The organism is Pseudomaricurvus sp. HS19 (assembly GCF_009857815.1).
Lineage (GTDB): Bacteria > Pseudomonadota > Gammaproteobacteria > Pseudomonadales > Cellvibrionaceae > Pseudomaricurvus.
Genome location: NZ_WVVW01000006.1, coordinates 1 through 57,671, shown reverse-complemented (window position 1 = coordinate 57,671; position 57,671 = coordinate 1). Strand labels below are relative to the sequence as shown.

Annotated in this window: 46 protein-coding genes (1 of these 46 running past the window's edge); 28 read left to right on the top strand and 18 right to left on the bottom strand. The window is 59.9% G+C overall.

What is annotated here, in order from left to right; translation table 11 throughout:
* A protein-coding gene (locus GSF27_RS12285) for a molybdopterin-dependent oxidoreductase (RefSeq protein ID WP_160969468.1) crosses the window boundary here: on the bottom strand, positions 1-1,347 show its 5' portion. The gene continues 777 nt to the left of window position 1, outside the view; the window shows 1,347 of its 2,124 coding nt (coding positions 1-1,347); the start codon lies at positions 1,345-1,347; its stop codon lies off the left edge, out of view.
* Positions 1,348-1,652: 305 nt separating this feature from the next.
* On the opposite strand from GSF27_RS12285, the gene GSF27_RS12280 reads away from it, so the two are divergent.
* Positions 1,653-2,255 carry a hypothetical protein gene (locus tag GSF27_RS12280; protein WP_160969466.1) on the top strand — a complete coding sequence of 201 codons (603 nt, stop codon included), beginning with the start codon at positions 1,653-1,655 and terminating at the stop codon, positions 2,253-2,255.
* A gap of 78 nt (positions 2,256-2,333) precedes the next feature.
* Here the strand turns inward: GSF27_RS12280 and GSF27_RS12275 are convergent, their stop codons facing one another.
* On the bottom strand, positions 2,334-3,674 hold the full coding sequence (locus tag GSF27_RS12275; protein ID WP_160969465.1) for an MFS transporter: 1,341 nt from the start codon (positions 3,672-3,674) through the stop codon (positions 2,334-2,336).
* A 202-nt stretch (positions 3,675-3,876) separates the two neighbouring features.
* Here GSF27_RS12275 and GSF27_RS12270 point away from each other — a divergent pair, with 202 nt between their 5' ends.
* Positions 3,877-5,604 (top strand): hypothetical protein, encoded by a 1,728-nt coding sequence (locus GSF27_RS12270; RefSeq protein ID WP_160969463.1) that lies wholly within the window; start codon positions 3,877-3,879, stop codon positions 5,602-5,604.
* Between the two features lie 146 nt (positions 5,605-5,750).
* Positions 5,751-6,131, top strand: a complete 381-nt coding sequence (locus tag GSF27_RS12265) for a cytochrome c5 family protein (protein WP_237457541.1) — start codon at positions 5,751-5,753, stop codon at positions 6,129-6,131.
* Between the two features lie 57 nt (positions 6,132-6,188).
* On the opposite strand, the gene pepQ is transcribed toward GSF27_RS12265, so the two are convergent.
* Positions 6,189-7,529, bottom strand: coding sequence for a Xaa-Pro dipeptidase (gene pepQ / locus GSF27_RS12260; RefSeq protein WP_160969459.1), 1,341 nt, complete (start codon positions 7,527-7,529; stop codon positions 6,189-6,191).
* A gap of 176 nt (positions 7,530-7,705) precedes the next feature.
* On the opposite strand from pepQ, the gene GSF27_RS12255 reads away from it, so the two are divergent.
* The 8 genes from GSF27_RS12255 to GSF27_RS12220 all read left to right on the top strand — a co-directional run bounded on the left by GSF27_RS12255 (position 7,706) and on the right by GSF27_RS12220 (position 14,595).
* On the top strand, positions 7,706-8,494 hold the full coding sequence (locus GSF27_RS12255) for a putative hydro-lyase (protein ID WP_160969457.1): 789 nt from the start codon (positions 7,706-7,708) through the stop codon (positions 8,492-8,494).
* An 11-nt stretch (positions 8,495-8,505) separates the two neighbouring features.
* Positions 8,506-9,240 (top strand): 5-oxoprolinase subunit PxpA, encoded by a 735-nt coding sequence (locus GSF27_RS12250; RefSeq protein WP_370462601.1) that lies wholly within the window; start codon positions 8,506-8,508, stop codon positions 9,238-9,240.
* An 11-nt stretch (positions 9,241-9,251) separates the two neighbouring features.
* The gene (pxpB, locus tag GSF27_RS12245) at positions 9,252-9,956 is read left to right on the top strand and encodes a 5-oxoprolinase subunit PxpB (protein ID WP_160969455.1); all 705 of its coding nucleotides are present in this window, start codon (positions 9,252-9,254) and stop codon (positions 9,954-9,956) included.
* Positions 9,956-10,909, top strand: a complete 954-nt coding sequence (locus GSF27_RS12240) for a biotin-dependent carboxyltransferase family protein (RefSeq protein ID WP_160969444.1) — start codon at positions 9,956-9,958, stop codon at positions 10,907-10,909. Before pxpB ends, GSF27_RS12240 begins: the two co-directional genes overlap by 1 nt.
* A 4-nt stretch (positions 10,910-10,913) precedes the next feature.
* The gene (locus tag GSF27_RS12235) at positions 10,914-11,789 is read left to right on the top strand and encodes a glutamate cyclase domain-containing protein (RefSeq protein ID WP_160969442.1); all 876 of its coding nucleotides are present in this window, start codon (positions 10,914-10,916) and stop codon (positions 11,787-11,789) included.
* A 295-nt stretch (positions 11,790-12,084) separates the two neighbouring features.
* Positions 12,085-12,942: a D-amino acid aminotransferase gene (locus tag GSF27_RS12230; protein ID WP_160969440.1), complete on the top strand. Its 858-nt coding sequence runs from the start codon at positions 12,085-12,087 to the stop codon at positions 12,940-12,942.
* Positions 12,943-12,958: 16 nt separating this feature from the next.
* Positions 12,959-14,044 (top strand): alanine racemase, encoded by a 1,086-nt coding sequence (alr, locus tag GSF27_RS12225; protein WP_160969438.1) that lies wholly within the window; start codon positions 12,959-12,961, stop codon positions 14,042-14,044.
* Between the two features lie 266 nt (positions 14,045-14,310).
* On the top strand, positions 14,311-14,595 hold the full coding sequence (locus GSF27_RS12220; RefSeq protein WP_160969436.1) for a hypothetical protein: 285 nt from the start codon (positions 14,311-14,313) through the stop codon (positions 14,593-14,595).
* 272 nt (positions 14,596-14,867) lie between these two features.
* On the opposite strand, the gene GSF27_RS12215 is transcribed toward GSF27_RS12220, so the two are convergent.
* Both GSF27_RS12215 and ilvA read right to left on the bottom strand, forming a co-directional pair.
* Positions 14,868-15,005 (bottom strand): hypothetical protein, encoded by a 138-nt coding sequence (locus GSF27_RS12215; protein WP_160969434.1) that lies wholly within the window; start codon positions 15,003-15,005, stop codon positions 14,868-14,870.
* Between the two features lie 456 nt (positions 15,006-15,461).
* Positions 15,462-16,976: a threonine ammonia-lyase, biosynthetic gene (gene ilvA / locus GSF27_RS12210; RefSeq protein ID WP_160969432.1), complete on the bottom strand. Its 1,515-nt coding sequence runs from the start codon at positions 16,974-16,976 to the stop codon at positions 15,462-15,464.
* A gap of 159 nt (positions 16,977-17,135) precedes the next feature.
* Between ilvA and rpiA the strand changes: the two genes are divergently transcribed.
* Positions 17,136-17,810 carry a ribose-5-phosphate isomerase RpiA gene (gene rpiA / locus GSF27_RS12205; RefSeq protein WP_160969430.1) on the top strand — a complete coding sequence of 225 codons (675 nt, stop codon included), beginning with the start codon at positions 17,136-17,138 and terminating at the stop codon, positions 17,808-17,810.
* 52 nt (positions 17,811-17,862) lie between these two features.
* On the opposite strand, the gene GSF27_RS12200 is transcribed toward rpiA, so the two are convergent.
* Positions 17,863-18,537 carry a fumarylacetoacetate hydrolase family protein gene (locus GSF27_RS12200; protein WP_160969428.1) on the bottom strand — a complete coding sequence of 225 codons (675 nt, stop codon included), beginning with the start codon at positions 18,535-18,537 and terminating at the stop codon, positions 17,863-17,865.
* 189 nt (positions 18,538-18,726) lie between these two features.
* Between GSF27_RS12200 and serA the strand changes: the two genes are divergently transcribed.
* Both serA and GSF27_RS12190 read left to right on the top strand, forming a co-directional pair.
* Complete coding sequence (gene serA, locus GSF27_RS12195) at positions 18,727-19,956, top strand: phosphoglycerate dehydrogenase (protein WP_160969426.1); 1,230 nt, start codon at positions 18,727-18,729, stop codon at positions 19,954-19,956.
* Between the two features lie 54 nt (positions 19,957-20,010).
* The gene (locus GSF27_RS12190) at positions 20,011-20,799 is read left to right on the top strand and encodes an ABC transporter ATP-binding protein (RefSeq protein ID WP_202410428.1); all 789 of its coding nucleotides are present in this window, start codon (positions 20,011-20,013) and stop codon (positions 20,797-20,799) included.
* Between the two features lie 46 nt (positions 20,800-20,845).
* Here the strand turns inward: GSF27_RS12190 and GSF27_RS12185 are convergent, their stop codons facing one another.
* On the bottom strand, positions 20,846-21,433 hold the full coding sequence (locus tag GSF27_RS12185) for a hypothetical protein (protein ID WP_160969424.1): 588 nt from the start codon (positions 21,431-21,433) through the stop codon (positions 20,846-20,848).
* A 220-nt stretch (positions 21,434-21,653) separates the two neighbouring features.
* Here GSF27_RS12185 and mltF point away from each other — a divergent pair, with 220 nt between their 5' ends.
* Both mltF and GSF27_RS12175 read left to right on the top strand, forming a co-directional pair.
* Positions 21,654-23,741 (top strand): membrane-bound lytic murein transglycosylase MltF, encoded by a 2,088-nt coding sequence (gene mltF, locus GSF27_RS12180; protein ID WP_160969422.1) that lies wholly within the window; start codon positions 21,654-21,656, stop codon positions 23,739-23,741.
* A 248-nt stretch (positions 23,742-23,989) separates the two neighbouring features.
* On the top strand, positions 23,990-25,363 hold the full coding sequence (locus GSF27_RS12175; RefSeq protein ID WP_160969420.1) for a GGDEF domain-containing protein: 1,374 nt from the start codon (positions 23,990-23,992) through the stop codon (positions 25,361-25,363).
* Positions 25,364-25,384: 21 nt separating this feature from the next.
* On the opposite strand, the gene GSF27_RS12170 is transcribed toward GSF27_RS12175, so the two are convergent.
* The 7 genes from GSF27_RS12170 to thiI form a co-directional block, all read right to left on the bottom strand.
* The gene (locus tag GSF27_RS12170; RefSeq protein WP_160969418.1) at positions 25,385-26,677 is read right to left on the bottom strand and encodes a substrate-binding domain-containing protein; all 1,293 of its coding nucleotides are present in this window, start codon (positions 26,675-26,677) and stop codon (positions 25,385-25,387) included.
* A gap of 216 nt (positions 26,678-26,893) precedes the next feature.
* Positions 26,894-28,729, bottom strand: coding sequence for a translational GTPase TypA (gene typA / locus GSF27_RS12165; protein ID WP_160969416.1), 1,836 nt, complete (start codon positions 28,727-28,729; stop codon positions 26,894-26,896).
* A gap of 231 nt (positions 28,730-28,960) precedes the next feature.
* Complete coding sequence (locus tag GSF27_RS12160; protein WP_160969414.1) at positions 28,961-29,656, bottom strand: hypothetical protein; 696 nt, start codon at positions 29,654-29,656, stop codon at positions 28,961-28,963.
* An 11-nt stretch (positions 29,657-29,667) separates the two neighbouring features.
* Complete coding sequence (locus GSF27_RS12155; protein WP_160969412.1) at positions 29,668-30,249, bottom strand: hypothetical protein; 582 nt, start codon at positions 30,247-30,249, stop codon at positions 29,668-29,670.
* Positions 30,215-30,988: a TIGR04255 family protein gene (locus GSF27_RS12150; protein ID WP_237457539.1), complete on the bottom strand. Its 774-nt coding sequence runs from the start codon at positions 30,986-30,988 to the stop codon at positions 30,215-30,217. Before GSF27_RS12150 ends, GSF27_RS12155 begins: the two co-directional genes overlap by 35 nt.
* A 533-nt stretch (positions 30,989-31,521) precedes the next feature.
* Positions 31,522-33,894, bottom strand: a complete 2,373-nt coding sequence (locus GSF27_RS12145) for a bifunctional diguanylate cyclase/phosphodiesterase (RefSeq protein ID WP_160969408.1) — start codon at positions 33,892-33,894, stop codon at positions 31,522-31,524.
* 101 nt (positions 33,895-33,995) lie between these two features.
* Positions 33,996-35,450, bottom strand: a complete 1,455-nt coding sequence (thiI, locus tag GSF27_RS12140; protein ID WP_160969406.1) for a tRNA uracil 4-sulfurtransferase ThiI — start codon at positions 35,448-35,450, stop codon at positions 33,996-33,998.
* Between the two features lie 422 nt (positions 35,451-35,872).
* Between thiI and glnA the strand changes: the two genes are divergently transcribed.
* The 6 genes from glnA (at position 35,873) to GSF27_RS12110 (ending at position 43,115) form a co-directional block, all read left to right on the top strand.
* A complete protein-coding gene (glnA, locus tag GSF27_RS12135; protein ID WP_160969404.1) occupies positions 35,873-37,279 on the top strand; it encodes a glutamate--ammonia ligase in 1,407 nt (468 codons plus the stop codon).
* Positions 37,280-37,451: 172 nt separating this feature from the next.
* Positions 37,452-38,003 carry a DUF4124 domain-containing protein gene (locus GSF27_RS12130; RefSeq protein ID WP_160969402.1) on the top strand — a complete coding sequence of 184 codons (552 nt, stop codon included), beginning with the start codon at positions 37,452-37,454 and terminating at the stop codon, positions 38,001-38,003.
* Between the two features lie 272 nt (positions 38,004-38,275).
* A complete protein-coding gene (gene glnL / locus GSF27_RS12125) occupies positions 38,276-39,364 on the top strand; it encodes a nitrogen regulation protein NR(II) (RefSeq protein WP_160969400.1) in 1,089 nt (362 codons plus the stop codon).
* Complete coding sequence (gene glnG, locus GSF27_RS12120) at positions 39,339-40,769, top strand: nitrogen regulation protein NR(I) (protein ID WP_160969398.1); 1,431 nt, start codon at positions 39,339-39,341, stop codon at positions 40,767-40,769. Before glnL ends, glnG begins: the two co-directional genes overlap by 26 nt.
* 173 nt (positions 40,770-40,942) lie before the next feature.
* Positions 40,943-41,395, top strand: coding sequence for a thioesterase family protein (locus GSF27_RS12115; RefSeq protein ID WP_160969396.1), 453 nt, complete (start codon positions 40,943-40,945; stop codon positions 41,393-41,395).
* Positions 41,396-41,486: 91 nt separating this feature from the next.
* Positions 41,487-43,115: a peptide MFS transporter gene (locus GSF27_RS12110; protein WP_160969394.1), complete on the top strand. Its 1,629-nt coding sequence runs from the start codon at positions 41,487-41,489 to the stop codon at positions 43,113-43,115.
* 1 nt (position 43,116) lies between these two features.
* On the opposite strand, the gene GSF27_RS12105 is transcribed toward GSF27_RS12110, so the two are convergent.
* A complete protein-coding gene (locus GSF27_RS12105; RefSeq protein ID WP_160969392.1) occupies positions 43,117-43,362 on the bottom strand; it encodes a glutaredoxin domain-containing protein in 246 nt (81 codons plus the stop codon).
* 293 nt (positions 43,363-43,655) lie between these two features.
* On the opposite strand from GSF27_RS12105, the gene GSF27_RS12100 reads away from it, so the two are divergent.
* Positions 43,656-44,453 (top strand): universal stress protein, encoded by a 798-nt coding sequence (locus GSF27_RS12100; RefSeq protein WP_160969390.1) that lies wholly within the window; start codon positions 43,656-43,658, stop codon positions 44,451-44,453.
* A gap of 153 nt (positions 44,454-44,606) precedes the next feature.
* Here GSF27_RS12100 and GSF27_RS12095 read toward each other — a convergent pair whose 3' ends face one another.
* On the bottom strand, positions 44,607-47,006 hold the full coding sequence (locus tag GSF27_RS12095) for a fatty acid cis/trans isomerase (RefSeq protein ID WP_160969388.1): 2,400 nt from the start codon (positions 47,004-47,006) through the stop codon (positions 44,607-44,609).
* A gap of 120 nt (positions 47,007-47,126) precedes the next feature.
* Between GSF27_RS12095 and GSF27_RS12090 the strand changes: the two genes are divergently transcribed.
* From GSF27_RS12090 to GSF27_RS12070, 5 genes are all read left to right on the top strand, one after another.
* Positions 47,127-48,125, top strand: coding sequence for a 2-hydroxyacid dehydrogenase (locus GSF27_RS12090; protein ID WP_202410427.1), 999 nt, complete (start codon positions 47,127-47,129; stop codon positions 48,123-48,125).
* 117 nt (positions 48,126-48,242) lie between these two features.
* Positions 48,243-49,334 (top strand): efflux RND transporter periplasmic adaptor subunit, encoded by a 1,092-nt coding sequence (locus GSF27_RS12085; RefSeq protein ID WP_255493836.1) that lies wholly within the window; start codon positions 48,243-48,245, stop codon positions 49,332-49,334.
* 2 nt (positions 49,335-49,336) lie between these two features.
* Positions 49,337-52,498 (top strand): efflux RND transporter permease subunit, encoded by a 3,162-nt coding sequence (locus tag GSF27_RS12080; protein WP_160969384.1) that lies wholly within the window; start codon positions 49,337-49,339, stop codon positions 52,496-52,498.
* 445 nt (positions 52,499-52,943) lie between these two features.
* Positions 52,944-54,641, top strand: coding sequence for a D-lactate dehydrogenase (gene dld, locus GSF27_RS12075; protein WP_160969382.1), 1,698 nt, complete (start codon positions 52,944-52,946; stop codon positions 54,639-54,641).
* An 80-nt stretch (positions 54,642-54,721) separates the two neighbouring features.
* Positions 54,722-54,937 carry a dodecin gene (locus tag GSF27_RS12070; protein ID WP_160969380.1) on the top strand — a complete coding sequence of 72 codons (216 nt, stop codon included), beginning with the start codon at positions 54,722-54,724 and terminating at the stop codon, positions 54,935-54,937.
* A 41-nt stretch (positions 54,938-54,978) separates the two neighbouring features.
* Here the strand turns inward: GSF27_RS12070 and GSF27_RS12065 are convergent, their stop codons facing one another.
* Together GSF27_RS12065 and GSF27_RS12060 are read right to left on the bottom strand one after the other, a co-directional pair.
* A complete protein-coding gene (locus GSF27_RS12065) occupies positions 54,979-55,845 on the bottom strand; it encodes a DMT family transporter (protein WP_160969378.1) in 867 nt (288 codons plus the stop codon).
* A gap of 34 nt (positions 55,846-55,879) precedes the next feature.
* On the bottom strand, positions 55,880-57,397 hold the full coding sequence (locus GSF27_RS12060) for a hypothetical protein (protein ID WP_160969376.1): 1,518 nt from the start codon (positions 57,395-57,397) through the stop codon (positions 55,880-55,882).
* Positions 57,398-57,671: the final 274 nt, after the last annotated feature.

Genomic DNA, 57,671 nt, shown 5'->3' with positions numbered 1-57,671 from the left:
AAAAACGATATCGTAATGGTCGTGCTCCAGCGGCCCGGTGGGAGGCAGGATCAGGTCGGCATGGCAGGTGGTCTCGTTGATGTAGAAATCAATCGCCACCATAAACTCCAGCCCCGCCAGAGCACGATCCAGGGCGCGACCATCCGGCGCCGACAACACCGGATTGCCGGCCATGGTGACAAGTCCCCGCACCTGCCCCTCGCCAGCAGTCAGCATCTCCTCAGCCAGAACCACACTGGGAAACTCACCATCGAACTCCGGCAAGCCGCTGACACGGCTGTGCCAACGGGCGAAATGCCCGGCACCTTTGGCGCCGCGAGTGATATAGCCAAACGCCGGTGACGGCAGCATGGCCCCGCCTTCGCGGTCGAGCGAGCCACACAGGATATTGATCACCTGAATTGCCCACTGACAGAGCGTACCGAACGCCTGGGTGGAAACCCCCATACGCCCGTAACAGACCGAGCCATCGGTCTCTGCCATGGCCCGCGCCAGGTGTCGGATGGTCTCCGCAGCAATCCCGGTTGCCTGTGCCGCCAACTGGGGTGTTATACCCCTGACCGCCTCGCGTACCGCATCCACCCCCTGCACCACATCAACCAGGTGACCGGGACGAATAAGGTTGTCGGCAAACAGTGTGTGGATAATGGCCAGCAACAGAAACGCGTCCGTACCGGGACGGATAAAGTGGTGCTCATCCGCCAGTGTCGCAGTCTCGGTGCGGCGGGGATCTACCACCACCACACGACCGCCGCGCTGCTGAATCGCCTTCAGCCGCTTGGTCACATCCGGCACCGTCATGATGCTGCCATTGGACGCCAGCGGGTTGGCACCGAGAATCAGCATATAGCGGCTGCGATCGATATCCGGTACCGGAATCAGTGCCTGATGGCCGTAGAGTGCCATGGAAACCAGTTGATGTGGCAGCTGGTCCAGCGAGGTAGCGGAGTAGCAGTTACGGGTCTGCAACGCCTTGCGCAGCAAGCCACCGTGGGTAAGGCTGCCGTAATTGTGCACATTGGGATTGCCGGCATAGAGCGCCACCGCATCATTGCCATCACGCTGCTGAATCGACGTCAGGCCCTCAGCTGCCAGTTTTATCGCCTCCTCCCAACTGATCTCCTGCCAACCATCACCGCTGCGCTTTACCGGCTTGCGCAAGCGGTCGGGATCCGTATGCAGATCTTGCAGGGCCGTGGCTTTGGGGCAGATGTGACCACGACTGAAAGCATCCTGTTTATCACCGCGAATGGAGAGAATCTCTTCCCCCTGAGTGGTGATTTCCAGTCCACAGATCGCTTCGCACAGGTGACAGGCGCGGTAATGAGTAGTAATGGAATCCTGCATGGGGGCCCCTCTGTTTTTTATGAATTGGAGCCAGCGACAACCGCTCGCTGTATATCCGCATCATTGAAGGGGAGCCCCCGAAAGTGATCAATGATCATTCAAACCATTGTTGATGATCTTTCGGATCACCGGGCACGTGGGGGTCGGGGAATCGGCAAACTCTACAGGCATCAGAATCAAAGTCACTGGCCACACAATGCAACGACAGAAGACACCGTGACACAGGGGATTTACCGATGTATAAATTGCGAGCCTTTACAGAACATCTGAAGGCGAGGATAAATAAAAACACTCAAGGAGAGTTCGTGAAATATATCAAACTTCTGTTTTTGCTCAGCGTCGTAACCATGGTGGGGTGTGCTTCCAACCCCATGGCCGTATCCAACCAAACCACGGTGACCAGTCTTGGAGATGACAAGGCACAGGTCGTGTTTATGCGGGATACCTTTGTCGGCAGTGCCATCAACGCATCACTGTACGATGTCACCAATGAAGAACCGGTCTTTATCGGCATTATCTCCAACGCCACCAAAGTCAGTTACGCCACCTCACCCGGCAAACATACTTTTATGGTGGTCTCCGAGGCCGCTGATTTTATGGAAGCAGACCTGAGCGCCGGCAAGACCTATTACAGTCTGGTCACCCCCAGGATGGGAGCCTGGAAAGCCCGCTTCTCGATGTGGCCAATCAAGTCCAGTTCCGGCGCCCAGTACCGAACCGACAGCCCGGAGTTTAAGCAGTGGCAGGCAAACACCAAAAACGCACAACTCACTGAAAAAGCTGAAGCCTGGTTTGCCGCCAATAAAAGCAGCATTGTGGCCAAACAGAAAAAGTATGAGGCCGCCTGGAATCAAAAATCAGCAGAGGATCTGGCAGAGAGAACCCTGAATCCCGAAGACGGGCTCTGAACACCGCAGTTCAGTAAGCCGTAAATGAAAAAGGGACGCGCATTTGCGCGTCCCTTTTTTGTGCAGCACGTGCAGCCCTCAAGGCAACTGCCGCATCCGCACAAACGCCACACACAGGCCCGCCACCAGCGCTGGCGCGGCGAAGTAGATAAACAGCGCGTGCAGCGACACATCAATACCAATCAGCCAGCCGGCGATCAGCGGACTGATTACCGCCCCGGCGCGGCCCAGGCCGGCGGACCAGCCGATGCCGGTGCTGCGTACCTGTACCGGGTAAACAGTCAGTGCCACACCGTAGAGGTTGGAGAAGGCACCCATCAGGAAAATACCAATGGCAAACAACAGCACCCAGATCATGGCGAAGGGCAAGGTGGCAATATTCTCCATCATGGCGCTGATCAACAGCATGATGCCAGTGCTGATCAGGAAGGCGACGGCGATGATGCGGGTCAGCGATACCCAGCGCGCCAGCCAGCCGATCAGCACGGTGCCAAAGATCGAACCGAGGGGAATGACGGCGGTGGCCTGGATGGCCTTCTCCTGGGAGAGGCCGCCATTGGTAAGCACCTGCGGCATCCAGCTGCTGAGAAAGTAGACCACCAGGAAGCCGGAGAAGAACGCACCCCAGCACAGCAGTGTGGTAGCGCGTCGTGCCGGTGTCAGCAGCGATACCACGGTGGCGGACTCTTTCGGCCCATCACTGTTGAGCAGAGGCAGCTCGGCAATGGCAGCCTGCCCCAGGTAGGCGAGTGTGCGATTGACGTCATCCAGTGCCGACTGCGGGCGACGTTTGATGGTAAAGGCGATGGATTCCGGCACCAGTAACATCACCAGCACACCCAGCACCAGGGTCACTGCGCCTGCAGCCACAAAGATAGCTTGCCAGCCATAGTCAGCGATGGTCGCAGCGACGAGGAAGCCGCCCACCACGCCGCCGACAGAGTTACCCGCCAACATGCTGGAGATAATCAGGGTGCGGTGACGACCGGGGCTGAACTCCCCCACCAGCGGCGGCAAGGTAGCCACCAGCACCCCCAGCGCCACACCGGCCACCACCCGCAATATCGCCAGCTGGTTGGCGGTTTCGGCGAACTCCACCAGGCAAGTAGCGACACCGGCAATCACCAGGGTAGAACTGACCACGATGCGCCGCCCGTACACGTCCGCCACCCAGGAGAGCAGCATGGCCCCCAGCGTCATACCAAAGAGACCGGCACTTAGCACAATGCCCAGCTCATCCCAGCTGATGCCCCAGTCGGCGGTAATGGCCGGCGCGGTAAAGGCAATAATGACGATGTCGAAGCCTTCCGCCATGCTGGCGCAAAAGCAGAGTGCCAGAATGACCCACTGCTTAAAGGTAATACGCGATTCATGCAGGATATCGTCTGCAGTGGTTTGGGTGCTGCCGTTGCCAGCCATATCTCTCCCCCGGGTCTCTGCCTCTCAAATCTGACTCAATTATGGTTGTATCCCCCGGCCACAACTCTCCGCTGCCGGCGAGGGCCCGTTAGGTTAGCACGCAGCCGGAGCTAACTGAATGCGGCACTTCTCCTTGTTCTGCGGAACAGAATCATGAAAACTGATTGTGTTCTTAACAGGCACACAAGGTCATGAACTGACTATGCACTCCTCTCCCTCCACCCGCCCCTTCGACCTGCTGGTCCCGCTTCTGCTGCTGGCGTTGCTGCTCCTGCCGGCAACCCTGCAGGCCAAGGACGCCGGCCTCGCCCACAGTTCCACCGGCGAGCAAGCGGTCGACCCGCAAACACTGCTGCGCCTGCAGGAGCTGATCGACGAGATCCACAACAGCAAACAGCAGGTGGATCGGCTGCAGCAACAGCTGGCGGAAGCCGCTGACGAGAGCAGCAGGGAGCGCATCGGCCAGGCGCTGGAGAAACAGCGCCTGCAACTGCAGGATCAGGTGGAGCACTTCGAACAGATCGCCACCGGTGCGGTGGACCTGTCACTGTTCAACGACACGGACAACAAGGAGTTCAGCTGGCAAAGCGAGCTGGAAGAGATCTTCCGCCCGCTGCTCTACGAGTTGAAACAGGTCACCGAGCGACCACGCCAGATCGAAAAGCTGCGCAGCAAAATCGCCAGCCTGAACACCCGCCTGAGCGCCACAGGGCTGGCCATCGAAGAGATCCTGCGGTTACAGGCAGCCATAGGTCCGGGGGAGAGTAAAACCGCGCTCAATGACCTGCTGCAGGAGTGGCAACAGCGCCAGCAACAGCTGCAAAACGACCTGCAACTGACCGAGTTCCAACTGCAGGAAAAGCTGGAGAGCGGGGAGAGCAAGGGCTCCGCCATACTCAACGGTTTCAGGAATTTTCTCAGCGGTCGCGGCCTCAACCTGCTGCTCGCCCTTATCGCCTTCGCCCTCACCTTTGCCCTGATACGCTACAGCAGCCACCTGCTTGAACAACGTGTGGCAAGGGGTCAGAACAAGGAAGATCGCCTCTCGGCGCGCGTACTGCACGTGGTATTGCAGGTGCTGGCAGTCGTGCTGGCCATCATTGCCGCCCTCGCCACCCTCTACACCATGGGTGACTGGCTGTTGCTGACCGTCTTCTGCATCCTGCTGCTGGGTCTTGTTTTTGCCTTGCGTAACTCCCTGCCACGCTATGTGGAAGAGGCGCGCCTGCTGCTCAACCTGGGGCCGGTGCGGGAGGGCGAGCGGGTGGTTTACAACGGCCTGCCTTGGCGGGTATCGCGCATTAATATTTATTCCGATCTGGTTAACCCCCTGCTCAGTGGCGGTCGCCTGCGCCTGCCGCTGCGGGAGATGGTGCAGCTGGTGTCACGGCGCTGGGGCCGGGACGAACCCTGGTTTCCCTGCAAGGCGGGCGATTGGCTGCTGCTGCCGGACAATACCGTGGGTCAGGTGGGCATGCAGAGCCCCGAACACGTGCAATTGCTGGTGGTGGGGGGCGGCACCAAGCTCTACCCCACCACCGACTTCCTCGGGCTCGCGCCACGCAACCTCTCCCATGGCTTCGCCGTACCGGTCACTTTCGGGCTGGACTACAACCTGCAGGCGGATATCACCCGCGCCATCCCCGCCACACTGCAGGCAGCGCTCAACGACGCCATCCGGCAGACCGAGTTTGGCCAGTTCGTGGAGAACCTGTTTGTGGAGTTCAAGGAAGCCGGCGCCTCCTCCCTCGATTTGCTGATGGTGGCAGCCTTCAGTGGTGAAGCCGCACCCTTTTACCTGAAGATCGGCCGTTTCCTGCAGTGGACCGCGGTGGATACCTGTAACGCCAACGGCTGGAACATCCCCTTCAGCCAGGTCACAGTGCATATGGAGCAGGCACTGCCGGCCCCAGTGAAACAGGTGAACTAACCGCAATAAAACTAAGGTTTTTCTATAGCGACGGTTTTTGGCTATAATCCCCCGCCTGAGGCCGACCCGGCCAGCGCCTATTAATGAAGGGGACTACTACTGTGAGCCGTTTTACCAAGACTCTGAGCCTGCTGGCCGCTGCCGGCATGAGCATCCTGATTTCCGTCAGCGCCACTGCCTCTGAAGAGAGTGCCGCTATCGCCGAGCGCCTGAAGCCTGTGGGCGAAGTGTGCATGTCCGGCGACGAGTGCGCCGCTGCGCCGGTTGCCGCCGCTCCTGCTGGCCCCCGCTCCGGTAAGGAAGTGTACGAAACCAAGTGCTTCACCTGTCACGCTGCCGGTGTAGCCGGTGCGCCCAAGATGGGTGATGCCGGTGCCTGGGCGCCGCGTATCGGCCAGGGCATGGATACCCTCTACACCCACGCCCTCAACGGCTTCAATGCCATGCCAGCCAAGGGTATGTGCATGGACTGCAGCGACGACGAGATCAAGCAGGCCGTTGATCACATGGTCGACAACTCCAAGTAAGTCTGTCGTCTCACAAAAAAAGCCGCTCTTCAGCGGCTTTTTTTATGCCTGCCCGCATCAGGCAGGGAGGCCGGCAAAGGCATCGCGGGTGAGATTCTCCACCCCCGACGCCTGCAGGACCACGTTGTCCTCAATGCGAATGCCACCACAGCCCCGCAGCTCCTCCACCCGCTCCCACTGGATCAGGCTGCCCCGCAGCTCACCCATCAACGGCTCCAGCAGCGCGTCGATAAAGTAGAGCCCCGGCTCAATGGTCAGCGCCATGTCCGGCTCCAGCACCCGGGTCAGCCGCAGGTAGGGGTGCTCCGCCGGCGGCCCCAACTCCGGCCCATTACCATCCTGCAGCCAGCCCCCGCGATCGTGCACCTGCACCCCCAACAGATGGCCGAGGCCATGGGGAAAAAAGACGTGGGTCAGGCCCTGTTCCAGCACCGCATCGGCGCTGGCCCGCACCAGCCCCTGGTCACACAACAGTTGTGCCAACAGCTGATGGGCCCGCTGCTGCAGGTCGATAAAACCCAGCCCCGGCCGCAACTCGGCGATCAGGGCCTGCTGCAGCTGTTCCATGGCCTCCACCAGTTCGCCAAAGGTCTCCTCCAGCGCGTAGGTACGGGTGATATCTGCGGCATAGCCCGCCACCTGTGCACCTGCATCAATCAGCAGCGAGCGCTGCACCAGTGGCGGCTGCCGCTGTTTCTGCTCGTAATGCAGTACCGCACCATGACCGTTGACGGCGATGATATTGCCGTAGGGCAGCTCCGGTTCCAGCTGGCGACTGGCGGCCAGGTAAGCCAGATGGATATCAAACTCCGAGCCACCAGCGACAAATGCGTCCCTGGCAGCCACATGGCCACGGGCAGCCCTCTGGCTGGCCAGCCGCATGCAGGCCAGCTCATAGCCGGATTTCCGGGCGCGCTGGAAGTCCAGCGCCTGCAGCAGCGCCGGCGGGTTGCGCTCAATATTCTCCGACCAGACCACGGTTTCCGCTGCCCCCACCAGCGCCATGGGCGCGTCGCAGGAGAGCCGGTCCGCCAGCACCTGGGGATCGGCAAACACATGCACCCGGAAGGCCGCCTGAATGGCGGGGTCGGTTAACGGCTCAACCCTATGCCAGATATCCTCGGGAAAGTGATAGAACAGGTGCGGCCGCTCATCGTTGAGGTCCAGCAACAGGTAACAGCCGGGTCGGTCATCAATGGGCACCCAGGTTTTGAAATAGGGACTGACCCGGTAGGGGTAGGCAACGTCGTCCCGGAAAGCCGGCAACAGCTCCCCGCCACACACCAGCAGCCGCTCATAGCCCTGCGCCTGGAGCACCTCACGCCAGCGGCGAAACTGCTGCGTCACATGGTCGTGAAAGAGATCCGCCAGCCCTTCAGGCACCCGATGTCGTGTCATGGCAACTCCTCTGTATGCAGGCCAAACAGCTTAGCGCGGCGACCAGCCCCACGACCAGCCCCGAGCCCGGGCTGAAGATAGAAAGCCCCCTGCCGACGTATGGCAAAAGGCGGCGCTTTACCCGTACACTGTAGAGGATGTTCAGCCACCCTGAATGCGACTTGTCGAGGTCTGTCATGTCATCCCCGCTCACCCCAGCCGAATTGCGCAGCCGTATCCGCCAGGGGCAACACACCGGCAATACTTCCGGCTTCTGCCCCGGCTTCGTGCAGGCCAATGTGGCGATCCTGCCCCGCGACTGGGCCAATGAGTTCCTGCAGTTCTGCCACTTTAATCCCAAGCCCTGCCCGCTGGTGGCCATGGCTTCGAGCCCCGGCGACCCCCACATCGCCGCCGTTGGCAGTGACTTTGATATCCGCAGCGATGTACCGCGCTACCGCATCTGGCAGGATGGCTCACTGCAGGAAGAGACCACCGACATTCATCACCTGTGGCGCGATGACCTGGTGACCTTCCTGATCGGCTGCTCCTTCTCGTTTGAGGAGGCACTGCTGGCGGACGGACTGGAGATCCGCAATATTTCCGAGGGCGTCAATGTCCCCATGTACAACACCAATATCCGCTGCCAGAGCGCCGGTCGCTTCAGTGCCAACATGGTGGTAAGCATGCGCCCCTTCAAACCCGCCGACGCCATCCGCATGATCCAGATCTGCTCGCGTTTTCCCTCGGTGCACGGTGCGCCGGTGCACTTCGGCGATCCGGCGGCCATCGGTATCCGTGATATCCACCAGCCCGACTACGGCGATGCGGTCACCATTGGTGCCGGTGAAGTACCGGTATTCACTGCCTGTGGCGTCACGCCACAGGCAGCCATCATGGAAGCCAAACCGCCCTTCTGTATTACCCATAGCCCCGGCTGCATGGTGGTCACCGACCTGCCCAACAGCCAGCTGGCGGTGCTGTAAGGAGGCGCCCGGTGACCCTGTTACTGAATTGCGACCTGGGGGAGAGCTACGGCTCCTGGACCATGGGGCTGGACGCCGCGGTGATGCCGCACATTGACCAGGCCAACATCGCCTGCGGTTTCCACGCCGGCGACCCACTGGTAATGCACGACACCCTGCAGCTGGCCCGCCAGCACGGTGTACGTATCGGCGCCCACCCGGCCTATCCGGACCTGGGCGGCTTTGGCCGCCGCAGCATGAACTGCAGCCCGCAGGAGATCCGTACCTTTGTCACCTACCAGGCGGCGGCACTGGCGGGTATGGCGCAGTCACTGGAGCTGCAGCTGGAATACATCAAACCCCACGGCGCCCTCTACAATGACATGATGGCCAGGGCCGATGTGCGCCATGCCATTATGGAGGCGGTGGCCGGTTTCTACCTGCCGGTAAAACTGATGCTGCAGGCCACACCGGAAGCCGACCTGCACCGCAAGGAAGCCGAGCACTACGGCATCAAATTGCTGTTTGAAGCCTTTGCCGACCGCTGCTACGACGACGACGGCAAGCTGCTGTCGCGCAGCAAGCCAGGTGCCGTTCACAGCCGTGACAAAATGCTGGCGCAGGTGGAACAACTGCTGCGCCACGGCACCGTCACTACCGCCAGCGGACTGATCATCCCGCTGCACGCCGACAGTCTCTGTGTGCACGGGGACAATATGGAAGCGGTGCAGTCGGTAGCCGATATCCGGGCCCTGATCACCGCCTGAAAGGATAACTGATGGAAACCCAGCCCCGCATTCAGGTTGCCGGTGAAAACGCGCTGATTATCTATTTCGGCAGCGTCGCCACTGCTGCCGTCTCTGCTCATGTGCAGCACACCGCGCAGCTGCTGCGAGAACTGATGGGGCCACACCTGATCGACCTGATCCCCTCCTACGCCTCACTGCTGGTGCTGTTTGATCCCCTCAGCTGCGATCCGCCGCAGGTCTGCCACTGGATCGAGCAGGCGCTGGAGGATGAAACCAGTTTCAGTGACAGCGATGGCCAGCTGGTGGAGCTGCCGGTCTGGTACAGCGCTGAATCCGGGCCCGACCTGGAGGAGCTGGCCGCACGCGCAGGACTCAGCGTCGATGACGTTATCCGGCTGCATCAGGCCACTGACTATCGTGTCTACGCCATTGGCTTTGCGCCCGGGTTTGCCTACCTGGGTGAAGTAGACGAACGCCTGGCGACACCGCGTCTGGCGACGCCGCGACGGCGGGTACCGCAAGGTGCCGTGGCCATTGCCGATCGCCAGACCGCCGTCTATCCGACCGCCTCGCCGGGCGGCTGGAACCTGATCGGCCTCTGCCCCACCCCAATGTTTGATCCACATGCCTCGCCGTCCATGCCGGTCAGTGTCGGCGACCGGGTGCGCTTTACCGCCATTGACCGCCAGCAGTTCCTGGAACTGGGCGGCCAGCTGCCGGGGGAGATTCGCTGATGGCCACAGTTGAAATCCTGCACCCCGGACTCCTCAGCCTGCTGCAGGACAGCGGCCGTTTTGGTCAACACCAGATCGGCCTCACCAGTGGCGGCCCGCTGGATCCGGAAGCCTTTTACTGGGCCAATCGCCTGTGTGACAACGACGCCGCCACGACTATCGAAGCCAGCATCGGCGGCCTCAAGCTACGGGTCGATGCCCCAATACGGGTGGCGGTCACCGGCGGCGAAATGCCGGTCACCATCAACGGCACCAGCGCACCGCGCTGGCAGACGCTGCGCTTGCAGGCCGGCGACACGCTGGAGCTGGGCTACAGCAAACTGGGCAGCCGCTGCTACGTGGCCTTCGCCGGTGGCCTGCAGGTCGAGCCGCAGTTTGGCAGCACCGCCACCGTGGTGCGTGAGGGTATCGGCGGGCTGCGTGGTACCGCCCTGCAGAAGGGCGACACCATCCCCGCAGTGGTGGATGACGGCGGCCCCTGCCTGCGACTGCCACCGGCAAAGCGGCCCCACTATACCCACCGCGCCACCCTGCGGGTGGTGACCGGCTACCAGCAGGATCACTTCAGCCGCGAGCAGCAACAACGTTTTTTCCGCTCCACCTACGACGTCAGTGAACGCTGTGACCGTATGGGTTACCGCCTGCTGGGGCCTCCGGTGCATTCTGCACTGGACGGTATTTTGTCAGAGGGTATCTGCCTCGGTGCTGTACAGATTCCACCGGACGGCCAACCCATTGTGCTGCTCAACGATCGCCAGACCATCGGCGGCTACCCGAAAATCGGTTCGGTGCTCTCCCTGGACCTGGCACGGCTGGCGCAGCTGATGCCCGGCGACCAGGTCAACTTTGCCGAAATCGACATGGAGCTGGCGCAGCGTATCCTGCACCTCTACTACAACATGCGGCGCACCATCGCCCTCGACCTCATTGCCCCCGACTTCATCGTGGAGTAACCCCATGACCAGCCCGCCCGCGCCCGATTCCCTGTTGCACCTGAGCCTGCAGATCGAGTCACTGCTGGTGGCCCGCAACCCGCGTGGCATGCAGACCCTGCAGCGGGCACTAAAGCCGGGTTATTACGCCCGCGCTGTGGAGCTGATTGAGCGCGCCTTTGCTGCACACGATCGCCCCTGCATCCTGGTCGGCACAGGCTTTCCCGTGGCGGGTACCTTTGAGACCGATGGCCCGGTGGGTGCCATCGCCCTCTGGCAAACCCTGCAAACCCTCGGCGCCGAGGCGTGGCTGGTGTGCGGGGAACCACTGGCCAGTGCCCTGCAAACCAACTACCCGGTCTGCCGCCTCAGCTGTGGCGACCGCCACGACGCCGAACAGGAAGCCGCTGCGCTGCTGCAACAGCACCCGCCGCAGCTGGTGATCTCCATTGAGCAGCCCGGACTGGCCCGCGATGGCCGCTACTACAATATGCGCGGCATCGACATCAGCGCCGGGGTGGCACCGTTTGATCCCGTGATGCGCCAGGCCACCTGCCCCACCATTGCCATTGGCGATGGCGGCAATGAGATTGGAATGGGGCTCATCGAACAAGCGGTGTCCGCACTGGCGATTACCCCGGCCACCACCGGCTGTGATGAACTGTTGCTGGCGGATGTCTCCAACTGGGCAGCGCATGGCCTGATCGCCTTGCTGGGCTGGCAGCGGCAACAGGATCTGCTGGCCGCTGTCGACCCGCTGGCGATCCTGCACTATCTGTCACAGCGCGGCAGCGTCGATGGTGTCACCCATCGCAATGAGCTCACCGAGGACGGACTGGATGCAGCCGTCGGCTTGCAGCTGATCAGCGACTTGCGGCAGCTGTGTCACCCGGACGGTTAACTGGCGCAGCAGTGTTGGGGTGTACACACGGAACAAATCCCTGACGAGCGTCATTCCCGCGCACGAGGTGAATTGCAGCACCGCTGCAAGAGAGGGCACTCCGGGGTGGGCGGGAATCCATAACCCGCACAACACTATGGGCCCCCGCCTGCGCGGGGGCGACAAGGTACAGGTTTTCCGCAACCTGTTTGCCGTAAACAACAATTCATTCACCGCGACGATTTACTCAGAACAGTAACGGCGCTGTGGTAAAGTAACCGCTGTTGTCGGGCATGATTGCCGGGAAGGTATAGCCATGAGCACCGTGTTTCTCAATCACCAGTATCTCCCCATGGAAGAGGCGAGGATCTCGCCCATGGATCGGGGCTTTCTGTTTGGCGATGGCATCTATGAGGTCATCCCCTCCTACAACGGCAAGATGGTGGGCTTCGGCCCCCACATCCAGCGCATGCGCAATGGACTCGCCGCCATCGGCATCCAATTCGATTGGGACGAGAGCGCCTGGCGGGAGGTGTGTGACCAGCTGATCCAGCGTAACGGTAGCGGCAACCTCGGGCTCTACCTGCACGTCAGTCGCGGCGCCGACAGCAAGCGCTTTCACGCCTACCCGGAAGGCGTGGCGCCCACCGTGTTTGCCTATGCCTTCGAGATCGCGCCACCACCGGTACCGGATCGCAGCCAGGCCACAGGCTACAAGGTGGCCACCGCCCGTGACCTGCGCTGGCAGCGCTGCCACATCAAATCCACCGCCCTGCTGGGCAACGTGCTGCATTTTCAGTACGGCTACGAGCAGGGTGCCAATGAGACCCTGCTCTACAACAGCAACAACGAACTCACCGAGGCCTCCGCCTGTAACGCCTACATCGTCAAGGATGGGGTAGTGATCACGCCACCACTGGACAACCAGATACTGCCCGGCATCACCCGCCAGCTGCTGTTAGACATCCTGCGCCGCGACGGCTCCATCACGGTGGAAGAGCGGGCAGTGACCATGGACGAAGTGTTCAATGCCGACGAAGTGTGGGTGACCTCCTCCTCCAAGGAGATTGCGCCGGTGGTGGAGATCGATGGCAAGCCCGTAGCCGACGGCAAGGTGGGTCCTGTGTGGGAAGCAGCGCTGAAGCTCTACAGCGCTGCCAAGTTCGACTACTGACAGGCCGGGTAACTGCATGAGTCGCCCCGCCCGCGCCATCGTCGACCTCGACGCCCTGCGCCACAACTACCAGCTGGCCCAGTCCCTGGCGCCCAACGCCCGCGCCCTCGGCGTGGTGAAAGCCAACGCCTATGGCCACGGCGCGGTGGCTGCGGCGCAAGCGCTGGAACCCCTGGTGCCGGCGTTTGCCGTGGCCTGCATGGAAGAGGCACTGGAGCTGCGCGCCGCCGGCCTGCAAAAACCCATACTGCTGCTGGAAGGCGCTTTCACTGCCGATGAAATCGAGACCGCTGCGGCACACAACTGCTGGCTGATGGTAAGCAACCGCGAGCAGGCTGAGGAGATGGTTAACGCACGACCATCAGACCCCCTGCACCTGTGGCTGAAGGCCGATACCGGCATGCACCGGTTGGGGCTCACTCCGCAGCAGGTACCGGAACTGTATCGCCGCCTGCAAGCGCTGCCCCATGTGCAGGGCCCCATTGTAGTCGCCACCCACTTTGCGGTGGCCGATGAGCCGGAACTGGATTTTACCCGGCAGCAGATTGAATGCCTGCAGCAGATCAATCGCGATTTGCAGGCGCCCCTGAGCCTGGCCAACTCCGCTGGCATCCTCGCCTGGCCCGGGAGTCACGCCCAGTACACCCGCCCCGGCATTATGTTGTACGGTTCATCACCCTTTGCTACGCCGCACCCGCTTGCAGCCCACCTGCAAGCGGTCATGACCCTGGAATCCAAAGTGATCGACCTGCATCAGGTGGCCGCCGGAGAGAGTGTCGGTTACGGTCGGCGCTGGATTGCACAGAAGGATTCGATCATTGCCACCGTCGCCATTGGTTACGGCGACGGCTACCCGCGCCATGCCCCCGACGGCACACCGGTACTGGTCAACGGCCAACGCTGCCCGCTGGCGGGCCGGGTATCCATGGACATGATTACGGTAGACGTATCACTGTTGCCATCGGTGAGTGTTGGCGACGCGGTGGAACTGTGGGGCAAGCAGTTACCCATCAACGAGGTGGCAGCCAGCGCCGGCACCATCAGCTATGAGCTGGTCACGCGTATGCCGCTGCGGGCAACTCGCCACTATTTACACCGCTAACACCTGCTGCCGGTAATTACCTGTCGACACCGTCGGCTCACTGTCCACAGACGGCTCTTCACTGCCGCGCCCTCACCTCCCTGACACAAACCGGCACAGCACTTCTCCATACACCACTGACATGGCATCAGCCTGCGGCGAAAAAAGTTTTCCATGAATTTGCGCCGCCGAATTTCAACAACCATTATTAGTGGTAGGAATATTGCTTTCGTATTAGTTGAGGGCACAACCCTCACCATCAAGCCAACTCCCAACAAGGAGCATTCATGTTATACCGAGGCTACTTCTCCCTGGCCCACTGGTCTAACACTGGTGATCAATTCTGGGTGCGCTACTGCGCCGAGTTCCATGCCGATGTCTTCCAGACCGGCGGCAAGGTACTGCGCAAACTGGCAGCCCGCAAAATGCAGGAACTCAATGCCGGCGGCATGTGCATCGAACAGCTGGACCTGATCTCACCGGAAGCGGTGAGCGATGACGATCGCATCAATTGCGTGGAGATCTTCTCCCGCCTGGCCGGCGGTACCGAGCAGGTAGAGTTTCCGGTCTGAAGGCCGGTTTCTCCCGCTACTGCCTGTGCCTGACCCGCGCTGACAGCCAGACGGCTGACAGGCCTTCTGCGCCTTTCGTACCTGACAAGCCGGCGGCAACGCAACATCAGCCGCGGCGCGAGGGCCTGTTTAAAGCTGTCCGCAACGGCAAAGGCGCAATGAAAAGACGTAATGGATTTAGCGGGAAGAGAAAGAGAGGACGCTGGCTACGGCCACCAGCAGGATCCTGCGCAGCCCCCGCCGGAGGACGGGGGCACCGCGCAAGCGAGCGATTACTTCTGCGGAATGCCCTGGTGCAGGGCAGATGGTGCCTGGACTTCACCGGCAAAGGCTTCTTGCAGGTCCAGGCTGGTCACTAATACACCCAGGGTAAAGATTGCCGCGGCAATCGTTAGAACGTCAAATTTCATCTGTACTCCTAGCCCCCAAATTTTTGTCGTTATTATTGTGTTTGTGTTGATTTATTCACCGAAGATCGACAGAGCAAACTTTATACCGTTTCTGCAAAGTCAGCCTAAGTAGCAAACAACTAAAGGTTCTTAGCGCCATTTAAGTTCCGGTACGAATCTTATGCAACTGCAATTATCCGGCGTGAGAACTATCTCACAGACCATGTAAGTACCAACTTACATTTTCACCTGCAGCATCTTCACAGCATTTCCCATTGCACCACCTGACCAGCCATTGTCGCCCAAAGCTACAAGGCACTGCCGTGCACAATTTTGGGGAGCCATTCTGCCGGACGCCCCGTCACTGTGCAAATTTTAGGCAGCCGTTATCAGGGGCGACAGCACCAAACGAAACTAAAGGGAAGGTGTGGCCGGGGCGGACCCGGCCGCAACCCGGGCCGCTCATTAGTCCGGGAATCAGCCGAGGAAGAACTGGTAGGCCTCGTTGTCGGTCTCGTCCCAGTAACCGTAACCCAGCTCGTCCAGGCAGGCGTTGACCTCGCGCACCTCTTTGGCGGGTACCTGCATACCCACCAGCACACGACCATAGGCGGCACCGTGGTTACGATAGTGGAACATGGAGATGTTCCAGCGACCGGCCAGCTGGTTGAGGAAGTTCATCAGCGCCCCGGGACGCTCGGGAAACTCGAAACGGTAGACCCGCTCGTTGGTCACCTGCGGCGCGTGTCCGCCCACCATATGACGGATGTGCAGCTTGGCCATCTCGTTCTCGGTCATATCCACCACTTCGTAGCCCTTCTCCCGCAGCTCGTCCACCAGCACCCGGCGATCGTTGCCGTCGCCGGCCACCTGCACGCCGACAAAGATGCGCGCATCACGGTCATCGGCATAGCGGTAGTTGAACTCGGTGATGTTGCGCTTGCCGAGATCCTTGCAGAAGGTTTTGTAGGAGCCGGGTTTCTCCGGGATGGTGACCGCAAGAATGGCTTCCCGCTGCTCACCGATCTCGGTGCGCTCGGAGATGTAGCGCAGGCGATCGAAGTTGGTGTTGGCTCCGCTGGCGATGGCCACCAGCGTCTGGCCTTCCACGCCGTGCTCGGCCACATACTTTTTCAGGCCGGCCAGCGACAGCGCCCCGGCCGGCTCGGTGATGGCCCGGGTGTCCTCAAAGATATCCTTGATGGCCGCGCAGATCTCGTCGGTGTTGGCGGTAATCACGCCATCGACGGTCTCTTTCAATACGCGATAGGTCTCTTTGCCAATCTGCGCCACCGCCACACCGTCGGCAAAGATGCCCACCTGCGGCAGTACCACCCGGCGTTTCTTGTCCAGCGCCGCCTTGAGGCAGGCCGCATCTTCCGGCTCCACCGCAAACACCTTGGTCTGCGGTCGCACGTATTTCACATAGGCGGCGATACCGGCACACAGGCCGCCGCCGCCCACGGGTACAAAGATAGCGTCGATGTGGGCGGGGTACTGGCGCAGGATCTCAAGCGCAACAGTGCCCTGACCGGCAATCACGTCCGGGTCATCATAGGGGTGGATATAGGTCAGACCCTTCTCTTCCACCAGCTTCTGGGCGTGGCGGGACGCTTCGTCAAAGGTATCACCGTGCAGCACCACCCGGGCGCCACGCGCCTTGACCGCATCCACTTTAATCGCCGGGGTAGTGCGCGGCATGACGATGGTGGCCTTCACCCCCATCTTCGCCGCCGACAGGGCCAACCCCTGGGCGTGGTTACCGGCCGAGGCCGCAATCACACCCTGCTTGAGCTGCTCTTCAGTCAGTTGCCGTAACTTGTTATAGGCACCGCGGATTTTGAAGGAGAAGACCGGTTGCAGGTCTTCACGCTTGAGCAACACCTGATTGTTGAGTCGGGTGGACATCAGGCGGGCGGAATCCAGAGGCGTCTCTATAGCCACATCGTAGATGCGGGCGTCGAGAATACGCTTGATGTATGACTGAGGCATGAGCTCCCCGTGCAGTGCAGGATGCGGAAAAGCCGCCATGGTAAAGCATTGCCCGGAAGCTGTTAACAACAATCACGGCTATCGGCGAGCGGACAGGCCCACTATAATAGCGGCCTTTCCCGTGCCCCCACCCCACTCAGCAGAACACAGGCGATCACCATGACCCAGGACGAACTGAAAAAGGCCGTTGCCAAGGCCGCCGTTGATTACATTCAGCCCAAACTGGAGAAGGACAGCATCGTCGGTGTCGGCACCGGCTCCACCGCCAATTTCTTCATCGACTACCTGGCTGACATCAAGGGCCAGTTTGATGGCGCCGTGGCCAGCTCCGAAGCCTCCGCCGAGCGCCTGCGCTTACACGGTATCCCGGTCTACGATCTCAACAGTGCCGAAAGTCTGGTGGTGTATGTGGACGGCGCCGACGAAACCAATCCGGCCCTGGAACTGATCAAGGGTGGCGGTGCCGCTCTGACCCGCGAGAAAATCGTCGCCGCGGTGGCGGAAGAGTTTGTCTGTATTGCCGACGGCAGCAAGTGGGTGGAGACCCTTGGCGACTTCCCGCTGCCGGTGGAGGTGATTCCCATGGCCCGCTCCCACGTGGCTCGCGAGCTGGTGAAACTGGGTGGCGACCCGGTCTATCGCCAGGGCTGCGTCACCGACAACGGCAACGTTATCCTCGATGTGCACAACATGAAGATTACCGATCCGGTAGCCACCGAAGCGGCCATCAACCAGATCGTCGGTGTGGTCACCAACGGCCTGTTTGCCGCCCGCGCCGCCGATGTGCTGCTGCTGGGACGCGAGAGCGGCGTAGAGACCATCACCCGCCGTTAATCACGGCTCCCTCTTATATACCGTCCCGACGGTATAAAGGGGCCGAGATGGACTAGAGCACGGTGGTGCTGACCTGCAGGCGGTCTGCCAAGCGCGCCGCCAACTGATCGCCACTGGCCAGCGGGCCGACGCCGGCCGGGGTGCCGGTCATCACCACATCCCCCGGCTGCAGGGAAAAGAACTCCACAATATGACGCAACAGCGCCGGCACCGGGGTCAGCATCTGCGAGGAGTTGCCCCGCTGCTGCAGCTGGCCATTGCGCTGCAGCTCCAGCTCCACATTGCCCCAATCCAGGCCACTGCAATCCACAAACTCCGACAGCGGGCAGGCGCCGTCAAAAGCCTTGGCCTTCTCCCAGGGGTGCCCGGCTTCTTTCAGCCGGTTTTGCAGATCCCGCAGGGTCAGGTCGAAACCGATTCCCACACCCGCAATTCCTGCCAGCAGAGCCTCCTCCGCATCGCCGCTCTGCAGAGGCCGGCCAATCAGCAGGGCCATCTCCGTCTCCACATGCACACTGCCCATACCCTGAGGCAGGCGCAAAGGCTGACGCAGGGACACCATGGCGGTGGCAGGCTTGAGGAACAGCAGCGGCTCTGCCGGCACCGGGTTGTTGAGTTCGCGGGCGTGATCGGCGTAGTTGCGCCCGATGCACACCACCTTGCCCGGCGCCCAGGGGGCAGGCTGGAGTTCTCCGGCAGGGTTACGCAACAGGTGCTGGTAGGGCATGGGTGACTTCTCCTGAGTGGTGTCTGCGGCGAGACTTTGGCACGACGGCTTTTGACCATAAAGACGGGCGAATTAGGACTAAACTCCGCCGCGGCCTATGGTATCATAGCGCGCTTTCTCCCCCGGCCCCCGGGCCCTGCAGGGTTAAGCCCTGCAACGACAACACGTTATCGAGGTGCGAATCTTCCCATGGCCAAAACGTCTCTGGATAAAGACAAAATCCGCTTTCTGCTGCTGGAGGGTGTGCATCAGTCAGCGGTCGACACTCTGGCTGCGTCTGGCTACACCAATGTGGAGTACCTGAAAACCGCCCTGCCGGAAGAAGAACTGATCGAGAAGATCAAGGACGCCCACTTTGTCGGTATCCGCTCCCGCACCCAGTTGACCCGCGCCGTGTTCGAAAACGCCTCCAAACTGATTGCCGTGGGCTGTTTCTGCATTGGCACCAACCAGGTGGACCTGCAGGCCGCCCAGGAGCATGGCGTTGCGGTCTTTAACGCCCCTTACTCCAACACCCGCTCCGTGGCCGAGCTGGTGATTGCCGAAGCCATTCTGCTGCTGCGCGGCATTCCCGAGAAGAACGCCGTCTGCCATCGCGGCGGCTGGCTCAAATCCGCCACCGGCTCCTTCGAGATTCGCGGCAAGACCATGGGCATTGTGGGTTACGGCTCTATTGGTACCCAGGTGAGCGTTATGGCCGAAGCCCTGGGCATGAAAGTGGTGTTCTTCGATGTGGTCACCAAGCTGCCGCTGGGCAACGCCGCCCAGGTACGCACCATGGACGAACTGCTGGCCCAGGCCGATGTGGTCTCGCTGCACGTGCCAGAGACCGCTGCCACCAAGGATATGTTTGGCGAAGCTGAATTCAGCAAAATGAAGAAAGGCGCCATCTTCCTGAACGCCGCCCGCGGCACGGTGGTGGACATTGACGCCCTCGCCGCCGCCCTGGAGTCCGGTCACCTGGCCGGCACCGCCATCGACGTATTCCCGGTGGAGCCCCGTGGCAACGAGGAGGAGTTTGTCTCTCCGCTGCGCGCCTTCGACAACGCCATTCTCACGCCGCACATCGGTGGTTCCACCATGGAAGCGCAGGAGAACATCGGCTTTGAAGTGGCCGAGAAGCTGGTGAAGTACTCCGACAACGGTACCACCACCTCTTCCGTGAACCTGCCGGAAGTGGCACTGCCGTCACACCCCAACGCACACCGTCTGCTGCACGTGCACCAGAACGTGCCCGGCATCCTCACCAAGATCAACCAGGTGTTCTCCGACAACAATATCAACATCGCCGCCCAGTACCTGCAAACCAACGAGAAGGTTGGCTATGTGGTAGTTGATATCGACGCGGAATACAGCGATGTTGCGCAAAAGCAGTTGCGTGAAATCGAAGGCACCGTGCGCTGCCGCGTACTCTTCTGATCCGCAACCGTGGCGGCAGGGCTGACCTGCCGCCACGGCCACTCTCCCGCCACCATGACCACCTCTCCCCTGCTTGATATCCGCCACGTCAGCGTGTTCCGCGGCGAGCACCAGGTCTTCAGCGATCTCAACCTCACCATTGCCGAAGGCGAAAGTGTGGCCATTCTTGGCCCCAATGGCGCCGGCAAATCCACACTGCTGAAGCTGCTCACCCGCGAGCTCTATCCGGTGGTGCGGGACGGCAGTTACGTGAAGATTCACGGCAGTGAGACCGTTAACGTGCAACTGTTGCGGGAGAAGATTGGCTGGGTATCACAGGACTTCCAGAACAAATACCTGCCCATTACCACTGGTTTTGATGTGGTGCTGTCAGGGTTGCTGGGCACCATCGGCACCCTGTACCAGCACGATATCAGCGCCCGGCAGCGCCAACAAACCGAAGCCACCATGGCGCAGCTGCAGCTGCTGCACCTGCGCGATACCATGTTTCACCACCTCTCCACCGGCCAGCAGCGCCGCCTGTTGCTGGCCCGCGCCCTGATCCACCGCCCGCAGGCGGTGATCTTTGACGAGCCCACCAGCGGCCTCGACCTGCAGGCCAGCTTTCGCCTGCTGAACGACATGCAGCAGCTTACCGAACAGGGCACCCAGGTGATCATTGCCACCCACCACCTGCACGAGATAGTGCCCGGTGTGGAGCGGGTGGTGTTTATCCGTGACGGCGAGATTATTGCCGACGGCCACAAGCACGAGCTGCTCACGGATGCCGCCATCAGCGACCTCTACCAGACCCGGGCGCGCATTGTCTGCGCCGATGGTTTCTACCAGGCCCTGCCGGCCTGAACTGACTTACCCGGGCCGCTATGCCGGATGCGACCAGCCTCCGGCATCAATCTACGATGCGCTCAACCAGCCCCTTATCATTGAAATAAATCGCCATGGTGTTGAAACGGTTTTTCCAATAGATCCACTGATTGGCATCGGTACTGGGGGTTCTGTGAGCCGGGGGTTTCCCCGCTGCCAGCAACACGCCCTTTTTACTCATGCCAACCAGGATCTCACCCCTTTTGATCCCTTCCTGATCCTTGCTGGAGAGGCGCTTGGCTTCCGCCGCATTACAGCTCAGGGCGAAGGTTTCGGCAGCGGCGGTTTCAATAGGTACGCCGGTAGCCTTGTGGTAGAGATACTGAAACTCCCTGCCGCTCTCAAGCTCGGTAAACACCATAACCTTGCGATTGATTTCTGACACCTTTACCTTGGTACAGAGCGGCATGATGGCGTCGGACAGCTGGTAGTTGAGGCTGTAGAGCCGGCCCTTGACGCGGTCAGGGCGCAGCACATGCTGGGTGTACGCGACCTTGCCAACCATGTCCTCGCCGGAACTGTCCTTCAGTGGCATGGAACCGCCACAGCCGACAAGACCGATAAGCAGGAGTGAGAGCGGAATAACGGGGGTGAAACGGGAGACGAGCGGCATAGCGGGTTCCTTCTGTATGCGGTGATGGGTTTACATCATTATGCGCTCCCGCGACAGAGACTCAACCGCCGCGACAGAAAAATCCGGACTGATGGCGGCCGCGAGCTGCTATCCACACGCCACCATCCACACGCCACGGATCAACCCGCCGCACCACACACTCCAGCCCCGGCGGAGTCTGATAGACTGGGCGGGAGCGCACTTAAGGAAGAAGGCATTGATGATCTCCCCTCCCAAGCTGACCCGCTGCCTGTCCATGACACTGCTCCTGCTGCTCTGCCTGCTGAGCGGCTGCGACCGCGACAACACCGACAGCACCCCGGCCAACGACGCCCCCCGGCTGGATACCGGCGACCTGGACGCCATTATCAAGCGCGGCACCCTGCGCATACTGGCGCCGCGCTTTGACGGCGCCGACGCCCTGCCCCGCGACGACATTCCCGTGGAAGCCTACCAGCGTATGGCGGAAGCCTTTGCCGAAGAGCTGCAGGTGAATGTACAGTGGATTTTTATCGATGAGTTCAACGAGCTCATTCCGCGCCTGCAGCGCGGCGAGGGCGACCTGATTGTCACCAATCTCACCAACACACCGGAGCGCCGTAACCAGGTGGCGTTCAGTCGCCCCATCAATATGGTGGACGAAGTGGTTATCACCCCCAGGGAGGTAAGCGTTGCCGACCCACCGGCCCTCAGCCAGCTGACCCTGGCACTGGCCGCCGGCACCGCCTATTTTGAAACCCTGGCGCGACTGGGCGAGAAGACCCAACTGACCTTCCCGGTGGAAACCCTGGACTCGGCCGTCAGTGACAACGACCTGCTGGTGGGCATCAGCGAAGGCCGCTACCAGGCCACGGTCATGGACAGTAATATCGCCAACACCCTGCTGCTGGACTACCCGCAACTGCACCAGGCCATGACCCTGCGCAAGCATCGCGCCATCAGCTGGGCGGTGCGTAAGGACAATACCCTGCTGCTGACACGGCTCAACCAGTTTCTGGTGTCCCATCACCTGCAAGCCGCCGGCAACGAGGAGCAACACCGCGACTGGGAAGGAATTCTCAAGCACGGTCGCCTGCGGATGCTGACCCTCAACAACGCCGCCAGCTACTTTATGTGGCGCGGGGAATTGATGGGGTTCGACTACGACCTGCTGCAGAAATTTGCCAAACAGCACAAGCTGCACCTCACCATCATTATGAAGAACAACATCGGTGAATTGATCGATGCCCTCAAGCGCGGCGAGGGCGATGTCATTGCCGCCTCCCTGACGCAGTCACAGCAACGGGAGGATATGGGCCTGCGCTTCTCCCGCCCCTACCTCAAGGTGAGTGAGCAGCTGATTGCCCGCAGCGACGCCGGGCCCATCGAGTCCCTGGCGCAACTGGGCCAGCAACCCATCGGCGTTAACCCCGAGACCGTGTTTTACCCGCGCCTGCAGGCGCTGCGACAGGAATACCCGAACCTGAACCTGCAACTCCACCCGGGGACAGCGACAGAAACCCTGATCGAGCAACTGGCGCAAGGTGAGTTTTATGCCACAGTGGCGGACAGCCACCTGTTTGCCATTGAGCAGACCCATCGCAGTGACCTGGTGGCACTGCTGGAGCTGAACGGGGAGTCCCCCATCGCCTGGGCCCTGCGCGACGACCAGCCGCAGCTGCTGCAACAGCTCAACCAGTTCATCAAAAAGGAGTACCGCGGCCTTTTCTACAACGTGACCTACGAAAAATATTTCAAAAACAGCCGCAAAATTGAGTCTCACCTGGCACAGCGGCTGGTTCCCGGTGAACCACTCTCACCCTACGATGACATCGTCAGGCCGATGGCCAAGCAGTACGGTATGGACTGGCGCATGGTGGTGGCGCAGATGTACCAGGAGAGCAAGTTCAATCCCAAAGCGCGCTCCTTTGCCGGCGCCCGCGGCCTGATGCAGGTGATGCCGCGCACCGCCCGGGAGCTGGGTTTCAGCAATTTGCAGGAGCCGCAAAACGGCATCGCGGCCGGCCTTGCCTACATGCACTGGCTGGAGCAGCGTTTCCCCGGTGATATCGACATGCAGGAGCGCCTGCTGTTTACCCTGGCCGCCTATAACGCCGGCGCCGGCCATGTGCAGGACGCCCGCCGCCTCGCTGCGCAACAGGGACTGGATCCCAACCGCTGGTACGACAATGTGGAGCGGGCCATGCTGTTGCTCTCCAGGGCGGAACACTACAAGAAGGCGCGCTTTGGCTATGTTCGCGGTCGCGAGCCGGTCAACTACGTGAAGAACATCCACGACCGCTACCTCAATTACCTGCAACTGCAGTAAAGCGACCGCCGGGGCAACAACCCGGCGCGAGACCCGGCCCCGGCCAGGGGTGATGCCAGAGACCGGATTTGCACGCCAACCCGCCGCGCACAGTTCACATTCTGTCCGCCAGCCAGTGGCCGCAGCTGTCATTACTCATGCTTTTGCGGTAGGCTGCTGCCGCCTGTTAATTGAACAATTCCGGACGTTCTATCGGCTATCAAGGACTGAATCGCCATGCCCCATGCCACAAGGATCGCTGCTTACCCATGAAAATCAGCATCCGCGCCAAACTCTTCCTGAGCCACTTTCTCGCCATCCTGCTGGTCTCCGGCAGTATTGGCACCTACTTCTATCACAGTGCCCTGTCGGACCTCACCGGGAGCCTGCAGTCGCGGCTGAAATACAGCGCCGCGCTGCTGAGCCACTACTTTAACCCCACCGAGCTGGACACCCTGATCTCCGCCGGGGACATGGAGCAGCCCGCGTACCAGCGCAACATTGCCACCATCCGCACCCTCGCCGAGGCCAATCCCGACATCGCCTTTGTTTATGTGATGCGCATGGATCAGGGCAGCGTGCGCTTTGTGCTGGATTCCGACAGCAGTGACGACCAGGCCGCCCCCGGCGAGATCTACGCCGAGCACATTCCCGAACTGCTGGCGGGCTTCGACCAGGTGAGTGTGGACCAGAGCATTACCAGCGATCGCTGGGGCAGCTTTATGTCGGGCTACGCCCCCATCACCGGCGGCACCACGCCCTACCTGGTGGGTATCGATATGCGCGCCCGCGACGTGGAGCAAAAGCTGGATGTACTGCGCCAGAAAGGCATGATGTCGCTGATCCTGGCAGTGCTGCTGGCCTTCGCCAGCTCGCAGCTGCTGTCCCAGCACCTGTTGCGCCGCATCAAGTCGCTGCACGATCGCTGCATGGAGCAAACGCCGCTGCGGGATCAGGCCGCCAGCCATCGCGGCGATGAACTGGACGGCCTGTGTAGCGCCTTTGAATTTATGACCGATTCCATGCAGGCCACCCAGGACGAGCTGGAGCGGCAGGTGAAGAGTCGCACCCGGGAGCTGGAAGGTACCAACGCACGGCTGCTGCGGGAGATTGAAGAGCGCAAGCATATGGAGGAGATCATCCGTGAAAATGCGCGCACCGATTATCTCACCGGCCTGCTCAACCGCCGCGAAGTGACCCGCCTGCTGGATCACGCCGTAGCCCACGGCGAGGATTTCACCATGGTGCTGGTGGACATTGACCGCTTCAAGGAGTTTAACGACTCCCTCGGTCACGACGCCGGCGACCAGCTGCTGAAAGATTTTGCACTGGCCCTGCAGCAGAACAGCCGCAGCCAATGCACCATTGCCCGCTGGGGCGGCGAGGAGTTCCTGATCCTGATGCCGGACAGCGATCGCGAACGCGGCTGGAACGAGGCCGAGCGCCTGCGCAGCGCCATTGCCGATACCCACTTCTACACCGGCGAGGACAACCTCAGCATCAGTGCCAGCTTCGGCGTCGCTACCCACCTGCCACAACACAAGTGGGAAAACACCTTCAAGCGCGCCGACATTGCCCTCTACGAGGCCAAACAGCAGGGCCGCAACCGCACGGTTATGGCCCCATCAGAAGCTGACGCATAAGCGCAACCGGAGCCCTGCGGCCTAGCGCACCCACACTTCCACGCGGCGGTTTTTCACCTTGCCCGCCGCTGTGGCCGCCGCCACCGGCATAAAGGCACCGAAGCCCGCCACCGGCTGGGTGGTTATGCCTGCCTTGAGCAGTTCCGAACGTACCGCCAAAGCCCGCAACTTGGACAGCACCTTGCCCCGCGAACCCGCCTGGTTAGGATCACCAAAACCGACCAGCTGCAGCTCCGGTGCTGCTGGCTGGGCCTGCATGTAGTCCACCAGACGCTGGATATCCCGCAGCGCCTTGTTATCCAGCTCCGCACTGCCTTCGGCAAAACGGAAGTTCACCGACAATCGGCTGGCCCCTTCGGTCAACTGCAGGTAGTCCTGCGGCCCTTCGCGATCGCTGTCCGCCGGCGTCGCCATCAGCGCCTGGGAGATAAACCCGGTACGCTCCACCTGGACCTGGCCGGCGTTGGTATGCACATAGTGGACAAAATCACGGATCACATCGTTCTGGCGCTGCGGCGGGGTATAGAGGAACAGGCGCCGGGAGAGCACATAATCTTCGGTGGCCACACTCAGCTTTTGCGGCAGCAGCGGCCGGGTACCTTCCTCATTGATCTTCAGGGCGCGCGACTCCCGCACCGATGCCAGCCCCACAAAACCGATACCGCCCTTGTCCGCTGCCACCAGGTCTGACAACTGGTCATTGGATTCAAAGCGGCGCGCTTTCGGACTGAGCTGGTACTGTTTGCCCAGTACCAGGCTCTTGAAGGTGTCCCAGGTACCGGAGCGATCATCACGGGCGTAGATGTTGACGGCCAGGTCGGGCCCGCCCAGCTGCTTCCAGTTGCGGATCTCGCCGGAGAAGAGCTTCGCCACACTGCTAACGTCCAGTGCCTGCAGCGGGTTGCTGTCGTTAACGATCACCGCCAGACCGTCGATGGCAATCACCTGCTCGGCATCAAAGCCCAGCATGTTGCCGTAGTGGGCCAGCGCCTCCACCTCGCCGCCTTTAATATTGCGCGATGACATGGCCACTTCCACCGCGCCATCCAGCAGCGCCGCAAAGCCGGTACTGGAGCCGTGGGCCGCCACATCCACATAGCGCACCACGCCATCGGCGGAACCCTGCACCCGGTATTCGTTTTCGTGCGCCAACGGCAGCACCTGGATGTTCGTCAGACCTTTTGCGGCAAAATAATCACTCAACAGATTTTTCATGAGGCTGGCGCCCACGGTATTGGAGCCCGCCACACTGAACAACCGACCCTGCTGATCAGCGGTAAAGGGTTGCTGCCCGGCCTGTGCCAGTGTGGGCATCAGCAGGCAACAGAGGATCACCGGCCACAACCGGCGAAGGGAATTCAGGGGATTTGCGTACAACACAGACACGGCCTCGCAAGTTCAGGAGGCGTGGAGAATAAGACAGTTTTGTGACGTTAATATGTCAATTCATGCGACAACAGCGAAGATCTGTTGCCGGCGACCGGTACACGCCCACCAGCGGTCGGTGGACGTGTACGGCAGAGGCAGGACTTACTTGTTCTTGGCGCGCTTGCGCTCGTTTTCAGTCAGCAGCTTTTTGCGCAGACGGATGCTCTGGGGAGTAACTTCCACCAGCTCGTCGTCTTCGATGAACTCCAGCGCCTGCTCCAGGGTGTGCTTAATCGGCGGCACCAGGGTCAGGGCCTCATCCGTACCCGAGGCGCGCACGTTGGTGAGCTGCTTACCCTTGGTCGGGTTGACCACCAGATCGTTGGAGCGCGAGTGAATACCGATGATCTGGCCCTCGTACACCTCAACCGCATGCCCCAGGAACAGGCGACCGCGGTCCTGCAGGTTATACAGGCCGTACGCCAGCGTCTTGCCTTTTACCATGCTCACCAGCACGCCATTCTGGCGGCTCACCACTTCGCCCGGCTTGACCGGACCGTAGTGGTCAAAAATGCTGGTCATGATGCCGGAACCGGAGGTCAGGGTCAGGAACTGACCGCGGAATCCGATCAGACCGCGGGAAGGTGCCAGGAACTGCAAACGGACACGCCCCTTGCCATCGACTTCCATATTGGTGAGTTCGGCCTTGCGCAGACCCATCTCTTCCATGATCGGGCCCTGGTGCTGCTCCTCAATGTCGATCACCACCTGCTCAAATGGCTCGTGGATTTCACCATCAACCACTTTCTGCACCACTTCCGGACGCGAGATGCTCATCTCGAAGCCTTCGCGACGCATGGTTTCAATCAACACGGACAAGTGCAGCTCACCGCGACCGGAGACAATGAACTTGTCGGCAGTATCGCCCTGCTTCACGCGCAGCGCCACGTTGTGGATCAGCTCCTGCTCGAGACGCTCCTTGATGTTACGGGAGGTCACGAACTTGCCTTCCAGACCGGCAAACGGCGAGTCGTTCACCATGAAGGTCATGCTCACGGTAGGCTCATCCACAGTCAGCGGCGGCAGGGCTTCCACATTGTCCGGGTCACACAGGGTGTCGGAGATGCTGAGGCCATCAATACCATTGATACAGACGATGTCACCGGCGGTGGCCAGGTCGGTATCGACGCGATCCAGGCCCATGTAACCTTTAACGTTCAGCACCTTGCCCTTGCGCTGGTCACCGTTGGCGGACTTCACCACCACCTGCTGGCCAGGCTTGAGCTTGCCGCGGGTAATGCGGCCAACACCGATAACGCCCACGTAGCTGTCGTAGTCCAGGGCCGATACCTGCATCTGGAAAGGCCCTTCCGGGTCAACTTCCGGCGCCGGTACGCGGTCGACGATCATCTGGTACAGCGGGGTCATGTCTTCCGCCATGTTGTCGGGGTCATCACCGGCAATACCGTTGAGGGCGGAGGCGTAGATCACCGGGAAGTCCAGCTGCTCTTCGGTGGCACCCAGGTTGTCGAACAGGTCAAACACCTGGTCCATCACCCAGTCAGGACGGGCACCGGGGCGGTCGATCTTGTTGATCACCACGATGGGCTTGAGGCCTTTCTCAAACGCCTTGGAGGTCACAAAACGGGTCTGTGGCATGGGGCCATCCTGCGCATCCACCAGCAGCAGCACGGAATCCACCATGGAGAGTACACGCTCCACTTCGCCACCGAAGTCGGCGTGGCCGGGGGTGTCGACGATGTTGATGCGGTAGTCGTTCCAGCGGATGGCGGTGTTCTTGGCCAGGATGGTAATGCCGCGCTCCTTCTCCTGGTCGTTGGAGTCCATGATGCGCTCGGCACCCTGATCCTTGCGGTCCAGGGTTCCGGACTGGCTGAGAAGCTTGTCTACCAGGGTAGTTTTACCATGGTCAACGTGGGCAATGATCGCGATATTCCTTAACTTATTGATATTTAAGGAGTTTTCTGAACTAGACATCTATAAAGTCTCTGAAATATGTACACAATTCTGTACACATTTTGAACGGTACCCCTCGGATTATGGCCAAGGTGCGTGAAATCAAAGGCGCGCATTCTAGCACAACCTTATTTACTGAATGAGACAAAAATTAAACAATTTGCACGCGAGACGGGAGAACAGGAGCCCTCCAAAGTATTTCGTTGAGGATGAAATACCTGACACAAATGTGCCCAGTGCCCATTTGGTTAATTAAGGATGGGAAGTACTTTTGGATTTACAGTGGCGAACCACCTGGTCCCTCATTTCCTTTGACAGTAGCAGAAGACGGCCCCTAGGTACGGGGATCTCCCCTTGGGACGAAGCAGCAACCTGCTCTGGAAGGTACCTTCGATTGCCTACATTTCTGGTCTGCCGCTCGATAAATTCTTGTGTCACATCTGGCAACGTAACCAACATATCGAGCATTTTTCTCTGCCACTTTATCGCTTCTTTGTTTTTCATTGGCCAACTATTTAAGTCAACCAACTTGTATCCACAGGACGCAAAAACCTCAATTACAAATGTGGCACAAGTTAAGCCAACCGCGGAGAAGCTCGAATTAAATTTACCAGTCTCCGGATCGAAATATGAACCTGAGCAATCAAACCCATATCCGATATCTGTCGGATCATTAGCGTCTGCGACATTTTGGACGTGAGCGCAGATTATCTCTCGATCATAGTCCGAGAAATATTCACCCAAATCCAACCAAAGGTAACTGTCTGACGGGTTTTGTCTCGCCCTAAAATCTCTATTCCAGGCAAGATGCATTAGCTTTGGCTCTTCATGAAACTTATAGAGTATTGCCAAATGCGTTTGCCGTGGATTTTCTGGATCCGACTTTAGCGCCAAGCCTACTACATTCACATTTTCGAATGGTTCTGCCGGAGATGTTTTCAGCTGCATCTTAGAACTACTTAATCCAACCCTCTCAGCAACTTAGCAGGATCTTCGCCTTTTTCTTTGAGAAGAGCCCTTACCCGCTCTAAACAAGCAGACCAATTTCCAAGTTTTGATTTTGCTGGGTATGTAGTTCTGACAAGCGTCAAAAGCGACAAAACACTAAACTTACCCAAGGGCGCAGACAGCAAAATATCATCGACGTCTTTATACGCCTTTTTAGAGAACAAACCTTTGACACCCGAAACTAATGGATAAATATCAGCAGCTTTGGTAGCTCTAGCCGCATCCAAGTAAAATTTTTCTAACCAAGCGTGCCTATTATCTGCCCTAGCAACTCTACCAGGCACAAAGTCTAAAAGAAGGGAACCTGTACTGGTTCTTTTATGCATACTGTCGTGCGCATCAGCCCAATCATAGGTCAACACAACAACGCCAGCCGCAACAGTTTCGGCTTCTAATAAACTCTCGGCCTTTATTACAAGCCAATCTCTTGTTTCAGAAACTGGTAACTCGACCTGTTTTTGAACGGCATGAACAGGAACGACACGCTCGAGTCTACGATCAAACTTCTGCGGGCTGTAGGGATCGGTGAACAACGTCTGAAATGCACCATCTGAACATGTTTCTCGCGCTGTCATGGAACTTGTCCAAAAATCCGTTGACTGCACCATACTCAACCGCTCCCTCGTAAAAGAAATCGCCATCAATTAAAAAACACTGCTCTTGAGTCGCATTATTCTTAACTAAACCATGAATCATGGTCAGCATACCTTCAGACTCGCCGAGCTTAATATTTAATGTGGTTTGAGCTCCAACCACATTGTTTGCGATGACATTTCCATCTTCATATATGCTCGAAATATAAGGATTTAACAATTCACTCCAGGGCCTATCTTCCAACCCCAAATCTGTTCTCTGAATAACATCTTTGTAACGAAGTCCAATTCTTTCTACCGCCCCCATTGAAAGCACGGAGAAAAAACCTTTATCAAGAAAAGTAGAAAGGCTTGAGCTAAAGATTTCCCAATTCTTATATTGAGAAGTAACAATTGCAACCGAGCCTTGCAGAAGTACAACCTTTGTATGGCCATCCAACGTGCTGAACTCGTAAGTAGGCTCTTCAGTTGAAACAACCTGATTATTGGGAGCCTGAATTTCTACAACAACTTTTTTCGCAATATTGAACTGTGGAAAATCACTACTAATTAAGGAGTGAATTTTTAACGCCTGATCAGCCCGAATAGGGTCACCGGTGGGTTTGAAATTGATCTGGCAAGTCACCTCAACCAGAGGGTTTTTACCGTAAATTACACGCTCGCACTTTGGAAAAGGCATAGTGATCAAAAGGCTACAATAATTGGAGAGAAATGCTCTTAATTGTATATAAATTACATACGATTCAACAGCTGTGCAATTTTCATTAAATCCGCCCCTCTAATGGTTAATCCAAAGCCTTAACAAACAAATGCGTTCTGAATAGAGGGCTGGCATGTGTACATAAAATCAAACTGCATTGAAAACCCGATTTTATGTACATGGATATGTACACATTTCGCCTGATTCAGGATGAGATACACCGAAACAGCTTAAGACACCAAAACAATAAAAATTGATTATATTTCAATCAGTTATCATTGCATAATGAGACACTCTGATACCCCCAAAAACACAGCCGATCACCCACGTGGGCAATAATTGCGATATTACGGAGTTTTTCAATCACAAGGGGTATCTCTACAGCAGGCCGGACTCGGGGTGAGGGTAATGGCCAAGGGGAAAAAAGGTGCGGCATTATACCCGCGATACAGTGACGAATAAATGAGCAACCGGGAAATTTGTCACCACCACCCACACTGGCGGGCACCGGATCACCCCCCGGGCAGCACCCGCTCACTGAGATAGGCGAGCACATCATCGGCCGGCAGTGCCGGCGCAAACAGGTAGCCCTGGGCCTCGGTGCAGCCATTGTTGAGCAGGGTCACCATCTGATCGGCGTTTTCCACACCCTCGGCAATGGTCTCCAGCCGCAGCTTGTGGCACAGCTCCAGCACCGAAATCACAATCTCCTGGGAGCCCCCCTCCTGGTTGAGGCGGCTGACGAAGCTGCGGTCAATCTTCACCGCATCTATGGGCAGGTTGCGCAGGAAGGTAAGGGAGGAGTAGCCGGTGCCAAAATCATCCAGGCTCACCTTCACCCCGGCGGCACGCAGGGTTTGCAGGTGCTCGTGCACCAGCGCCTCATCGGTGAGCACACTGGTCTCTGTCAACTCCACCTCCAGCCGCGCCGGCGACACCCCGAACTGCTCCGCCAGCGAGATAAACTGGCCGGCAAAGTTATCTTCCACAATCTGGCGCGGTGAAATGTTGATCGCCACCCGCAACCCGGGGGGCAGGATGTCGTCCCACTGGGCCATCTGGTGCATGGCCTCGGCGATCACCCAGTTGCCCAGGTCGTGAATCAGTTGCGAGGCCTCGGTCAGGGGTACGAACTCCGCCGGGGAAACCACTCCCCGGTCCGGTGTTATCCAGCGCATCAGGGCTTCGAAGCCGGTTACTTCCATGGTGCGCAGGTTGAGCTTGGGCTGGTAATAGAGCTCAAACTCGTTGCGCTGCAGTCCAATCGCCACTGCCTGCTCCATCTCCAGCCGCCGGCGCACCTCGGCATTGATGGACTCGGTAAACAGGTAGTATTTGTTCTTGCCCTGGGCCTTGGCCTGGTACATGGCCATATCGGCGTGGCGCAGCAGAGTCTCGGCATCAGCGCCGTCATCGGGAAACAGGGCAATGCCGACGCTGGCGCCGACACTGACCTGGCTGCCGGCGATCATCAGCGGCACACTGATATCGGTAATCAGCCGCTCCGCCACCATGGCGGCATCACGGGGGCCCTTAATAGCGGGCAGCACAGCGTTAAACTCATCGCCGCCGCGGCGACTGAGCAGGTGCGCTTCAGCCTCTTCAGAAAGATTACCGCCCAACAGGTCGCCCTTGCGCAGCGCCTGCTTGAGGCGCTGCGACACCTGCACCAGCAGCTCGTCGCCGGCATCGTGCCCGAGGCGATCATTCACCTTTTTGAAATCATCCAGATCCACAAACAGTACCGCCAGCTTCTGCCCGCTGCGCCCCATCACCTCCAGCAGGCGGGTCAGGGATTCTTTCAGTGACGAGCGGTTGGGCAGGTCGGTGAGCTGGTCATAGTAAGCCAGGCGCGCTGCGTGCTGGTCGGCCCCCTGCAGCCGCATCCCCATTTCTCCCACGGCCAGCGCCAACTTCCCCACCCCGCCCGTGTCATCGAGCTGCAACTGTGCCGAACGACTGCCCCGCAATACCTCCCGGCAGTAGCTCAGCAGCCGGTCCAGCAGCCACTGCAGGCGATGGTAGATGAGGAAAAGCAGCAGCGCACCGAACAACGCCAGAATAACCGCCGCCAGCACCAGCAGCTGCTGTACGGCGCTCATCACCTGTTGCCGCAGCAGCGCCTTGTCGGTCAATACCCCCAGCCACAAGCCTGCAGCCAGGGGCTGCAGGGACAAGTCATACTGGTGACCATCCACCTCCAGGCCCACGCCGCCTGTAGCGGAAGCACCACCCGGCAAGGCATCGGCCGGCAATACCGCGAACAACGGCTCACCCGAGCTGGTCAGCAGCGCACCATCCTGACCGGCAATAAACATCTGGTAGCTGGGCGCATCCTGACTGCGAAGCAGGGACTGAAGACGGGAAAAATCGGTATCCACCACCACATGGGAGGCAGCCGCGGGCATACCGGAATGAGGCACCGGGACAAGAAAGCGCAACAGGGGATGCTCACCGGCCAACAGGATCGGACCCGCATCCACCTGGTGGCCCTCGATGGAGCCGGTCAGCGCCCGTCGATCAAGAGCCCGGGACACGGGAAAATGCAGCCAGGGACGATCACCGGCAGCAACCCAAACCACGCTCATGACTTCGGGATGCACGCCCTGAAAGTCCGCCAGGGCAGCCAGTACCCGCGCATCCGCCTGTCGCGAATCCGCAAGGCGCCCGGCCACAGCGCCGGCCAGTTCCCGCACCTCAAGCTGCAGACGCGACAATTCCGCGACCACCCCGGCCTGCACCGCCGCAACCGCCCGCTGCTGGTACTCCACCTGCTGCGCACCGCCTTTGAGCAGCAGCAGCCGGTAACTCCCGACACCGAACAACAGCAGGCTGGCCAGCAACAACGCGCCGAACGCAGCCACCATCCTGGACCTGATACCCATGTACATCCCTATTCGATTACGGGAGAACTCAACGCCCTCCCAAAATCCGGCTACCGCCTTGCAACACCCTCACCCTGAGAGCGGCAACTGCCCCGAATCTGTCAGCCGGGACGATAGACCGCAACATTGCCATAACCTGCTTCACTCAGGTTGGCAGCGTGCAGCTGACTCATGACCCCTTTTTCACAGTAGAGCAGGTACTCCACCCCGGCGTCGAGCCCGGCAAAGGCTGAACTGAGGCGGTAAAAGGGAATTTTGAGAACCGTGGCACCGTCTGCCTGCAATGGACGCAGCTCCTCCTCGTCCGGGTGACGCACATCGATCACCACCTGCCCGGGCTGCAGCTGCGACACCAGCCGCACCTCATCCGCCTGCTGCAGGTCACGCACCACGTCATCGATGGGCAGGGTGCGACGGCTGTCGATAGCCGCCTGCAACACCGCCATGTCAAAGTTTAGCTCCTCGGCCGCCACCCGCTCCTCCTTCGCCCGGGTGGTGGGCTTGCGGGAGATCACGCCACAGTATTCGGGCATGGCCGCAGCAAACTCTTCGGTACCGATCTGGCGGGAGATATTAATAATATCGCCCTTGTCCATGGTAATCAGGGGACGCAGCACCAGCGTATTGGTGACACTGTCGATCACGGTCAGGTTGGTCAGGGTCTGGCTGGAAACCTGGGCCACGGCCTCACCGGTCACAAGGGCCGGAATCTCCATCTGTTTGGCGATATCGGTAGCGGCGCGCAACATCATGCGCTTGAGCACCACCCCCATCTGGGAGTTATCCACCTTCTGCAGGATCTCCTCCACCACCCCCTCAAAGGGTACGGCGACAAACATGACACGGTGGGAGGCACCGAACTTCTTCCACAGATAGTAGGCCACCTCTTTCACACCCACCTCGTGGGCGCGACCGCCCAGATTAAAGAAGCAGAAGTGGGTACGAATACCGCGCTTGATGGTCAGGTAGCTGGCCACGGTGGAATCGAAACCGCCGGAAATCAGCGACAGCACCGGCTCCTGGGTACCCAACGGGAACCCACCCAGGCCCGGCGTTTGCGACTCGATCACATGCACACTGTCGTTCTTGATCTCCAGTTTGACGGTAATATCCGGATCCACCAGGCGCACACCCGCCGCCTCGGTGAATTGGTTGAGACCACCACCCACATAGCGCTCCACCTCAATGGAGGTGAAATCGTGCTGCCCCTGGCGCTTTACCCGCACACAGAAGGTTTTGCCGGCCAGCGCCTCACCCCAGACAGAGCGGGTCTGCTGGAAAATATCCTCCAGACTGCCCAGGGGAAAGGTCTGCACCCTGGCGAAATGGGCAATCCCGGGGGTATGGGCCAGAATAGCGCTGATCTGCGCTGCCACAGCGTCGTCCTCACCCTCCGCCAGCACATCAATTTTGTCCCAGTCGCGCCGTACATCTACTGCAAACGGCAGCGACCGGCACAGCTCGCGCAGGTTCTCCCGCAACTGGCGGACAAAGCGCTTGCGCACCGGCGGTGACTTGATGGTGATTTCCGGGAAGAATTTAACAATAAAGTGCATAACGGGGGCCCAGCGGGGTCGGACGGAAAAAAGGCGGCGATTATAAAACAACCAACCCCGCGAGACACCCTCCCTGGCAGCAGTATTCGAAAATCCACCGCTGCACCGCAATCGCCTCAGGGGCTGCACCAAAATGGAAACCCCTCGAATTATTGAGCACCTCCATGGTGCACACAGATAAAAGGTCTGGTTATAATTTGACCGCACCCCCAGTAAAATCAAGGGCTGCAGCATAGTCGTCAGGGTGGCATATTATTTGCCCTGTTATCGCACACAATCTCTCTTGCGTCGCATAAGCAAAACGTGAAGAATGCGAAGCTGATCTTATGCAGCACAACGCTCGCCGCAGACGCAGAGGACTGTAACTGTAGAAGACACTCAATTTTTTTCGTCCAGGTTAGGCCATTTTGGAGGCATCCCTCATGTCAGAGAACACTCTGAATCTGATCAAAGAAAGCGAAGCGCGTTGGGTAGACCTGCGCTTCACCGACACCAAAGGTAAAGAGCAACACGTAACCATCCCTGCCCGCTATGTTGACGAAGACTTCTTCGAAACCGGACAGATGTTTGACGGCTCTTCTATCTCTGGCTGGAAAGGCATTAACGAATCCGACATGATCCTGATGCCAGACGACTCTGCCTCTGTACTGGACCCATTCACCGACGAGCCTACCGTTATCGTACGCTGCGACATCGTGGAGCCTTCCACCATGCAGGGTTACGAGCGCGACCCACGCTCTGTTGCCAAGCGCGCTGAAGAGTACCTGAAGTCCACCGGTCTGGGTGACACCGCGTTCTTCGGTCCAGAGCCAGAATTCTTCATCTTCGACAGCATTCACTGGGGCGCGGACATGTCCGGCTCCTTCGTGAAAATCAACTCCGAAGAAGCTGCCTGGGCCACCGGCACCGAGTACCCTGACGGCAACATGGGTCACCGTCCACGCGTGAAAGGCGGTTACTTCCCTGTTCCACCAGTAGACAGCCTGCACGACATCCGTTCTGCCATGTGTAACGCCATGGAGCAGATGGGTCTGGACGTTGAAGTACACCACCACGAAGTGGCCAACGCCGGTCAGTGTGAAATCGGTGTTTCCTTCAACACCCTGGTGAAGAAAGCTGACGAAGTACAGATCCTCAAGTACTGCGTACACAACGTTGCCCACGCCTACGGCAAAACCGCTACCTTTATGCCCAAGCCAATGGTTGGCGACAACGGTTCCGGTATGCACGTTCACCAGTCTTTCTGGAAAGATGGCGTTAACCAGTTCGCTGGCGACGGCTACGCTGGCCTGTCCGAAACTGCCCTGTACTACATCGGCGGTGTGATCAAGCACGCTAAAGCGCTGAACGCCTTCACCAACCCGGGCACCAACTCTTACAAGCGTCTGATCCCAGGCTTCGAAGCCCCTGTTATGCTGGCCTACTCTGCCCGTAACCGTTCCGCTTCCCTGCGTATCCCTTACGTTTCTTCTCCGAAGGCCGTACGTGTTGAAGCTCGCTTCCCTGACCCAATCGCCAACCCATACCTGTGCTTCGCTGCACTGCTGATGGCTGGCCTGGACGGTGTTAAGAACAAGATCCACCCTGGCGATGCCGCTGACAAAGACCTGTACGACCTGCCAGCTGAAGAAGCTGCCCAGATCCCACAGGTATGTGGCTCCCTGCGCGAGGCCCTGAGCAACCTGGACGCAGACCGTGAGTTCCTGACTGCCGGCGGTGTATTCACCGACGACATGATCGACGCTTACATCGAGCTGAAAATGGAAGACGTCTACCGCGTTGAGCACACCACTCACCCGGTTGAGTTCGACCTGTACTACTCTGTGTAATCTCCCGATTACGCAAGCAGTTGCAGAAAAGGGCCGCACAAGCGGCCCTTTTTTGTGCCCGCTCACTTTGTGATCGGGTCCGCCTGTGCGGGCGCAACAACACAAGGTGGCATCTGGTGACACCCAGCAAAAGGCGCTACCCTGAAACCTCTTTATGCAGAGGCCCAAATTGATGAAATACGCTGCTCCCCTGTTCCTCGCCATCCTCACCACAGCCCTGTCCACCAGTGGCACCCATGCCGAGATCTACAAGAGCGTCGACAAGGACGGCAAGATCACCTTCAGCGACAAGCCGGTCGGAGCCGAGAAGGTAGAGGAGCTGGACCTGCCCCCCATCAACAGCCAGTCCCCCGCCGAGGCAGCCCCTCCCATCAACACCAGCCCCGAGGATGACGGCACGGCCGTGGAGTACAGCCTGTCCATCGTCAGCCCTGCATCCGGCAGCCAGATTCCCATGGGCCAGAGCCGGGTCAGCGTCAGTGTCAGCGTATCCCCCGGCTTGCATGCGGATCACCAGCTGCAGGCCATGCTGAACGGCGCCCCCTTCGGCGAACCCGCCTCCGGCACACTGCTGGTACTGGAGTACCTGCATCGCGGTGAGAACCAGCTTTCAGTGGCCGTGATCGATACCGAAGGCAACACCCTGGCGGAGTCCTCCCCCATCACCCTGTTTGTGCAGCGCCCCATCTTCAAGCCCCAGGCCACCCCCAAGGCGGGCAAATAGCCCGCTCTTTGTGGCCGGCTCATACTGGCCCACAAACCTTGCCCTGAAAAACCATACGCACCAGAATGGGTCACCAAAAATTGCCAAGCTGCGCATCATTCCTCGGAAACAGCCCATTTTCACCGAAAAAGGGCGGATGCGCCGAATTGGTTCGTTTCTTGCTCTACTTTGGCCAATAGCAAAAAGAGAGCGGCAAACTGCCCCGGTAGCGGCAGGCGAGCGGCTCCGGCCAGCTACAGCATGGGCGAGCGGCAGACACAAGACAGAACTCAATGACCTCAGATTTGCACTACAAAGCGATATTCGACCACCTCAATGTGGCGGTGCTGGTTGTCGACAACCAACTGCTCATTCAGTACATGAATCCCGCTGCCGAAATGTTGCTGGCCGTCAGCCGGGTCAAGGTGCTCAGCAGCCAGCTGATGGACCACTTCCACGAGAGCGGCCCGTCACTGCAGACCCTGCGCAACGCCATTGTGGAAGCCACCCCTTACACCAAGCGTCGCGCCAGCTGGATCCTGCACAACGGCCAGGCGCTGACCGTGGACTACACCGTCACACCACTGCCCGACGAGAGCATCACCATTATTGAAGTGGCGTCCCTGGACCGGCTGCTGCGTATCAGCCGCGAAGAGGCGCTACTGGCCGCCCAGGAGACCACCCGCAACCTGGTGCGCAGCCTGGCCCACGAGATCAAGAACCCGCTGGGCGGCATCCGCGGCGCGGCACAACTGCTGGCCCGCGAGCTGCCCAACGCCGAACTGGAAGAGTTCACCCAGATCATCATTGAAGAGGTGGACCGGCTGCGCAACCTGGTGGACCGTATGCTCGGCCCACGGCAGGTGCCCAAGTTTGCCTCGGTCAATGTCCACGAGGTGCTGGAGCGGGTGGCGGCCGTCATCAAGGTGGAGTGCGGTTCGGATCTCCGCATCCGCCGCGACTACGACCCCAGTATTCCCGATGTAGCCGGCGACAAGGAGCTGCTGATTCAGGCGCTGCTGAACATTGCCCGCAACGCCATGCAGGCATTGCAGGAATCTGACCTCAACACCCAGGCCAGCATTACCCTGCGCACCCGCATCCAGCGCCAGTTCACCATCGGCGGCCAGTTTCACAACCTGGTATGTCGTATCGACATAGAAGACAACGGGCCGGGCATCCCCAAGCACCTGCTGGCGGATATTTTTTACCCCATGATCACCGGCCGCGCTGAAGGCACCGGCCTGGGACTGGCGATCTCGCAGAACCTGATCAACCAGCACCACGGCCTGATCGAGTGCGAGAGCCACCCGGGTCAAACCACTTTTTCCATCTACCTACCACTGGAACAACACCATGTTACCGAGTCGCACCCCGCCTAATCACGTATGGATTATTGATGATGACCGCTCGATCCGCTGGGTTCTGGAGCGCGCGTTACAGCAGGAAGGAATTGTCTGCACGGCGTTTGAGAGTGGTGACCGGGCCCTGAATGCACTCAAATCCGAGCGCCCCGATGCGGTGATCACCGACATCCGCATGCCGGGCACCGACGGTCTCTCGCTGCTGAAAATCCTCAGCGAGGATATGCCTAACCTGCCGATCATTATCATGACCGCCCACTCCGACCTGGACAGCGCCGTGTCGGCCTATCAGGGCGGTGCTTTTGAGTATCTCCCCAAGCCCTTTGACGTGGATGAAGCGGTGGCCGTCATCAAGCGCGCACTGGCCCACGCCAACGAGCAGCTGATGGAACCCAGCGCCGAACAACCGCCCGAGTTGCCCGCCGAGATCATCGGTGAGGCGCCGGCCATGCAGGAGGTGTTCCGCGCCATCGGTCGCCTCTCCCAATCCAACATCACCGTACTGATCAACGGCGAATCCGGTACCGGCAAGGAGTTGGTAGCCCGCGCCCTGCACCGTCACAGCCCGCGTCGCAACAACACCTTTATCGCCCTCAACATGGCCGCCATCCCCCGCGACCTGATCGAGTCGGAACTGTTCGGTCACGAGAAAGGCGCCTTCACCGGTGCCGGTGGCCAGCGCCAGGGGCGCTTCGAACAGGCCAATGGCGGCACCCTGTTTCTCGATGAAATCGGTGATATGCCGGCCGAGACCCAGACCCGGCTGCTGCGGGTACTGGCCGATGGCGAGTTCTACCGGGTAGGTGGCCATACCCCGGTGAAAGTGGATGTACGCATCATCGCCGCTACCCACCAGAACCTGGAGAGCCTGGTAGAGGACAACCGTTTCCGTGAAGACCTTTTCCACCGCCTCAACGTCATCCGCATCCACATTCCCAAGCTGTCGGATCGCCGCGAGGACATCCCCAAGCTCTCCCAGCACTTCTTCCACAAGGCTGCCAAGGAGCTGGAGGTAGAGCCCAAGGTGCTGCTGCCGGATACCGAAAACTACCTCTGTAACCTGGACTGGCCCGGCAACGTGCGCCAGCTGGAGAACACCTGTCGCTGGATCACCGTGATGGCCTCCGGTCGCGAGGTGCACCTGGAAGACCTGCCGCCGGAGCTGATGACCAGCAAGGGCACCGAAAGTCCCAGCGGCGACTGGGAAAAGGCCCTGCGCCACTGGGCGGACCAGGCACTGGCCCGCGGCCAGAACGACATCCTCTCCGAGGCGGTGCCCACCTTTGAGCGTGCCCTTATCGAGACCGCGCTCAAGCACACCGCCGGCCGCAAGCGGGATGCCGCCAACCTGCTGGGCTGGGGACGCAATACCCTCACCCGCAAGCTGAAAGAGCTGGGCATGAACGACGACTCCGACGACTGAGTCACTCCACCACCGGGGCCCTGTGCCCCGGTGTCGTCATTACCGCAACGACAGCCGCAACGACAGCCGCTCTGACAGCCACATCACTTGTCCACTCTGCCCCACCCCCGCGCCGACACCTGACACCACAATCCGCTACACTGGCCTGCACACCAATTCACAGGACACGCACTATGCACCCCCTGCTGCAGGACTGCTGTTTCGTCTATCCCCTGAAGATTCACTGGGGCGACATGGATGCCTTCCAGCACGTCAACAACACCCAGTACTTTCGCTACTTTGAGCACGCCCGCATGGGACACTTCGAGCAGATTGGCCTGATGGACCTGCTGGAGACCCATAACCAGAGCGCCATCATTGCCGAGATCCGCTGCCGCTTTAAGGCGCCCCTGACCTATCCCGACAACATCTGGATTGGCGTGCAGGTGGCTGACCTGCAGAAGGACCAGTTCACCCACCGCTACACCGTGGTCAGCGAACGCCTGAACCGCATCGCCGCCGAAGGCGATGCCCGGGTGGTGTTTTACGACTACTCCAGTATGGGACGCTGCGACCTGCCACCGCACCATTACCAGCTGCTGCAGCAACAGGCGGGCGCTGAGCCACCTGCAGACGCTGGCAACTGAGCCACCTGCAGGCGCTGGCAGATTTGGCATCTGCTGGCGCCTGTGACATTCTCAAAGTCTGCCTTCTCCCCACCCTTGCAGACGGACTTCCATGACCAACGCATCAATCCCCGCCCACCCGTTACACCGCGACGACCTGTTTGGCCACCCCAAGGGGCTCTACGTCTGTTTCACTACCGAAATGTGGGAGCGCTTCTCCTTCTACGGCATGAAGTTCCTGCTGCTGCTCTACCTGACCAAATACCACCTGTTTACCGACGCCGCCGCCTACAACGTGCTCGGCGCCTACGCCGGCCTGGTCTACGCCCTGCCGGTGATTGGCGGTGCCGTGGCCGATCGCTGGCTGGGGATGCGCAAGGCAGTGGTATTCGGCGGCCTGCTGCTCTCCGCCGGCCACCTGTTGATGGCGTGGGAGGGGCAGGCCGCACAGCTCTACAGCGCCGGCACCCTGCTCAACGCCGACCTGCAACTCAATGACGGCACCCTGCTGGCAGCCGGTACCCTGCTGCAGAACGATGTGGTGATTCAGGATGTGGCCGGGCTGAAGATCTTCTTCCTGGCACTGGCCCTGATCGCTGTCGGGGTGGGCTTTCTCAAACCCAACATCTCCACCATCGTCGGCCAGCTCTATGGCAAGGACGACCCTCGTCGTGACAGCGGCTTTACCATCTTCTACATGGGCATCAACCTGGGTGCCTTTGTCGCCATCCTGCTGTGTGGCTGGCTGGGAGAGACCTTCGGCTGGGGCTACGGTTTTGGCGCCGCCGGTGTGGGCATGCTGGCGGGACTGATCTCTTTTCTGCACGGCCAGAAATACCTGCGCGGCCTGGCGGAGCCACGGGACCCGGAGATGCTGCGCCGCCCCGTTGCCGGCCCGCTGACGCGGGAAAGCGCCATCTATCTCGGCGGCCTGCTGTTTCTCGGGCTGGTGTGGCTGCTGGTGCAGAACAAGGACGTGGTACTGAACATCCAGCAACTACTGTTACTGCTGGCGCTCTCCGGCCTGCCGCTCTACGCCCTGCTGAAGGGATCCCGTGAAGACCTGCACCGCACCCTGGTGCTGATGGTGCTGATCGCCTCCTCGGTGGTTTTCTGGTCCCTGTTCGAGCAGTCCGCCGGCAGCATGACGCTGTTTGCCGACCGGGTGGTGGATCGCAGCCTTGGCGACGGCGAAGTGCGCGCCTCCATGTTTGGCTCCCTCAACCCGCTGTTCATTATTACCCTGGCACCACTGCTGGCCAGTCTCTGGATCTGGCTCAGTCGCCGCGGCCTGGAGCCCTCGGTGCCGGTGAAATTTGGCCTGGGTATCATTCAGGCCGGGCTGGGGTTTGGCGCTCTGGTGATGGGTATCTCAATGGCCGGTGAGGACGGTCGCGTGGCCATGGTGTGGCTGATGCTGGCCTACCTGCTGCACACCACCGGCGAGCTGTGCCTGTCGCCAGTGGGGCTGTCGGCAGTCACCAAGCTCTCCATCCCGCGGGTGGTGGGCGTGAGCATGGGTACCTGGTTCCTGGCCACCGCCCTGTCCCAGATAGTGGCCACCAATATGGGCAAGCTGGCAGCGATAGACAGCCGCGGCACCGAAGCGGAAAACCTCAGCGCGGCCCTCAGCAGTTACGCCCAGCTCTACGAGTACCTGATGTGGGCCGGCCTCGCCATTGGCGTCCTGCTGCTACTGCTGTCACCGCTGCTGCGCCGCGGTATGCACGGCACTCGCTGATTCAGGCAGCGGCTTCCGTTGCCAGGTAGACCGTCAGGGCATCAAAGCCGCCGACGTAGTTCTGGCCGTGAAAGATCTGCGGCACGGTAGTCACCTCGTGACCCACGGTCTTCGACAGGTCCGCCTTGCTGATTCCCTCGTCGTGGATGTTGACGTAGCGGAAGGGCAGGCCGCGGCTCTCCAGAACTTCCTTGGCGCGGCGGCAGAAACCGCACTGATCGTGACCGAATACTGTGTAGCGACTCATGGGCAACCTCCGTTGCAGTGATTGATTAACTACTGCACAGATTAGGCCCCGGCCCGGAATAGATAAAATCGATTATTCCTGTCCGAATGATAGGTAAAACCTTAAATGACAGAATCCAGGTCACTGAGGGTGACAGGCTTGCGTGTGTGCAGCAGGGATTAATTGCTTTATCCTAGCGAGACCCGTCGGCGGCGCCGACTGATGCACAGCTCCCCATGACGTGCGTCAATGCGCGGCACCCGCACCTGACTAGAATTAATAATACACAACGCAATATTCGGAGATACCACACTATGGAACACCAGGTTACCGTGCTGATCGTCATCGATCCCAGTAAAAACGAGCATCCGGCACTGGATCGGGCACTGCTGCTGGCCGACCGTGCCTTCAACGGCGCCCGGGTAAAGATGGTGTTCCTGCTTAACTCCAGCGAAACCACCACCGCCAAGGCCGGTGCCGTCCTGTGTGACAGCGCCTGGGTCAAGGAGAACATCTACACCCGCCTGCTGACCAAGCCCAACATCGAGCATTCGGTGGTGATGGGCTGGGGCCCGAGCTTCAACGATGTGATCCTGGAAGCCAGCCACAGTGTGCAGCCCACCCTGTCCATCGTGCCCCAGTACGACACCAGCAGCGCCAGCCGCTTCAGTGACGAACGCTGGAAACTGCTGCGCGAAGCCACCAACTCCGTTCTGCTGGCCCCGGTTGGTCCACGCCAGCACTCCGGCAAACTGCTGTGCGCCTTCAAATTGCAGGATGAGACTTACGACGAACGTAACCAGCGCATCGCCGAGATCGGCAAGAAATTCGGTGAGATCTTCGGCCTCGAGGTGCACGCCGTGAACGCTTACAACGACTCCATGAACTTCCCCGACCGCAGTCGTATCGCCAACATGACCGGCATTGCCAACGAGAACATCCACGTCAAACTGGGTGAGCCCGACGACGTGATCTGTGGCGTTGCCGAAGAGATTGATGCCGACCTGACCCTGATTGCCAGTAAGCAGCGCAAGGGCTGGAAAGGCGCCCTGCGCGGCAACATGATCGAGAAGATCAGTGAGCGTATGAATCGGGACATTTTGATGATTTAAAAAAACAGGTACTAGGTACTAGGTACTAGGTACTAGGTACTAGGTACTAGGTACTAGGTACTAGGTACTAGGTACTAGGTACTAGGTACTCAAAAATTAAGGGCCGTTGATGTAACGTCAACGGCCCTTTCTTTTTGTCTGTCCGGCAGGTTGTCAGCGATTTTCCAGACGGTTGTAGTCGAGCAGGCCATAGTTGATCGGTTGCAGCTCGCGCATACGCTGATGCACGCGGTCGCTGTGCTGCCAGAAGTTGGCGGCAGTGCGGCGCACGCCGTAGCGGCTCATGAAGTGGGCGTAGTCATCGGCGCTGCGCAGCCGGGAGAGGTCCTCCACCAGTTCCGGCAGCTGCGACTCTCTGATCGCCCAGAAAGCGGACGGGTAAGCGCCCAACACACCGGCTGCCACGGTAAGACGATCCTCCTTCGGCAGGCGGTTGGACGACTCATCCAGCAGACTGACAATATTGGAGTGGGCGTTGTCACGCAGTACAGTGTAGAGATGCAGGGTTCCTTTGCTGTCCTCCACGCTCAGGATAGTCATCTGCGGCAACTCGCCGAGTGCCGGATAGCCCAGTGTCGCTATCTTCTGCAACCAGTGCCGCTGGCTGGCCGGAACAGTCGGTTTTTCCAGTGAGTAGGTGTTATCCAGCACCCCGCTCAAGCGTTTGCGTATCTCACCATAGAGTTCATGTTTGGGGTTATCGGTTTTGTAGACCACGGCGGTCTCGTGCGACAGGTGATCACCGAGGCGCAGCACAAAATCTTTCACTTCACTGTCGGTATCCCGGTACCAGTGGCGCCACTGTTTCTGCTGCTCAGCCCTGGGCAACAGGGCAAGAAACTGGAATTCGCTCTCCATACGCAGGAAGTCCATATACAGCCGTGTCAGCAGCTGGTGGGACACATTGCCGTAGACATCAAAACCCGCCACCAGCAGGTAGTGAATGCGCTCCAGTACCGGATAGCTGATCACCCAGGTAGTCTGCGGATCATCTCCCACCAGTCCCCGCACTACCGTCGCGGAATCGAAGTGGCGAAAGACCGTCAGGGCGGCATTGCTGTTAGTGCCATCCCCGTCCCAGATAATCGACGTGTCGATCTGGCGACTGGCATTACTCAGCTGTTGATCAACAAACTCGCTCCTCGCCACCAGGTACTGCTTGTGCTTTTCGGAATAGTTGAGCCAGTTGCCCACTGGCCGCAGGTTACTCTCCGACTCCGCCGGCAGTACCAGCAGGTCACTGTGCTCCGCCAGAAACTCTGCGGACTCGGCAGGATCAATCAGCTCCGGACTCACAAATAAAACCCAGAAGCGATCGCGAATCACATTAAGCGCAATCTGCCCGCGACACACCGGCCCCTTGATAAAACCGTTGATGGTGTACTCCGCCTCTTCCAGCATAAACCGATAGCGCGACTGCACCGGCAGCTCGCGGAAGGTCTTGAAAGGATTGCTGGCGGTAGCCGGCTCGTAGGAAGGCAATCGGGTAACCTTGTACCCGGTTTCGAAGAACCACTGCTGCCACTGCGAGCGCCGCTTGCTGTTGAAGGCATAGGGCATGCGGGTCTTGGTCAAAGGTGTCGCACGATCCAGCTGCAACCGGTACCAGACAGGTGCCCCCGGATCATCGTAGGGGCGACGGGTTGCCACGATGCGAATCGGGTCGCCAGGCGGAGTGTAGGAGCGCACCAGGCGGAACACCTGCTGTGCCGTCTCATCACCACTGCCGGCATCGTTAAAATAGATATGGCTGAGGAAGAGGTGCTCGTAGATGTAACGCCCTACCAGCTGCCCCTTGAGACTGTCCTGGTTGAGAAAGGCCTCCCAGCTGTCCACCTGCTGCTGCTGGGCCCGGGACAGCGGCGCCGCTTCAGGCAGCGGGGCACCGGCCTCCAGCCAGCGGGTGATGGCCTGCTGCTCTTTGGGGTTCAGGCCGGGCAAGCCGTAGGGCATACCCCACTGCGGGTAGCTGCTGCTGAAACTGTCAAACTCCTCCAGCCGCGGGCACTGTTCTTCGCGGCCGATACCCGTCGTTATAGTGTCGGGCAACAGGGCGTCTGTGGTTAAGGGATGTTGCTGCTTGAGCTCCAGCATACGATACAGGACGCTGGCCTCGCGATGCGCGGCGATCTCCTGCGAGCGTTCGTTAAGCACCGGGTAAAATCCCTTGCTGCGCCAGGCTTCGGTATTGGGGGCGTCGATACCCAGGCGGCCGGGGGTCGCCTCCAGCAGACGGCGACCGTCGTACACTTTGTCCTTGCTGGCGCCGCGGTCAATGCCTTCCGGGGAGGAGAGTTTCAGCTGGCAGGGCGCGTCGTAGCAGCCGTGGCAGACCACACAGCGGCTCTCCAGTACCGGCTGCACCTGCTGCCGGTAATAGCGCCCCCACTCCGAGTCCAGCGCCACCTCCCGCTCAACGGTATGCTGCGCCCCGAACCGGTTGTTCAGGTCCGCCGCCGCCCACAGGGCGCAGCCGGACATCAACAGGCTTAACAACAGCAGGCGACCGGTTTTCCTGCTACGCCTGACGGCCGCCCAGGTAAACTCCCTCATGCGTTTCAACACCCTGTCCACCCATCCAACTGCCCTGACAAAGAGCCCTGATACTACATTTAAGTCTATGATTAATACAGAATAGTACTGATCTGCGATCGGCAAACCGGGAGACGTATCATGATCAGAATTGCCTTTTACGATTGCAAACCCTACGACCGCATCTCCTTCAACCAGGCCAACAAACGTTTCGGCCTGCACATCTCCTGGCTGGAGACACACCTCAACGCTGACACTGTGAGTCTCAGCCAGGGCCATCAGGTGGTGTGCGCCTTTGTAAATGACACCATTGATGCCGAAGTCATCCATCAGCTCAAACAACAGGGGGTGCGCCTGCTGGCCATGCGCTGCGCCGGTTACAACAACGTGGACCTGCACGCGGCGGGCACTGACCTGACCGTCGTGCGGGTGCCCGGCTACTCCCCCTACGCGGTGGCGGAACACGCCGCCGCCCTGATCCTGACCCTCAACCGTCACACCCACAAAGCCTACAACCGCACCCGCGACGGCAACTTCTCCATCAACGGCCTGCTGGGGTTTGACCTGCACGGCAAGGTGGCCGGCGTCATCGGCACCGGCCAGATAGGCCAATGCCTGATCAGCATCCTTAACGGTTTCGGCATGCAGGTGCTGGCCTATGACCCACAGCAGAACAGCGAACTCGCCGCCCGCCTGGGGTTCACCTACACCACACTGGCGGAGCTGTACCGACAGTCAGATCTTATCTCCCTGCACTGCCCACTGACTCCGGAGACATTTCACCTGATCGACAACAACGCCATCGCACAGATGAAAGCCGGCGTGATGATCATCAACACCGGGCGCGGCAAACTGATCGACACCAAAGCACTGATCACAGCCCTGAAGGCAGATCGCATCGGCAGCGCCGGGCTCGACGTCTACGAAGAGGAGGCGGATTACTTTTTTGAAGACCGCTCACTCAATCCCATCACCGATGACACGCTGGCAAGGCTACTGACCTTTCCCAATGTTCTCATCACCTCCCATCAGGGATTTTTTACCCGCGAAGCGCTGCACAATATTGCGGAGACGACGTTACAGAATATTGACGACTTCTTTGCCGGGCGGCAGTTGACCAACCAGGTGTGCTGTCTCTGAAATACGTATCCACGCAACATCACAGGAGCAACAGATCTTAACCAAGGTGGAATTTCAGCTCCGGGGTGAACGTGCTATAAGTACCATTCCCTTTGCACCGCTGTTTCCGGAACTCTCATGATTTATCGATTCGCTGCCCTTCCGGCAGGCGTTCTCACATTTTTCGCGCTCGCATTCAGCGCCCCCTCCGGCGCCCAGGCGCCCGTACCTGTTACCACCGCGCCGGTGCAAATGCGTGCCATCCACCAGCAGGTGACGATCACCGGCACGGTCACCTCCCCGCAGGTCGCCAGACTGTCAGCCGCCACCAGCGGCCTGATTACCGCTGTCAATGCCGACGAGGGCAGCCGCGTGACCGCCAACGACCTGCTGGTGCAATTGGATGACGAGCTGGCGCAACTGCAATGGCAGAGCGCCCAGGCGAAACTGAAACAGGCACAGACCTCACTGGCCGATGCCAAACGCCGGCTGGCGGAGGCCAGACGCCTGGCACCCCAGAAAACCATTGCGGAAACCGTGGTGCGTGACCTGGAGGCGGAAACCGAAGTCAACCAGGCAGCGGTGGAACAGGCCGCTGCCGAAGCCGGTTACCAACAGGCGCTGTTGGGCAAACACCAGCTGCGTGCCCCCTTTACCGGTGTTGTCAGTCGCAAGCTGGCGGAAGTGGGCGAGTGGGTGAACCCCGGTGCCGGTGTGCTGGAGCTGGTGGCCGCCGATAACCTGCGTTTCGATTTTGCCGTGGCCGAGGATTACCTGTCGCTGCTGCATCCGGACAGCCGCGTCGAAGTGAAGCTGCCGGCACTGCAGAATGCCCTGCTGCCAGCCCGGGTTGTCACCATTGTGCCGGTCAGCAGTCCCGGCGCCCGTACCTTCCTGCTGCGGGCAGTCCCGGAAACCACGGACAAACGCATCATACCGGGCATGTCCGTGATTGCGGCACTGCAAATCCCGGCGCAGCGGCAGAACCTGGTGGTACCCCGCGATGCCATCCTGCGCTACCCGGACGGACGTGTGGTGGTGTGGACCGTGGAGGACGATGGCGGGGACAAGGTGGCCCGCCTGCACGTGGTCAAACTGGGCCAGGCCTTCTCGGGGCTGGTGGAGATCGAGAGTGACCTGCAGCCATCGGCACAGGTGGTGGTGCGCGGCAACGAAGCCCTGCGCGCGGGACAGAAGGTACGGGTCACCAACGGCAGCAGTGGTAGCTGAGCATGTTTGAAGCCATTATCAAGCGCGGCATTCTCACCACCGTCGTTGTCCTCATCGTCTGTGTGCTGGGCATACTGGCCGCCACCCGCATTCCGGTGCAGATGATTCCCGACCTGGATGTGCGGGTCATCAGCATCCGCACCATCTGGCCCGGTGCCACCCCTCAGGATGTGGAGAAAGAGATCCTGATCGAGCAGGAAGAGTACCTGCGCACCCTGCCCAACCTGTCACGCATTGAAGCCACCGCCAGCACCGGCATGGCAGAGATCGAACTGGAATTTCCCTTCGGCACCGACATCACCGAGATGCTGATCCGGGTTAACAACGCCCTCAGCCAGGTGCCCTCTTACCCAGAGGCGGTGGACCAACCCCGCATCTACGCCAACTCCTTCTCCAGCAACCCGTTTATGTTTTTCGGTATCACCCCCCTGCCCGGCAACCCGAAGCAGCTGGACATGGACCTGATGCTGGACTTCATCGAAGACAACGTCAAAACCCGTATGTCGCAGGTCCAGGGGGTGTCCGAGATCGCCTTGCGTGGAGGGGCGGAACGGCAGATCCAGATTCTGGTGGACCCGGCACGACTGGCACAGCGCCAGCTGTCGTTGAGCGATGTGCGCGACGCCATACGCAAACGCAACCGCGACCGCTCCGGCGGCGACATCAAGTCCGGCAAACGCCAGTTCCTGCTGCGCACCGTGGGTCGCTTTGAAGACATGGAGGAGCTGCAACAACTGATCCTCGCCCGCCGCGGCGACGCCATTATCCGGCTGCAGGACGTGGCCACCGTACAACTGGATCACTTCGAGAAAAGCGCGTCGGCGTTTTACAACGGCGACCCCAATATTTTTGTCATGTCGATGAAAGACGCCGGTGCCAATGTCATTGATATCAAGCGGGATATGCTGGCGGAAGTGGCGCTGATCAATCACGACGTGCTGCAACCGGCGGGCATGCAGATCACCCACATCGCCGACGACGTGCACTATGTGGAGGAGTCCGTCGCCAACGTCTGGCAGAACCTGGCCCTGGGCAGCCTGCTGGCCATTGGTGTGATGTTCCTGTTCCTGCGTTCGCTGCGTACCACCGCCATCGGCGTCATGGGCATCCCCATCTGTATCATTGTGGCCTTCTTTGGCCTGCTGGTGATGGGGCGTACCATCAACGTCATCTCACTGGCGGGTATCGCCTTTGCCATTGGCATGACACTGGACAACAGTATCGTGGTACTGGAGAGCATTGAGCTGGAACTGCGCCGCGGGCTTAACCGGGTGCAGGCGGCGGTCGCCGGTGTGAAAAATGTGTGGCCGGCAGTCTTTGCCTCCACCATGACCACAGTGCTGGTGTTCCTGCCGGTGGCGTTTGTAAAAGAGGAGGCCGGCCAGCTCTACTCCGATATTGCCATCGCCATCTCGTCCGCCATTCTCGCCTCCATGCTGGTGGCGATCACCATCCTGCCCACTGCCGCCGCGCGCCTCAAACACCTGCTGCCGGAGGAGAACAGCCAGCCCAATGGACGCGCCCATCAACTGGGATTATGGCTGCGGGCCCACACTCTCGATGGCGTGCACTGGCTGGTGGCTGACCGCAAACGTCGCTTCACCTGTATCGGCATTACCGTGGTCATCAGCGCCGCTATTATCGCCCTGCTGACACCACCGGCGGAGTACCTGCCGGAAGGGGAGGAACCCAAGGTATTCGCCACCATGTCGGCGCCGCCGGGCTACAACCTGGATACCATGCAGGAGATTGGCGACGAACTGCAGGCCTATTTTCTCAACTACACCGGCACGGATCCGCAGGCCTTCCGTCGTGGCGACGATCCGGTGCCATCCATCAAGTATTTCAATGTCTGGGTCTACCCCTTCATGGTGCGGGTGATTGCCGAACCCACGGACGCGGCCGATATTGAAGCCTTTATGGATGCCCTCACGGCGAAGTTCCTGCAGTACCCGGGTATGCGCGCCTTTGCCGCCCGCGGCTCCATCATCACCAGCAACGACGGCGGTACCCGCAGTATTAACCTGGACATCGCCGGCCCGGACCTGGAGACCATCTTCAGTGTCGCCATGGCCGCCTACCGCCGCGCCGGCGAGGTGTTCGACAACCCCCGCATCCAGACCAGCCCCAACTCCCTCACTATGGCCCAGCCCATGGTGGAGATACGCCCGCACTGGCAGCGGGCGGCGGAAGTAGGCCTGTCTGCCGAGGAGCTGGGCTTTACCGTTTCCGCCCTCACCGATGGCAGCTACGTGGATGAGTTCTTCCTCGGTGATGACAAGATCGATATCTACCTATACAGCACCGTGGGCCAGGACGCGCAACTGGAATCCCTGCCGCAACTGCCCATCTACACCCCCAACGGCACCATCCTGCCGCTGAGCGCCCTGGCGGAGATCCGCGAGAGCGTGGATACCGCCATGGTGCGTCGCGTGAACGGCAACCGCACAGTCACCCTGAACATTATCCCGCCGCGTTCGGTAGCACTGGAGAGCGGCGTCGGGATCGTGCGCACGGAAGTGGTGAGCTACCTGCGCGACCAGGGGCAGATTCCCGCCGGAGTGAGCATCTCCATCTCCGGTGCTGCAGACCAGCTGGATGCCACCCGCAGCGCACTCACCAGCAACTATCTGGTGGCGCTGTTCATTATCTACCTGCTGCTGGTGGCCATCTTCAGCCACTGGGGTTACCCGCTGCTGATCATGACCTCCATCCCCCTGGGCATTGCCGGTGGCATTGTGGGGCTGTGGCTGCTCAATGCGGTGGGTGGCCTGTTGCCCTGGGTGGGGCTGGCGGCCATTGTGCAGCCGTTTGACATGATCTCCATGCTGGGTTTCCTGATCCTTATGGGCACCGTGGTCAACAACCCCATCCTTATCGTGCACCGGGCGGTGGAGAATGTTCGGGACAACGGTATGGATGCCATTGCCGCCGTCAACGAAGCGGTGGATACCCGCCTGCGCCCCATCACCATGTCCACCATCACCACCCTATTCGGGCTGGCTCCACTGGTGCTGATTCCCGGGGCTGGTACCGAGCTCTATCGCGGTGTGGGAGCGATTGTGATGTTCGGCATCATCGGCGCCACGGTGGTGACGCTGACCATGCTGCCGGCGCTGACCGCGGCGGTGCTGGAGTATATGCAGCGGCGGCAGAAAATCTGATCAGAGCCACCCCCCCAAGCCGCCAACCAAGGTATAAGTCATTCCCGCGAAGGCGGGAATCCAGACCTTGACCGGCGCCATGGATCCCCGCCTTCGCGGGGATGACGGAATGATGTGGAACGCCACAAATTCATAACTTCATGGATCCCCGCCTTCGCGGGGATGACGGAGTGATGTGGAACGCCACAAATTCATAACTCCATGGATCCCCCGCCTTCGCGGGGATGACCTTGGGTGTGAAGATGACTTTAGGCGCGAGGATGACGATCGGGCGGTGGGATGACGATCGGGCGCGGGGATGACGATGGTTGGTAACCAACGTTCTCCAGTGCATCAGGTACCAGAAAGGGATTCATTTCTGCTGCTTTAGACAATCGTCGGGCAGGCGCCACTGCCTGCCTCTGCTATCCTGCACAGCAGACAATCCTCCGCAGTGCCGCACTCCATGAACCCACACCCGCTAGCAGAAACCCTGATACAGATCGCCGGCAAGTCACAGGTGCTTACCTCGGCAAGACGCACCCGCTTCTACCGCAGCGGCTTCCGCTCCGGCGAGGGCGAAGCCCTGGCGGTGGTCTTTCCCACCTCCCTGTGGATGCAGTGGCAAGTGCTGCAGGCCTGCGTCGAGGCAGGGGCGATTGTCATAATGCAGGCGGCCAATACCGGCCTTACCGAAGGCTCCAGCCCCAGTGGTCACGACTACGACCGGCCGGTGGTGATTATCAGCACCCGGCGCCTGCAGAAGCTGGTGCTGCTGAACCAGGGCCGGCAGGTGCTGGCCTTCCCCGGTACTTCGTTGTTCCAGCTTGAGAATGCCCTGCGGCCACTGGGACGCGAGCCGCATTCGGTGATTGGCTCCTCCTGTATCGGCGCCTCGGTGATCGGCGGCATTGCCAATAACTCCGGCGGCGCCCTGATCCAGCGCGGTCCCGCCTACACCGAGCTGGCACTCTTCGCCCGTGTCGATGAGCAGGGGCAGCTACAGCTGGTCAATCACCTGGGCATTGAGCTGGGTGATGACCCCCGATCCACCCTGCAACAGCTGGATCGCATGCCTGCAGACCAGAGTGCGCCCGCGTCCGACAGGATGGCCTCTGATAGTGAGTACCAGCAGCGGGTACGGGACACCACTGCCGAATCCCCTGCCCGCTTTAATGCCGATCCCCGGCGACTCTTTGAAGCCAGTGGCTGCGCCGGCAAGCTGGCGGTATTTGCCGTGCGACTGGATACCTTCGGGAGTAACCCACAGGAGCAGGTGTTTTACCTGGGCACCAACGATCCCCACCAGCTCACCCTCTTGCGCCAGCAGATGCTGCAGCAGTTTAAACACCTGCCGGTGGTGGCCGAGTATATCCATCGCACCGCCTTCGCCGTAGCGCGGGACTACGGCAAGGACACCTTCCTCGCCATCCACAAGCTGGGCACCGGCGTGATGCCAAAACTGTTTTCCACCAAGGCCTGGTGCACCGACCTGCTCAACCAGCTGCCGCTGTTGCCGAAAGAGCTGCCGGACAAACTGCTGCAGTGGCTGTCGCGTTGCTTTCCCGAACAACTGCCGCCGCGCCTGCTGGATTTTCACCAGCGCTTTGAGCACCACCTGCTGATCAAAATGGCGGGGGAAGGCATCAATGAACTACAGCAATTTTTGCAGCAACACTGGAGCGGTAATACCGCTGAGGCGGACTACCTGACCTGTGACAGCGACGAGGCCGCCAGGGCAACCCTGCACCGCTTCGCCGTCGCTGGTGCGGCTATCCGCTACCAGCAGATGCACGCCGATACGGTGGAAGATCTGGTGGCGCTGGACATCGCCCTGCCACGCAATTGCCAACAGTGGCGGGAAGAGCTGCCGCTATCGCTGCAGGAGAAGTTATTGCCGCCGCTCTACTACGGCCACTTCTTCTGCCACGTCTTCCACCAGGACTATCTGGTGCGCAAGGGTTACTGCCCCCATGAGGTGAAAGCGGAACTGCTGGCACTTCAGAAAAGTCGCGGCGCGGAGTTCCCAGCGGAGCACAATGTCGGCCACCTCTACGAAGCGGCAGCAGACATGCAGGCACACTATCAGTCGCTGGACCCCACCAACACCTTCAATCCCGGCATTGGCAAGATGTCCAAACAGCGGCAGTACGGTTGCTGCTGACATGGACTGACACGGCGCCGGAAGAATCGCGGGGCTGACCTATACTACCCCTGAGAGATCAACGAACAGGGAGCTCAGAGATGTCCAATCACCACACCTACAAAAAAATTGAAATGGTGGGGTCGTCCCTCACCAGTATCGAAGACGCCATCAGCAATGCCATCGCCGAGTGTGACAAAAGTGTCAAGAATATGGATTGGTTTGAGGTGACCGAAACCCGGGGGCACATCAAAAACGGGCAGGTGGCCCACTATCAGGTAACCCTGAAAATTGGTTTCCGGATTGAAGGCAGCTGACACCGGCTACTGTAAACCATGGCGGATAACCTGCAGCGGCTTTACCGCTGTGCAGCCACGACGCGCCCCTGCCAGATAAACAGCGCCACGCCGCCGAGTATGGCGATGGATGCCAGCAGCAGGCGCAGGGAAAGAGGCTCGTCCAGCAACAACACACCCAGCACCGCGGTAATCACCGGCACACTCAACTGCAGGGTGGCGGCCGTGGCCGCCTGCAGCGAGGGCAACACCGCGTACCAGATGGCATAACCCAGGCCTGACGCCAGCGCACCGGAGGCTATGGCGTAGCCGGCGCCCGGTAAATCCCACTGCAGTTGATCTCGCCACAGCAGGCACAACAGCAGCGCCATGGGCAGCGCGCGGACAAAATTGCCGGCCGTGTCACCGGTGGCATTGGTGGCGCCGCGACCGCGCAGCGAATAGATACCCCAGGCCACACCGGCACTCACCATCAACAGTCCCTGCAGCAGTGGCGGCGCGGACAATCCCGGCAGCAACAGCCCAACCAGTCCTGCCAGGGCACACCCCACACCCAGGGTTTGCAGTCCGTTAAAACGCGCTCCCTGCCAGAGGGCGAAACCGATCATGGTGGTCTGCACTGCACCGAACAGTAACAACGCCCCGGTGGCTGCCGACAGATGGGTATAGGCGAAAGAGAAAGCGGCGGCGTAAGCGAACAGGGCCAGCGCCGAGCGGTAGTTACCACCCGGTCGCCACTGCCGCTGGTGCATCAGCACCAGCAACCACAGGGTCAGGGCACCGGAGAAAAGGCGCAGCGCGGTAAACGCGGCCGGATCGATAGTGGTACCCGCCAGCGCCGCGCGACAGAGCAGCGAGTTACCGGCAAAGGCCAGCATCGCCAGGGCAATCAAAAGGGAAAGCCGCAACGGGTGTTGCTTCGCCGACATAGGTTGCCCCTCTCAACGCCGGATCAGTGAAGTCTCAATCAAAACTATAGCGCAGTGCCAGCCAGGCGTTGCTGTTGCTTTCGAACTGACCAAAGAAGGTGTAGGGCTTGTCGCCTTCAAACAGGTTCACACCACCGGCCAGCAACCAGTTGTCAGTGAGCTTGTAGCTGACGCTGGGGCGCAGGTAGCTGTCATGATCGCTGGGGGAGTAGAAGGCGAACAGGCTCAGGGTCAGGTTCTGGTTCATGGCCAGGTGTGTCAGGCGCAGGGTCATCACCTCACGGTTCTCCTCCCGCGCCGGCTGGCCGGGGAAAAGTGAATCGCGGTAATTGCTGTAGTCCTGCAACTGCTCCACGTAATACTGCACACCGACAGTGGTGTTTTTCACCAGCTCCCACTCATAGCCCAGCAACCAGCGCCACTCGCTGTTGTTGACCCAGGGATCGCGGCCATCACTGTCGTCACGGGAATCGTAGTAGCCCACCTCGGCACTGAAGATACCCGCTCCCACCGGTCCCCGGGCGCTGGCACCGTAGACACGCAGTGACGGAAAGGTGGCCAATCCGGTAGCCGGATCAAAACCGGCTGGACTCTTCCAGTAACCGTCGTAAGCGTAAGCCGCCACTTCAAAGCTGCTCACCTGTCGGTAGAGACGCAGGGCCAGTTCATCGTCACCACTGTCATCGGGTTTATCCACCGACACTACCGCATTGCGCCCCACGACTTCGCCCATACCGCTGCTGTAGTAGGAGAGACGTTCACCGCCGATGTAACGGTCGCTGTCAAAGCGCGGCGACCAGATCAGGTTGACGTTGGCGATAGCGTTGTAAAAACCGACACGCAGCGCATCCGAAGGTGCTTTCAGGTACTGCTCATCGCGACCGGCGAGGAAGCTCTGCCAATCCTTGGGAAACAGGTCGTTAATAAACACCAGGTCACCCACACCCCAGGTCAGGATCTGACGCCCGGCCTTAAGGTCAGCACTGTCACCCAGCCTGCGACTGGCCCACGCTTCACGCAGATCGAGCCAACCCTTGCCGTCCTCCAGTTCCAGTTGCTGGCTGTCCGCCACATCATCGTAAAGCAGGTCGGCCGTGAGCCGGCCGTGCCAGCCCTGCCAGTCGCTGTCGACAGAAATGGAGGCCCGGGTCTCCGCCAGCGAGGTGTGGCGCTGTTCAACAGGATCACGCAGGCGGGTTCCGGCACGGCCCTCAATAAAGCCGGTGTAATGGAACCAGCTGCCGCCATCCTCCTCCGGCGAGTCACCCCAGTCAGACCAGCCATCGTCACTGCCAGCGCCGCTGTTGTCGGCACCGAAGTCCGGCAGTGCCGGCTCACTGCTGTCCATGCCGGCAGGCAAGTCCGGTTCACCGCTACCCATACCCGCCGGCAGCGCAGGCTCATTGCTGTTGATGCCCTGCGGCAGGGATGGCTCCTCGCTGGAGAGGCCGGCGGGCAACGTCGGTTCTGCCTGCAGCAGTTGCGGACTCCCTGCCAGTACACTGCCCAGCAGACACGCCACTACCTGAATTTTGCGACTGGTTTTTGCCATTGCCCGTTCCTGTCTTTCTCCCGCGTGAAAAATTGCACCGTCATGGCGAGCGCAGCGACGCCATCCACGACCACTCCGTAACCAGACTGTGCCACACATGGATCGCCGCGGCGCATACTGCGCGCCTCGCGATGACGGGGTATGAATTAAACATCTTCTCAAACACGCCGTCATGGCGAGCGCAGCGAAGCAATCCATGTTCACTCCGCAACCAGATCGTGCCACACATAGATCGCCGCGGCGCAAACGGCGCGCCTCGCGATGACGGTGTATC

Bases quoted from the DNA above. Each gene is read 5' to 3' on its own strand.
- GSF27_RS12275 (WP_160969465.1), bottom strand. From the start codon at position 3,674: ATGGCTGGCAACGGCAGCACCCAAACCACTGCAGACGATATCCTGCAT.
- GSF27_RS12270 (WP_160969463.1), top strand. From the start codon at position 3,877: ATGCACTCCTCTCCCTCCACCCGCCCCTTCGACCTGCTGGTCCCGCTT.
- GSF27_RS12265 (WP_237457541.1), top strand. From the start codon at position 5,751: ATGAGCATCCTGATTTCCGTCAGCGCCACTGCCTCTGAAGAGAGTGCC.
- pepQ (WP_160969459.1), bottom strand. From the start codon at position 7,529: ATGACACGACATCGGGTGCCTGAAGGGCTGGCGGATCTCTTTCACGAC.
- GSF27_RS12255 (WP_160969457.1), top strand. From the start codon at position 7,706: ATGTCATCCCCGCTCACCCCAGCCGAATTGCGCAGCCGTATCCGCCAG.
- pxpB (WP_160969455.1), top strand. From the start codon at position 9,252: ATGGAAACCCAGCCCCGCATTCAGGTTGCCGGTGAAAACGCGCTGATT.
- GSF27_RS12240 (WP_160969444.1), top strand. From the start codon at position 9,956: ATGGCCACAGTTGAAATCCTGCACCCCGGACTCCTCAGCCTGCTGCAG.
- GSF27_RS12235 (WP_160969442.1), top strand. From the start codon at position 10,914: ATGACCAGCCCGCCCGCGCCCGATTCCCTGTTGCACCTGAGCCTGCAG.
- GSF27_RS12230 (WP_160969440.1), top strand. From the start codon at position 12,085: ATGAGCACCGTGTTTCTCAATCACCAGTATCTCCCCATGGAAGAGGCG.
- alr (WP_160969438.1), top strand. From the start codon at position 12,959: ATGAGTCGCCCCGCCCGCGCCATCGTCGACCTCGACGCCCTGCGCCAC.
- GSF27_RS12220 (WP_160969436.1), top strand. From the start codon at position 14,311: ATGTTATACCGAGGCTACTTCTCCCTGGCCCACTGGTCTAACACTGGT.
- GSF27_RS12215 (WP_160969434.1), bottom strand. From the start codon at position 15,005: ATGAAATTTGACGTTCTAACGATTGCCGCGGCAATCTTTACCCTGGGT.
- ilvA (WP_160969432.1), bottom strand. From the start codon at position 16,976: ATGCCTCAGTCATACATCAAGCGTATTCTCGACGCCCGCATCTACGAT.
- rpiA (WP_160969430.1), top strand. From the start codon at position 17,136: ATGACCCAGGACGAACTGAAAAAGGCCGTTGCCAAGGCCGCCGTTGAT.
- GSF27_RS12200 (WP_160969428.1), bottom strand. From the start codon at position 18,537: ATGCCCTACCAGCACCTGTTGCGTAACCCTGCCGGAGAACTCCAGCCT.
- serA (WP_160969426.1), top strand. From the start codon at position 18,727: ATGGCCAAAACGTCTCTGGATAAAGACAAAATCCGCTTTCTGCTGCTG.
- GSF27_RS12190 (WP_202410428.1), top strand. From the start codon at position 20,011: ATGACCACCTCTCCCCTGCTTGATATCCGCCACGTCAGCGTGTTCCGC.
- GSF27_RS12185 (WP_160969424.1), bottom strand. From the start codon at position 21,433: ATGCCGCTCGTCTCCCGTTTCACCCCCGTTATTCCGCTCTCACTCCTG.
- mltF (WP_160969422.1), top strand. From the start codon at position 21,654: ATGATCTCCCCTCCCAAGCTGACCCGCTGCCTGTCCATGACACTGCTC.
- GSF27_RS12175 (WP_160969420.1), top strand. From the start codon at position 23,990: ATGAAAATCAGCATCCGCGCCAAACTCTTCCTGAGCCACTTTCTCGCC.
- GSF27_RS12170 (WP_160969418.1), bottom strand. From the start codon at position 26,677: ATGCCCACACTGGCACAGGCCGGGCAGCAACCCTTTACCGCTGATCAG.
- typA (WP_160969416.1), bottom strand. From the start codon at position 28,729: ATGTCTAGTTCAGAAAACTCCTTAAATATCAATAAGTTAAGGAATATC.
- GSF27_RS12160 (WP_160969414.1), bottom strand. From the start codon at position 29,656: ATGCAGCTGAAAACATCTCCGGCAGAACCATTCGAAAATGTGAATGTA.
- GSF27_RS12150 (WP_237457539.1), bottom strand. From the start codon at position 30,988: ATGCCTTTTCCAAAGTGCGAGCGTGTAATTTACGGTAAAAACCCTCTG.
- GSF27_RS12145 (WP_160969408.1), bottom strand. From the start codon at position 33,894: ATGGGTATCAGGTCCAGGATGGTGGCTGCGTTCGGCGCGTTGTTGCTG.
- thiI (WP_160969406.1), bottom strand. From the start codon at position 35,450: ATGCACTTTATTGTTAAATTCTTCCCGGAAATCACCATCAAGTCACCG.
- glnA (WP_160969404.1), top strand. From the start codon at position 35,873: ATGTCAGAGAACACTCTGAATCTGATCAAAGAAAGCGAAGCGCGTTGG.
- GSF27_RS12130 (WP_160969402.1), top strand. From the start codon at position 37,452: ATGAAATACGCTGCTCCCCTGTTCCTCGCCATCCTCACCACAGCCCTG.
- glnL (WP_160969400.1), top strand. From the start codon at position 38,276: ATGACCTCAGATTTGCACTACAAAGCGATATTCGACCACCTCAATGTG.
- glnG (WP_160969398.1), top strand. From the start codon at position 39,339: ATGTTACCGAGTCGCACCCCGCCTAATCACGTATGGATTATTGATGAT.
- GSF27_RS12115 (WP_160969396.1), top strand. From the start codon at position 40,943: ATGCACCCCCTGCTGCAGGACTGCTGTTTCGTCTATCCCCTGAAGATT.
- GSF27_RS12110 (WP_160969394.1), top strand. From the start codon at position 41,487: ATGACCAACGCATCAATCCCCGCCCACCCGTTACACCGCGACGACCTG.
- GSF27_RS12105 (WP_160969392.1), bottom strand. From the start codon at position 43,362: ATGAGTCGCTACACAGTATTCGGTCACGATCAGTGCGGTTTCTGCCGC.
- GSF27_RS12100 (WP_160969390.1), top strand. From the start codon at position 43,656: ATGGAACACCAGGTTACCGTGCTGATCGTCATCGATCCCAGTAAAAAC.
- GSF27_RS12095 (WP_160969388.1), bottom strand. From the start codon at position 47,006: ATGAGGGAGTTTACCTGGGCGGCCGTCAGGCGTAGCAGGAAAACCGGT.
- GSF27_RS12090 (WP_202410427.1), top strand. From the start codon at position 47,127: ATGATCAGAATTGCCTTTTACGATTGCAAACCCTACGACCGCATCTCC.
- GSF27_RS12085 (WP_255493836.1), top strand. From the start codon at position 48,243: ATGATTTATCGATTCGCTGCCCTTCCGGCAGGCGTTCTCACATTTTTC.
- GSF27_RS12080 (WP_160969384.1), top strand. From the start codon at position 49,337: ATGTTTGAAGCCATTATCAAGCGCGGCATTCTCACCACCGTCGTTGTC.
- dld (WP_160969382.1), top strand. From the start codon at position 52,944: ATGAACCCACACCCGCTAGCAGAAACCCTGATACAGATCGCCGGCAAG.
- GSF27_RS12070 (WP_160969380.1), top strand. From the start codon at position 54,722: ATGTCCAATCACCACACCTACAAAAAAATTGAAATGGTGGGGTCGTCC.
- GSF27_RS12065 (WP_160969378.1), bottom strand. From the start codon at position 55,845: ATGTCGGCGAAGCAACACCCGTTGCGGCTTTCCCTTTTGATTGCCCTG.
- GSF27_RS12060 (WP_160969376.1), bottom strand. From the start codon at position 57,397: ATGGCAAAAACCAGTCGCAAAATTCAGGTAGTGGCGTGTCTGCTGGGC.